The following is a 55,269-nucleotide window of genomic DNA, read 5'->3' as shown; positions in this document are numbered from 1 at the left end:
GGCCAGCGTGTGGGGCTGATGGCGGGCAGCGGCGTGGGGAAAAGCGTGCTGCTCGGGATGATCACCCGCTACACCCAGGCCGAAGTGGTGGTGGTTGGGCTTATCGGCGAGCGTGGACGCGAGGTCAAAGAGTTTATCGACCACTCGCTGGGCGAGGCGGGACGCCGTAAATCGGTGATTGTCGCCGCCCCGGCGGATGAGTCGCCGCTGATGCGCATTAAAGCCACCGAGCTGTGCCATACCATCGCCAGCTACTACCGCGACAAAGGCAAGGACGTGCTGCTGCTGGTCGATTCCCTTACCCGCTATGCCATGGCGCAGCGTGAGATCGCGCTCTCGCTGGGCGAACCGCCTGCCACTAAAGGCTATCCGCCGTCGGCGTTTGGCCTGATCCCGAAGCTGGTTGAAAGCGCGGGCAACAGTGAAAGCCTGGGCTCCATGACTGCCATCTACACCGTGCTGGCAGAAGGTGACGATCAGCAGGACCCGATTGTCGACTGCGCGCGCGCCGTGCTCGACGGCCATATCGTCCTCTCGCGTCATCTGGCAGAGGCCGGGCACTATCCGGCGATTGATATCGGTCAGTCCATCAGCCGCTGTATGAGCCAGGTGACGGAACAGGATCATCAACGCGCCGCCCGCACCCTCAAGCAGCTTTACGCCGAATACCAGAGCATTAAGCCGCTGATCCCGTTGGGTGGCTACGTGGCGGGAGCCGATCCCGTGGCCGACAGAGCGGTCAACCTCTCGCCGGCGATAACCCGTTTCCTGCAGCAGGAAGTGCAGAACGCGGCCCCGCTCGGCAACACCATTGCCGACCTTAACGCGCTGGCCCAGGCAGGATAATTCGCGATGAGCAAACTGATTACTACCCTTGAACAGCTACACCTGCTGCGCAACCGCGCGGTGAACGATCTCAGTGCCCGTCTGGCCTCCCAGCAGCAGCTGTGCCAGCGGCTGGAGAAGAATATTGACGCCCTGACCCACCTGGCGAACAACAGCGTGCAGGAGATGCAGGGCAGCGCAACGCTGCTGTGCAATCAGTCCGGCTATAAGCGCCATATTCAGCGCGTGATCGACTGGCAGAAGCAGGAGCAGGCGCTGGCGCACGTCGAGGCTCAAAAACTTCAGGGCAACCTGCTGGCGGAGTCTCGCCGCGAAAAAAGCCTCGAAGTGGTGCTGGAATCGCGTCGGAAAGAGCATCGTCTGGCGCAGGAGCGCCGCGATCAGAAAACCACGGACGCGGTCTCCGCCCAGTGCTGGCTGCGTCAACAACAGGCACAGCGACACCGATAAATGAGCAACCTGATGCAGACGCTGCTGAAACGCCAGCAGCAGAAAAAGACCTACGCGACCCCGTTTGTGAGCGTCGTCTGTCCGACCTGGAATCGCCGGGCGTTTTTGCCCTATCTGCTCTATATCTTCCAGTATCAGGACTACCCGGCCGACAAGCGCGAGCTGATTATTCTTGATGATTCGGAACAGAGTAACGAAGACCTGATCGCCATGATGGTCGACCCTGCGGTGGGTAACGTGCGCTACGTGCACAGCCCGGAGCGGCTCGATCTCGGTAAGAAGCGCAACATGCTGAACGAGATGGCGAGCGGCGAGTACATCCTCTGTTTTGACGATGACGACTATTATCCGCCGACCAAAATCAGCACGCAGGTGGCGGCGATGCAGCATAACAACGCGCTGTTTTCCGGTAGCGACACCATCTATATCTGGTACAGCCATCTCGATAAAATTTACCGCACGCACGCTTTTGGTGAGCGCCATGCGCTCAACGGCACGTTCGGCTATCACCGCAACTTCCTGAAAAATCACCGTTATGAAGACACGGCCACCCTCGCGGAAGAGCAGGCGTTTCTGAACAATTTCACCGCGCCGATACAGCAGATCGATCCGCGCGACGCGATTTTGTGTATCTCCCACAGCGCCAACACCTACGACAAAGATTTTGTGCTTGGCTCCTCCACGCCGGTGGACCTGACGCTGGAGGATTTTGTCACCGACCGCAACCTGCTGAGCCACTACCGGCGTCTGAGCCAGGCACCGCTGAGCACCTCGGTGGACTGGGCCGCGTTTGACAAGGTGGCGGTGATGTATGACCCGGCGCAGCCCGAGGTTCTTGCGGCGCAGCTGCAGGCGCTCTCCTCGCTGGGGCTTGATAACCACCATCTGGTGCCGTTCGCCCGCGACCCCGGCCATAGCGAGCTGGAGGCGCACATTCAGGTGCTGGACGTGGCGCAACGTGAGCAGTGGCGCAGCGTGGTGCTGCTTGATGCTCGCCTGAAGTATGTGCGCAAAGAGAACTCGCTGAAAACGGTCAATCAGCTGCTGAGCCGTTTGCCGCATATCGACTGGCAGGTAGTGTTGCTGGGGGCGCGATATAACGACATCTCGCTTCTGAAAGCGTTGCCCGGCGTAGCGCGTGTGCTGAGCGCCGGTTGCGGCTGTGCCTATGCCGTTAACGGCAGCTATATCCCGACGCTGCGTGATTTTTACCAACAGGCGCACGAGCATGGCGTCAGCCTCGACGCCTGCTGGCCCATGCAGATGCAGTCTCACTGCTGGCTGGGGTTACAGCCCAGCTTTGCCTTTTTACCTGAGATCCCCGATCCCGCCAGCGGTGACGTTATCGACTGTACCCACTGGTTTTTTCGCAAAAACTTTCAATGAGTATCGCCGCCACTGTAGCGGCTGGAGCAGCATGTATGGAATTGATAGAACAGTACCAACCTGAATACGTGATCAGGTTTAACGCACGCGACGCGGCGTGCGAATGCCCGGCCTGTCAGGACGCCGCTGGCGACTGGCCAAAAACGCGTCTGACGGTGGGAAACCAGCAGCGAGAGAGCCTCAACGCGGCCTGCGAAAGCGCGGCGCGGGAGATCCTGCTAAACCCGGAAGCCTTTATGCTGCATTCCGGCGAAACCGAAACTGACGGCATTGCGGAGCATAGCCTCTGGGATGAAGCCTTAAACCAGCAGTGTATAAACATGGCGGTCCATCCAGGGCTGACGCTGGAAAGCCGCCTCTACGCCATCGGCGTGCTCCTCAGCAAGGCGCAGCGCTATCGTGATGAGAACCAGTGCGACCCGCAGGATCTCATCGCCATGGGCGAACAGCTTGCGCAGCTGGCTGAGGCGGGCATTTTAAACGAGCAACTGTCTCTGCTGCCGCCGATTGAGGTGAACCGCGTCGAGGCGCTGGGCGAGATGGGCGCAATGCGCCTGAACCTGAATGTGCCGGGTATGCAGAAAATGATGCTGATGTTCAAGCTCAGCGAACTGGCGGTAATGCAGCCGGCACGACTGCAGGAACGTTTACGCGAACTCGATGCGAAACAGATCCCGCTCTTTTCTGAGCAGCCCTTCATTGTGCACAACGTCCTGCTGTATCGTTTGTACGGCGACTATTTCCCGTGCCGTAACGTCAGCAACTATGGCGTGGCGTTAAAATCCTTAACGCGGCAGTTCTTCCAGTTGAAGATGCTCTGTGCCATGTGGCTTGAAGATAACGCACAATTAACGGCAGATGAGTTTACCGGGCTGTTCAGCGCGTGGTACGCCTGGCAGGCTCAGGATGCGAGTGAAGACGAGAATGATGTCAGTGCGGATTTCGTGCTGCTGTGTGGATTATCGTTAATCTGAAAAAAGCGGCTGTTGCCGCTTTTTTTACGTTATCGCATCAAGGGGTTTAAAGAATAACGGGCGGTAGTCAATGTGGGTTTGCTCAATATCGCTCTTATCAGGCGCCTGATAGCCGGCGCAGGGGTAAAGGCCCAGCCAACAGTCTTTCATCATTAAATGCCACCAGTGAACATCCAGCGCAAAGCATTGTGGGTCACCGCCCTGCTCAAGATAAGCCAGGCTTTGGCGGAAATTGGCCAGCAGATGGGGATAATAGTGACGTTTCACCCGGTAGGCGCAGGCGCACCACGCCTGATTAACGCGAAGCAGGTAATCGACACTTTTTAAAGGCGTTACGCGATGATAGTTGGCGGAAAGAAACGCCACATCCCAACGGACGGCATCGAGCGTATGAAGCCATTTGTTCAGACGTGAAATATTCTCATCGTCGCGCACAAACTGAAAATCATCTTCAAAAATTAAAACATCTTCCCAATCGCTTTCCATCGCCATCTCCAGTACGGCGATATGTGACTTCACGCAGCCAAGGGCACCCGGCGACGCCTTGATAGCATCGAAGCGGATGATTTTCTCTTTCGGCGCAAGCAGTTCACGGAGATGATGCTTCATGCGCACATTCCGATCGCGACGATGGGCGAGGTTGATATAGATGATGCGGGAAAACGCGTCCCAGTGAATAGTTTCCATAAGCGTTAATGTCTGATAAACGCGCGGGCGGTGGCTTCCGCGATAGGCGTTTGGGCGCGAACCTCAACGCCGGTAAAGAGATAATGATGAAGATACTTTTTCAATCGCTCATGATCGAAGTGTTTGTAAAAGGCGCGGCCTAAGATTTCAACAGGTTTATGATACAGCTGCGCTTCTATTCCTACGGTCGAGTTAATCGTTAGTACCCGGCCAGAGGCTTTGATCAAATCCAGCGTGTTCTCCTGCGTAATAATAAAATTATGCTGCTGCTGGAGACGAGCGATATCAAGCAATTCGTCGGGTGCAGTTTCCGCCGGATGGATCTTGACCACCAGTTCCCGCTTTTCCTGTCGTGCGGCGCGACAGCCGTGAAGAATAGCCTCTTTATTACGCAGCTCGGCATTAAGCCAAAGCTGTGTATCGTACGAGACCTGCAGCGGCAGGAACAGAAAGCCTTGTTTGCGCGGCAGAACGGTGTCTTTTGCGATTTTCGCAATCAGAGGTGTACAGGGATTGTTGCGTGCCTGCAGCGGTGGCTGGCGTTTTTCAGTTTCGTAGTAGGCCATCCATTCTGCATGAAATTCGTCTGACACGGCAGGAAGGGCATCAAGGCATGAAGGGTTTTTCGCCAGCGCGGAAAGCGCATTTGCCCCCTCGGGATCGATAAACACCTTATTGGGAAAATTCGCCAGTTCGGTATAACGCGTGACAATATTGTGTTGCTGACAAAAAAGCGCGGCAGGCTTTTCTGCCAGCCCATTGCCGGAACAAAGGATCATTTTCGTCAGGGCCCTAAGTTCGGGCTTATTCATCAGTTGCAGCAGAAGATACAAATAAAGATTCCAGCAACGCTCAAAGGACATTCCCTGTATTAAAAATTCACGGGAAATACGAATGTCGCGTTCAATACGGGAATATATCGCGGGCTTATGCTGTTGAAAGGCCTGTGGCGAAGGGATGTCGATTTCACCGCTAATCCCCAAAATCGCGTGCTGACCTGGCTGTGTACTCAGCCAGTCGGTAATCTGCTGCCAGGGGGAGATGGCAATAATGTTCTGCTGCTCGCTGACGGGCAATCCTTGAATAACACGACAGTAGAAACGCGTGTTTTCAATCGTTTCCATGTAAAAACCGATCATTAGCGCCCCTGCTCATACAGCCAGTTTTCCGGCTCGCTGATATTTAACAGATTTTGCAGGATGTCCTGCTGCATGGTCAGCACCGTAATATTGCGATCATTCAGCGCCTTGCACTCGGCGGCGACCTGTTCAAGGGAACCCCAGAGGGTGGTTAACTGTTTTTGGTGGGCAGCAGGAAGGCGAGAAAAGAGCGTGCGCAGGCCGGGCGTGCCGACGGGAATACCCAGTTGGGTGAGCAGCTGGTAGCGCTGTTTGCTGTTGTGCGACAGTTGCTCGTAGCAGGCGATAAGCTGCGGGTTAAGCTGGTCCAGCTTTGCCGTATCGCGTGCAATAAGCCACTGGCGCTGGTCGGCGAGCAGGGTTTTCAGTTTGCCATAGGTGTCGCGGTCTTCGACCATACCCTGAACCAGCGTTTTGACGCACTGTGCGGCGTTACTCATTTTTACCTCTGATAATATTTCTCGATTGCGCTGGTCAGCGAGTCGAGATCGACGCTGATTTTCCCGCTGGCAATCGCTTCTTTCATACTGGCTACACGCGCCATGTCGACCTCTGGCAGAGCTGCCATCTGGGTCTGCGCATCGCCAAGAACGGGGTCGATGGCTGCGGTTTTTGTCGTTTTCATCTCTTCAGCGCCGGTCTTGCGCACCGGGGCCGCAGAGCTGGCCTGGTTGATCGCGCTCGTCATTGCATACTGGCTGGATGTCACTTTCATCGCATTACTCCATCATCGGATTTTTATTGGTCGTTTTCGCCGGGGCGGAAAGTGGCTTTCCGGGCGCCTTACCAGGGTAAAGCGGCGCATGAACGGCAAAACTTAAATGCGGCGAGGATTTTATTTCGCCGCGCTATAGCCGGTTCTGACAACGCCCATATCAATGACCATTGCCGTCACTTCGCGCTCGCTGCTCTCGTTTTTCACCTTGATCATCTCCCCCTTACGGCCCTTTTTCGACGCAATCCCCATGGTGCGTGCTTCCACGCCGTCCTGGTCGGCAATCATTAACACCCGCTGGCCGCGCTCGACCATGACCGGTGAATCCAGCTGGCTCAGGCTCAGCGGCTGCAACTCGCGGATACGGCGTTTCAGCGTCAGGCCCACCACGTCGTCCGGGCGGGTGATGTAGCCGCTGCGCAAATTGCTGATATTGAATTTTCTGCGCGTGATGTCGGACGCGGTCATCACATGCCCGCGCTCCAGGGTGTTTTTGGCCATCAGCACCTGCAGGTAGATGTCCGGTTTGACCGTGACGGCGATGTCCCACCCGCTTGCGGCGTCGCAGCGCACGTCAAAGCGCAGGCGGCGCAAGTCCAGGCGCTCGCCGCCCGGTGAGCTGAGGCTCAGCGGCACGGGGCACGGGGCGTAGTTCGATATCTCGGCGGGAATAAACAGGTTGAGCTTCGCCTGGTAATCCTCCCAGCGCTGACGTTCCGCCTCATGACGAATGAGGTCGGCGGCCTGCTGCTGAACGCGGGCATAGACCTGCTTGCGCGCGGTGGAGGGTTGCGGCTGTGCCACGGCGGAAAACGCGAGAAAGCAGAGCAGCGCAGTCGGCATGGCCCGGCGGAAACGGCGCTTCCCGTTTGCGGTCGCGGTTGTAGGTAAATCTTTATAAATCATGATGTTGTAAACCTGGCACGATAGTTGCTTTAAAAGGCTGAAGCAACAGGACTATCGCAGCGTCCATCATCACGAAGGAGTGAGTTGTGAGTATTACGTTTGATAAGGCATTGGGTGTTCATCCGCAGGCTGTAGCACTTCGACTTTCCAGGGCGGAACTGCTTTCAGCAAATCTGGCTAACGTCGATACCCCCAATTTCCAGGCTAAAGATATTGATTTTGCCGCTGAGATGCAACGTTCGCAGCGGGATTTCTTTCCCGGCTCAGCGCCGCAGGAGATGTATCGCGTGCCCTATCAGCCCTCCTCGGACGGCAACACCGTCGCGCTGGATGTGGAACAGGCGGAGTTTTCTAAAAACGTGCAGGACTACCAGATGAGCCTGGCGTTTTTAAACATGAAATTCACCGGCCTGAAGAAGGCAATTGAAGGTAAGTAATTGAATCAGGTGACAGAAAATGGCTTTTAGCGATATCTACCGCGTTTCGGGTTCAGCAATGACGGCGCAAACCGTTCGCCTCAATACCATCGCCAGTAACCTCGCCAACGCCGAAACCCCGGCGGTGGATGAGGGGAATGTGTACAAGGCGCGTCGTCCGGTATTTGCCGCGGTTTACCAGAACGATGAGCTGATGAGCGACAAGGCCCTGTCCGGTGCCCGCGTTCAGGTTCTGGACGTGGTGGAATCAGGAAATGCGGTGCAACGCTACGAGCCGCATCACCCGATGGCTAACCCGGACGGCTACGTCTGGTACCCGGACATCAACGTGGTGGAAGAGATGGCCGACATGATGTCGGCGTCGCGTAACTTCGAAACCAACGTCGATGTTCTTAACAATGTGAAAAGCATGCAGCAGAGCCTGCTGCGTCTTGGTGAGGCGTAATACATGAGCGTAAACGGCGTTTCGACTCAAGCGAGCGATACCGCAACCACAACGGACAGCGGCATCGCCCCCAACGACAACAGTGCAGCAGGGATGACCAATCTCTTTATGAAGCTGCTGGTGGCGCAGATCCAGAACCAGGATCCGCTTAACCCGACGGACGGGACCGAGTACGTCGGCCAGCTCGCGCAGCTGACGCAGGTGCAGTCGATGGAAAACATGACGGTGGGGATGCAGAACATCGGCGTGCTGATGGACAACCTGCAAACCCTGTCGACGGGCAACCTCGTCGGGCAAAAAGTGATGGTGCAAACCGACACGCTCCAGACCGATGGCAGCACCAGCGTCGATGGCCGCCTGACGCTGGAACATGCCGCCAATACCGTTACCGTCATTCTGAAAGACGAGAGCGGCAAGGAAACCAAAGTTGAGCTGGGCAAGCAGGAAGCCGGAGAGGTGAACTTTACCGTCGACCCGAAAGCACTGGGGCTGAAAGAGGGTAAATACACCATGACGGTCGTTACCGACACCGATGAGCAGAAGGTGCCGATCGAAGTGAGCGGCGTGGTGAACAACGTGCGTATCCCCGTCGATGGCAGCGCGATTGTGCTCAATATTCCGGGCATTGGCGATGTGCCTTATCACCAGATCACGCAGTTTGGCCAGACGCAGTCGAACACCAACACTTCCAAAAAATTGATGAGTTAATCAGGAACCTTTATGAGCTTTGATATTGCAATTTCTGGCTTGAACGCCATCAACGAGCAGCTGGGCGCGATCTCTAACAACATTGCTAACTCCGGGACCGTGGGGTTCAAGTCTGGCCGTGCGGAGTTTGCGTCTCTGTATGCCGAAGGTCAGCCGCTGGGCGTGGGCGTGACCAACGTTGCGCAGAGTATTTCCAAAAACGGAACCGTTTTTGCCTCTGCCAGCAGCCTCGATCTGGCGATCAACGGCCAGGGCTTTTTCGTCATGCGCGACAGTTCAGGCACCACGGCCTATACCCGCGCGGGCTACATGCAGACCGACAGCAACGGTAATTTGGTCAATAACCAGGGCATGTACCTGCAGGGTTATCCAGTCGATGCTAACGGCGTGATCCAGACCGGGACCGTCGGCAACCTGACCATCAGCAGTGGCTCACTTCCGGCAAAAGCAACCAGCTCGCTGGACTTCACGGCTAACCTCAACGCCAACGAGGACAAACCGAAGACGGCAACGTTTGATCCGACCGACGAAACCTCCTACAACCACACCTACGCCACCCAGGTGTATGACTCGTTAGGCCGTGAACACACCCTGAAGCAGTACTTCGTGAAAACCGACGATAACACCTGGCAGGTGCACTACTACATGGACGATAAGTCCATGGGCGACGCGAAGGACATGACCTTTAACGAGCAGGGCATTCTGTTGAAGCCTAACGGTGCGGTCAATCTCACTGCCGCCATCCCCGGTGCGGACAGCATTTCCCTGGACCTGAACTACAACGGCACGACCCAGTTTGGCTCCGATTTCTCCGTCAGCAAAAACAACGGTAATGGCTATGCCTCCGGCGAGCGTACCGGCCAGACCATTGATAAAGACGGCAGCGTATACGCGACCTTCTCTAACGGCGAGCGTCTGCTGCAGGGGCAGGTGGTCCTGGCGAACTTCTCTAACCCGAACGGCCTGTCCTCACAAAACGGCACCACCTGGACGCAGACCGCCAGCTCCGGCGCACCGCTGCTCGGCACGCCGGGCACCGGATTGCTGGGCGCGCTGACCTCCAACACCCTGGAAGGCTCTAACGTGAACCTGACGGATGAACTGGTCGGGCTGATGACCGCCCAGCGTAACTATCAGGCCAACACCAAAGTGATCAGCACCAACGACAGCATGATGACGGCGCTGTTCCAGGCGGTGTAATGGACCACTTAATCTATACCGCCGTGAGCGGGGCCTCCCGTAGCCTCGCGCAGCAGCAGATCCACGCCAACAACCTGGCGAACGTCAACACGCAGGGGTTCCGTCACGATCTGGATAACGCCCTGTCGCAGCAGATCCAGGGCGAGGGGTATGCCTCACGCTTTCTGGTGCAGCAGCAGCAGGGCGGCGTTGACCTGACGCCGGGCGCCACGCGTGACACCGGGCGCGATCTCGACGTTGCCATCAAAGGCAGCGGCCTGATTGCGCTGGTGAGCGGCAACCGCGAGGTCTATACCCGCAACGGCCAGATCCAGGTCGGCCCGGAAGGGGATCTGACCATCGACGGCTTGCCCGTGGCTGGCGACAACGGCCCGATCGTGCTGCCGCCGTTCTCGTCCATCAACATCGCTGACGACGGCGTGATCTCCATCGTACCGGACGACGGCAACGTGGCCGCGCCGATGGACGTCGACCGCATCAAGCTGGTGGATATCCCCGCGTCGCAGCTCAGCAAAGATGCGGCCGGATTTATGATCACTAACGCCAACGTCAATCCGCGCACGGAGGAGGTGGAGCTGGTCTCGGGCCATCTCGAAAGCTCTAACGTGTCGGCGATTTCTGAGATGGTCGCCAGCATTGCCCTTAACCGCCAGTTCGAAGCGCAAATCAAGATGATGAAGGCGGCGGAAGATCTGGCGACGGCAGGCAACCGCCTGCTGCGTAACACCTGATGTAGTAAGGAATAACGATGAATCCTGCTTTATGGATCAGTAAAACCGGTCTTGCCGCGCAAGACGCCAGGATGAGCGCAATCTCCAATAACCTGGCGAACGTTAATACCACCGGGTTCAAGCGCGACCGCGTGATGTTCGCCGATCTGTTTTACCAGAATCAGCGCACGCCGGGTGGCCAGCTTGATCAAAACAACACCTCGCCAACCGGTATTCAGTTCGGGACCGGCGTAAAAATCCTCGGCACCCAGAAAGAGTTCTCGACCGGCAACATTCAGAACACCGGACAGAAGCTGGACGTGGCGATCACCGGTCAGGGCTTTTTCCAGGTTGAAACCAGCGATGGCGATATTGCCTATACCCGCGCTGGTAACTTCCAGAAAAACCCGGACGGCATGCTGACCAACGCGCAGGGGCTGCCGCTGGTGCCGCAGATTGAGCTGCCGGACAACGTGAAAGATATCCAGATTGGCAAAGACGGCACCGTCACCGCCACGGTAGCGGGCGAAACCGATCCGGTGGAGTTGGGCCAGATTACGCTGGTCAATTTCGTCAATCCGGCCGGACTGGAAGCCATCGGCGGCAATCTCTATCGCGAAACGGCAGCAAGCGGTGAAGCGGTAGAGGGTGTGGCGGGAGAAGAGGCGTTCGGTCAACTCGAGCAGGGGTCGCTGGAAGGCTCGAACGTCCAGGTGGTGGAAGAGATGGTCGATATGATCACCGTCCAGCGCGCCTATGAGATGAACGCCAAAATGGTCTCGGCGGCGGATGACATGCTGAAGTTTGTCACGCAGTCGATGTAACGCGTGAAGCGAAGTGAACGAAAAATGAAAAAGCAGTTAGTTATCGGCTTTTTTGCGCTGCTGCTGGCCGGGTGTGAAAGCCCGGCCCTGCTGGTGCATAAAGACGACGCGGCCTTCGCGCCGCCGGAAGATTTTAGTCTGCCACCCACTCAGGTACAGGGGGGCGGTCTCTACAACGCCAATTACAACTGGTCGTTAACCCAGGATCGCCGCGCCTACCGCGTGGGCGACATTCTGACGGTAAAGCTGGATGAATCCACTCAGGCCAGCAAGCAGGCGCGCACCAACTTTGGTAAGAAAAACGATGTCTCTATCGGCGTGCCGGAGGCTTTCGGCCACTCGGTGGATAAGCTCTCTGGCTCGATAGACGGCAACCGTAACTTCAATGGTAATGCCACCTCACAGCAGCAGAACAGCCTGCGCGGTGCCATCACCGTTGCGGTCTACAAGGTGCTGCCGAACGGCGTGCTGGCGATCCGCGGGGAAAAATGGCTCACCCTCAACCAGGGGGATGAGTACATGCGTGTCACCGGGCTGGTGCGTGCGGAGGATATCGAGCGCGATAACTCGGTCTCGTCTCAGCGCATTGCCAACGCGCGGATCTCCTATGCCGGACGCGGCGCGCTCAGCGATGCCAACTCGGCAGGCTGGCTGACCCGCTTCTTCAACCATCCGCTGTTCCCGATTTAATGGAGTCTGCCATGCGTAAAGCAATGCTATTTCTGATGCTGCTGTGGTCGACAGGCGCGGCGGCGGAGCGTCTGGGCAACGTCGTGGATATTCAGGGCGTGCGCGGCAACCAGCTGGTGGGCTACAGCCTGGTGGTTGGTCTGGACGGGACCGGCGATAAAAATCAGGTGAAGTTTACCAGCCAGTCGGTGACCAACATGCTGCGCCAGTTTGGCGTTCAGCTGCCGACCAAAATTGACCCGAAGGTGAAGAACGTCGCCGCCGTGGCGATCAGCGCCACGCTGCCGCCGGGCTACGCGCGGGGTCAGGCAATTGACGTGACCGTCTCCTCCATCGGCGATGCCAAAAGCCTGCGCGGCGGAACGCTGCTCCTCACCCAGCTGCGCGGTGCGGACGGTGAAGTCTACGCCCTGGCGCAGGGGAACGTGGTGGTCGGCGGCGTTAAGGCCGAAGGCAACAGCGGCTCCAGCGTGACCATCAATACTCCCACCGTAGGTCGCGTGCCGAACGGCGGCTCGGTGGAGCGCGAAATTGCGTCCGATTTTCAGCAAAACCAGCAGGTGATCCTCAACCTGAAACGCCCTAGCTTCAAAACCGCCAACAGCGTGGCGGTTGCGCTGAACAATGCGTTTGGCTCGGGCACGGCGACGGCGCAGAGCGCGACGAACGTGGCGGTTAACGCCCCGCTGGCTGCCGGTGAGCGCGTGGCCTTTATGTCGATGCTGGAAGATGTGCAGATCAACGCCGGCAAGCAGCCGCCGCGCGTGGTGTTTAACGCCCGCACCGGAACGGTGGTGATTGGCGACGGCGTGGTGGTGCGCGCGGCGGCGGTGTCGCACGGCAATCTGACCGTGACCATACGCGAATCGTCCAACGTCAGCCAGCCGGGCGCCTTTAGCCAGGGCCGGACCGTGGTCACCCCGGACAGCGACGTCAACGTCGATCGTGGCCGTGGGCAGATGGTTGAGATCTCGGCGGGAACCAGCCTGCGCAGCATTGTGAACACGCTGAACAGCCTGGGTGCCGCGCCGGATGACACGATGGCGATCCTGCAGGCACTGCATGAAGCGGGCGCGCTGGATGCGGAACTGGTCGTCATTTAAGGAGACAGCATGCTACAGGCGATTCACTCTCAGACCAGCGTACTGCCCGGTGATATCACCGGGCAGGTGAAACCGCAGAACCTTGAGCAGGCGGCGGAGCAGTTCGAAGCCATGTTTTTACGCTCAATGATGAAACAGATGCGAAAAGCGTCTCAGGCGCTGGTGGACGATAACCCGTTCGACAGCAAACAGCAGCGCATGATGCAGGAGTTCTACGACGACAAGCTCACTTCTCAGCTGGCATCGCAGCGCAGCACCGGCATGGCGCAGATGATTATTGCGCAGTTGGGGCCGCAGGAGAGCGCGTCGCTTAAGAATGGGTCCCGCGCGGTCGCTTTAGAGGAACATCCACAGGAATTAAAAACCCCCGTTGTGCCGGTAATGCGTCGCGGGCAGGAGTAAACCATGAACATGATCAATATTGCCTGGAGCGGTTTGCAGGCGGCGCAGTTTGGGATGAGCGTGACCTCCATGAACATCTCTAACGCGCTGACGCCGGGCTACAGCCGTCAGGGTATTATCCAGAGCTCGGTGGTGACCATGGGCCAGGGCGGCATGTCCGCCGGGGCCGGGGTGCAGGTCGAGAGTATTCGCCGCGTCTCCGATCAGTACCTGACCAATCAGGTGTGGCAGAGCAACAGCAAGGCCAGCTACTACGGCATCAACAACCAGTATCTTAGTTCGCTTGAGAAAGTGATCGGCACCGATTCCACCAGCCTGGGCACCGGTCTGGACGACTTCTTTTCCGCATTAAGCGCGTTGACCAAAGAACCGGAAAGCGAAGCAAGCCGTCAGCAGCTGCTGAACCAGGCCGGCTCGCTGGCGACCCGCTTTAACAACATGAACGACTTCATTAACAGCCAGAAGACGTCGGTCACTAACCAGCGCAACACCATGGTAGGGCAGATCAACAGCCTGACGGCGGGGATCGCGGATTACAATAAAAAAATCATGGAGATGGACTCCACCGGCGGCAACAGCAACGTGCTGCGCGACCAGCGCGATGAGCTGGTCAAACAGCTAAGCACCTATGCCGATGTGAAAGTCACTGAGGACAGCAACGGCAGCTACGCCGTGGCGATGAAAAACGGTCAGCCGCTGGTCAGCGGCAAAGTGGCGGGCGAGCTGAGCAGTAGCCTCGACGGCAACGGTAATCCGGTGTTAAGCCTGAACTTCTCCAATACCAGCTTCTCATTAAATCCGTCGACGGGCGGGCAGCTCGGCGCGCTGTACGACTATGAAACCGGCGAACTGGCACAGATGCAGTCGTCGGTGCAGGGCATGGCAGAGGCCGTGGCAACGCTCTTCAACGACCAGCTGGCGAAAGGCTTCGATAAGAACGGTAATCCTGGTAAACCGTTGTTCACTTTTGACCTGAAAAACCCGGCCGGGATTTTGCAGGTTAACGATCTCAAGCAGGACGAGCTGGCCCTCTCCGACAATCCGGACGAGCAGGGTAACGATGGCAACCTGCAGGAGCTGATCAAGATTAAAAACCAGAAGGTCGACATCGGCGGCATGGGCAATATGAGCCTCAACGAAGGGGCCGCGGCGATCATCTCCAATATCGGTATCGCCAGTAAAAAATCCAAAAGCGAGCTTGAAGCGGCACAGGGCGTACTGGACCAGGCGCAGTTGCAGCGCAATAACCTCAGTGCGGTAAACAATGACGAAGAGGCGATTAACCTGCAGGTTTACATGCAGGCGTATCAGTCCAACGTCAAGGTGATCGCCACCGGCAACCAGATTTTCAACGATCTGTTAGGCCTGTTTTAACCGGCGTTAAGGAACCCAACTATGCGAATCAGTAGTCTTTATAACTCCGACGCCATGATGGCGCAGCTTGGTGTTAACGGCACCCGCATGAGCAAGCTGATGGAACAGATGGCCACGCAGAAGCGGATCAACGTCCCGTCAGACGATCCGGTTGCCGCCACGCGCCTGGTGCAGCTTAACCGCGAACAGTCGGCCATTAAGCAGTACCAGAGCAACATCACCGGCCTGAGCGGTTCACTCTCAGGCCAGGAGGCGCACGTGACCGCCATGAGCAACCAGCTGCTGTCGATGAACGATAAGCTGCTGGCTGCCGCCAACGGCACGCACAGCAGTGAAGATATGAAAGGGTTTGGCGCGGAACTGTCGTCCATGCTCGATTCGCTGGTGGCGTCGATCAACGCCCAAAACGAAAGCGGCGGATACCTCTTCTCCGGCACCAAAACCGATACCAAACCGGTGGTGTGGGATGAAACCCAGGGCAAATACGTTTATCAGGGCAATAACGGCACGCGTGAAACCACGGTGGCGAATGGCGTAAACGTGACGGAAAACACCAACGTCACGGCGGCGTTCTCCGGCAGCGGCGACGATCTGGAGATGCTGAACAAGCTCAAGGCGCTGAGCGATAAGATGCAGGACCCGAATGTGCCGGTCACGGACTATCAGGACGATATCAACGAGATGATTTCGCTTTCCGGTCAGACCCGTGACAAGGTGGCGGCGCTGTTTACCGACCTGGGTGGCCGTCAAAACCGCCTGACGATGCTGGCCGATGCGCATACGGATGTCAGCATGGCGAACGACCAGGTGGTACGCGATCTCTCCGACGCCGACCCGGCGACGACCTCGATTAACCTGCAGCTCTATACCAACTCGGTGCAGATCACCAACAAAGCGTACAGCATGATTAGCCAGCTCTCGCTCTTCAGTATGTTGTAATGGTTATGCAAGTCGGCTTAAAAACAACCTCGTTAACCACCACGCCCGGCGCCGTCAGAACGACGCCGGGCGCGGCACCCTCTATTGCGCGTACCGGGCAGGCGGAAAACGTACGTCACAACGCGCCGTCGTTTCCCGAATCTGCGCTGCTTTCACGACGCCCGCTGCGCTACAACGTTCAGTTGAACCAGCAGCTCACGGCGGTGCAAAAGGCGGAAAATTATCTCTCAGAAACCGAGACGCAGCTGCTGATGCTGCGCCATCAGGCGACGCGCGGCAACGCCAGCGAGCCGTCGGCCTCCGTTAACGCGCTGTTGCAGCAGCGCAGCACGCTGTCGGGCGGAACGGTTGATCGCAACTTTAACGTCACCCTGCAGCAAAAAAGCCAGGTGACGTTTACCCTGCCTGGGCTGGAAAAAATACTCGAACAAACCCCGGGCGAGACGCTGGTGTTTGCACTCGGCGGCAGCAAGCGTGAGCTGACGGGCGTGTCGATACCGGCAAACGCCACGCCGCGTCAGGCGCTGGTACAGCTTAACGTCGGGCTGGGTCGGCTGGGCATTCACGCCGCGTTAAAAAGCGACGGGCAGGCGGTGTTTCAGGTGGATGAGGCGCGCTGGCCGCGGGTAAGCCAGCATTTGAGCGTGCGCGGTGAAGGGCAGCAGTTCCCGGCGGAGGCCTTTACGCTACTTGCGCCGCAGGCGGAAGTCAGCCAGGAGGATGAAGTCGGGCAGCTTACGCGCCAGTGGGAGCGGGGGGCCAGCGGCAAGCTTCAGCAGACGCTGGAAAAAATTACCCGCGAGCGGAGCAAGCTGCATCAGCATCAGGAGCGCGTCTCATCGCGTATTCAGGATATGTCGACGGCCTATACGCCGCGCGAAGCGCTCGACACGGCGCGGGCGCTGGGCGATGCCCTGGCGAAAAGCGGTAAGCAGTTCGGATTGCTTTCTCAGGCGCTGTCGGCGCAGGGGAACGTTTCGCTGACCACGGTGAAGAATTTATTGGGTTAAGCTTTTTTTCCGGCCGGGGCGGCTGATGGCTGCCGCCCCGACGTCTTGCAGAAACCGCCTCTGCGTTTACTTGCGCAGGGGATACAAAAATATCGCCCCGCTTTGCCCTGCCACCAGCTGTTCGGCACTGCCATTGACCGGCTGCATCCAAAAATCAACGTGCATCAGCATATCCACCAGGCCATCAATCATCAGCCCCTTCTGGGCGGTGCTGTAGTAGATCGGCGTATAGGAATAGAACCGCTTACCGTTTTGCTCGTTGATTTCAGTGAATTTGCCCTTCAGCACGAACCGGTTGTCATTCGGGCTGGTGATGGTCGTCAAAATGGCATGGTTGACGGTTTGCATATGCGAGTCGTAAATCTCTTTACGTTTCGACATGAGGTCGTAAAAGCCCAGCTGCAAAAAACCTTCGATATTGGCCTGCGGCGAAACGGGGGTGTGCCATACCCGCACGCCGGTAAAGACCGCGGCGGCAATCAGAACGTAGCTCAGCAGCCACTTCCAGTTAAGAACAGGTTTCCATCTCACTGATTTTCCTCCTCGTTTCGCGAAGTATGAGATTGTTCAGTTGCGTCGGGTCGATGCGCCAGTGGTAGATCGCCATCACCAGCTGTTTGCTGTCGCAGCGGCTTTTTAACGCGAAGGTGTAGTTCAGCGTCTGGTTGATGCTCTGGTAATAGACGGTCATCTGCACTGACTGCGGCTTGAGTTGCTGATTAATGGCGTAAAGCGAATCTTTAATCTTGCTGTAAAAATCCTCTTTATTCATCGCCAGGCGGTTGGCTTCGGAGATCTCGTAGATGCGGATATTGCTGTAAACGCCCGTCTCCTGTTCGGTTGCGATCAGGCGTGAACCCTGCGATGTGGCGTATTGCCAGCCCGCCGCCCCGCTGATAGCCACCACGATGAAAACCAGTAAAGCGATGAACAGGTGATGACGCCGTGGCCGCGGTGCGTCCTGAAAGGTCATCGCCTGGAGCTGAACGGCTTCCGGCTCCGGCTGAACGAGGAGATCCGGCGCGGGCGGCAGTATGTCTGGCTCCTCGGTCACAACCTCCTCAACCTGCGCGGCGGGCGGCTCGATGTCTTCACTGTCATGCTCAACGGCGCGGCACCAGGCCTGCTCCAGCAAATACCCTTTTTTGGGAATGGTTTTAATAATTTTTTGAGCTTTGCCATCATCTTCCAGCGCGGTGCGTAATGCGTGAATGGCGTTTGGAAGGCTATTATTCCCGATAACCCGCCGCTCCCAGACGAGGGTGGTAAGTTCTTCTCGGGTCAGTATTTTTCCGGCATTGTTTACAAGGACATCAAGTAGCTTTAATTGATACTCGCCCAGACGTTTTCTTTCACCTGTAACAAGGCTAATAATCGCGCCTGAGGGTAAATCGACTAACCAGTTGTTGATTGAATAATAGGTTTTATTCATGGCAAGTGATGGTGGATATCCACTCCTGAAGAATTTAATTTGCCAGGCATTGTGCACAAGTTAAGCACAATGCTTAATGTAAATTAATCATTAAGTCCGTTTAAAATTCGCTGGGAATTGCCGCTTGCCTGCGGAAATGGTGCAAAGAAAAGACACAGCCTGGTGTGAAAAGCTACAATTCCCGGTTTGCAGGGGGAAAATTAACCTGGCGATTTAGGCCTTTTCGTAGGCGTGATTAGGAAGATTCGCTTCCGGGACACATTTTTACGCTATAAAAGTGTGATGTGCAACAAATTATTAAACGAATAATTTGATGGCGTATTAATACCTTTCATTAAAAGTTAAAAAATATCAAGTTTTGATATTGTTGTTAACAGTTTTTGCCGCGTTGTAATTAAATTGATCTGTGCAGATATTTTGCGAATGAGATTCTTTCCTTTTTGTAAATAAAAAACGTAAGCAATTGTAATATTAATTTAAGTTTCGGACTCTCTGTGCCGCTTTTATTTCTTTTTTAATTGTTTTTTAAGTTCTTTCTTATTCGCTTCCCGGCGAAGCGCGCGTATCGGGTGCGATAAACAGATAAATAATTTTTTTTCATTTTCGATTTAATTCGCCATCACGCTGTGTCGTTTTACCTGAGTACCAGAGAGAAGAACCTGACAGACAGGTTCAAAAGGAGAATTCAAACATGGCACTTTCTATTTTTACTAACGCCTCTTCCATGGCTTCTGTTAACGCGCTGAATAAATCCAACAGCATGCTGTCTACTGCAATGGAGCGTCTGGGTACCGGTAAACGCATCAACTCCGCAGCGGATGACGCAGCAGGCCTGCAGATCGCTACCCGTCTTCAGGGTCAGTCCAACGGTATGGCCGTTGCACAGCGCAACATCTCTGATGCAACCGCGCTGATGCAGACCGCTGAAGGCGCGTTTGATGAAGTAAGCAACATTATGTACCGCATGAAAGACCTGGCAACCCAGGCAGCGAACGACACGAACCAGGAAAAAGACCGTGATGCGATCAACCAGGAACTGAACGAACTGAATTCAGAACTGAACAACATCATGAAAAACACCTCTTACGGCGGCGAAAAACTTTTCGCTTCCGGCGGTAAATTCACCAAAGAGATGAACTTCCAGATCGGTTCAACCGCAGATGAGAAGATGACCGTCGATCTGTCCAAAGAATTCAAAGTTTCCGCATCTGGCGCATCCGGTGCTGCCACTTCCATGATCGACGCAGATGGTAACTTCACCGGTATTAGCGCGTCCGGCTCTAAATACCTGTCTACCGTAAGCGGCGCGAGCGGCGCATCAGCAACAACTACCATCGACCTTAAAGATGCTGAAGCGGCACAGGCCTTTATGAAAGACCTGGAATCTACCCTGAACAGCGTCGGTAACGTACGTGCGAAGCTGGGTGCCAACATTAACCGTCTGGGCCATACCGCGGCGAACCTCGCGAATATGAAAGACAACACCGACCTGGCGATTGGTAACATTCAGAACGCTGATTTCGCGTCTGAAGCGTCGAGCATGACGCAGAACCAGATGCTGGTACAAACCAGTATGTCCATGCTGAAGCAGTCCAACAGCATGTCCGGTATGGTCATGTCCCTGCTGGGCTAATCACGGTCTCGCTTGAAAAACACCGCTTTAGGGCGGTGTTTTTGTTTGCAATTTTCCCTTTCCTGCCTTCCCCGTTGAGGGAAGACATGCTTCCTCTTTATTTAAAATCTATTTTATATCAATGGATTAAAAATTGGCACGGTGTTTGCTTAACGATGTTGTATTGAGCAACAGGTGCGTCTGGAGAACAGAATAATGGCAGATTTCAGCAGTATCGACCCCCAAACGCTGGCGCAGCAGATGGCGATGATGTCAATCACAGCGCTGCAGAACCAGCTCGGCACCAAAACGTCTACGCTCAATAGCCAGCAAAAAGCGCTGGACTCTCTGCGTACTGCGTTAACTGATTTCCGTAGTGCAATGAGCGGGCTAAACGGAACCGGTAGCGGCATGTTAAAAAATGCTGCCACTACCAGTCGTGACGGGGTCGCGACCGTGACCGCAGGCACGACTGCTTCGAAAGGGACCTACAATATTCAGGTTAACGCGCTTGCCTCAGCGCACCAGGTTGGTTTCGATGGCATGTCGGATGAGTACATTAAAAACGCTTCCGGCACGCTGGATATTACCGTGGGCGAAGAAACGCTCACCGTTGACCTGACGGACATGTCTAGCCTGAGCGATCTGACCAAGGCAATCAACGGCAATGAAGATAACCCTGGTGTCACCGCGTCGCTGATGCGCACGGATGGCAAAGTGACCCTCATGCTGAGCAGCGACGAGAGCGGTGTGGCCAATGAAATCACCGTTGGCGGCAGCGCAGGTTTCGGGCAGGGGACCTTAACGCCAAAAGAAATTTCTCCTGCGCGTGATGCTGAACTTAAGATGGGCGATATGACTTTCACCAGCAGCTCGAACAAGCTCGATAAGCTGATTGAAGGCGTCACGATTGATTTAACCGCCACCACCGACGGCAAGCCGCTCACCATCACCGTTGGCACCGATACTGCAGGTACGACGGAGCAGCTGCAAGGCTTTATCGATTCCTATAACACTCTGAAAGATACCCTTAAAAAGCTGACCCAGAGCGGAAACGATAAGGAAGAGCGCGGCGCGTTTGCCGGTGATGCCACCATTTCTTCGCTCGATCGCGAGTTGAACGACACCCTGCGTAAAGTGTTTGGCGATGCGCGTATGTCCGATTTCGGCATCACCGCTGATAAAGACGGCAAGCTTGAGCTTGATAGCAAAAAGCTTGATGAGGCGCTGAAGGCCGATCCCCACAAGATTAACGATCTCTTTAACGGCAAAGAGGGGCTGCTGTCCGGCATGGATAAATCCCTCGACCGCTACCTGAACTCCACCAACGGCTTGCTGAAGGGCCGTCAGGAAGTGCTTGACCGACAGCAGGGCGATATCGACACCAAAACCGAAGCCATGAACGCGCGCTATGAATCGTCTTACAACCGCTACCTGAAGCAATTCACCCAGTTGCAGAAAGCGATGACGTCGATGAACAGCACCATGAGCATGTTTGGCTTAGCGTAAGGAAAGAAAAGTTATGTATGGGAACGAACAGCAGGGTTACGGCAGTTATCAGCAGTCTGATTTAGCTATTCAGGCTGCCGCCGCGAACCCTCATCAGCTGGTATTGATGCTTTTTAACGGCCTGATGGACGAGCTGGTTCGCGCCAAAAGTCATATTGCGGCCCGCCGCTATGAGCAAAAGGCGCAAAGTATCAACAAGTGCATCGATATTCTCAATGCCCTCACCAGCTCGCTGGATTTTGAAAAGGGCGGCGAGCTGGCGTTAAGCCTGGCCAACCTTTACGACTACTGCGTGTATCGGCTTTACGATGCCAGCCACAAGCTCTCCGTCGCAAGCATCGAAGAAGTGGAGGTGATCCTCGCTAACCTGCAGGACGGCTGGGAAAGAATGGGGACGCAGCAGAATGGATGATGTACAGGTCATGCGTTATCTGGCGCGTTCCCTGACTCATGCGGCCAGTCAGCACGACTGGCCGGCAATGCAGGACGTTGACGCCCAGATCGCTGCGCTGCTGGCCTCGCTGAAAGGCCAGACCCTGAGCGCGGAAAAACGCGAGGCGCTGGCTGACCTTCAGCAAACGCACGCCAACGTCAGCCGATTCTGCCAGGCGCAAAGCGACGACCTGGAGCAGAAGATGGCGAGCGCGCGTCGTAATCGGGAAGGGGCGACCGCCTACGCGCTGTTTGCCGATGCTGAGGATAGGGGCCAATGAACCTGATGCTTTCACAGATGACGCAGCTTCCCGTTGCTGCCGATCCGACCGACGTCGCGCCGGTGCAGCCCGCCGACGCCGGGGCTGCCGCTGTGCCCGAAAATCAGGATGCGGCCAGCCAGGCCACACCTGCCTTTAACGACGCGCTGCTGAATATCGTTAATTCGCTGCTGGGCGGCGAGCAGCCGCGCGACAACGCCATGGTTCTGGCCGACGTGAAAGCGAAAGACGACAGCGATGACGACCAGGACACGCAGACCCCTGATGCACAAACGCTGGCGCAAAACCTGATCGGTTCGCCGCAGCAACTGCTGGATGCGCTGCTGATGGCCAGCCGGATGCCGACGAAAACGCTTAACGCGACGTCGGAGAGCGTACCGCTACCCGGCGACAGGCTGAAGATGCAGAGTTTCGCCGTGGGCAATCCGCCCATTGCCACACCGCTGAAAGCCGTGCCGCAGCCGATGACCTTATCCCTCACGCCCGAGCCTGCAACGGATGCGGCGATCAAACCGGCGATGACGGAATTCACCAAAACGCTGGCAACGGTGCTGCCCGTGGCCGGGCAACCGACTGCCGTGCAGACCCCGTCCACCGTGACGGACAAACAGCCGGTTAACCTGCCGCCGATCAAGATGGACGCCGACGAAGCAAAGTGGGCGCAGCAGCTGCACAGCGCGCTTAACGATCGTCTGCAGATCCAGGTCCGAAACCAGGTTCAGCACGCCACGATCCGTCTGGATCCGCCGGAGATGGGCAAAGTGGATATCTCCCTGCAGATCGAAAACGGGCGCATGCAGGTGCATATCAGCGCCAGCAACGGCGAGACCTACCGCTCGCTCCAGCAGATCAGCAATGAACTGCGCCAGAGCCTGACCGAGCAAAACTTTGTTCAGGTCAACGTGCAGGTCTCTTCCCAGTCGGGACAGCATCAGCAGCGACAGCAGCAGTCGGGCAGCGCTCAGGAAGCAAACCCGATGGCGGGCGCGGTGATAGACGCAGACGACGGCTTTACGACGGCTGACCACGACGATTCAGTACTACTTACGGTTTAAGCATACCCATTATGACATTGAAGACTTTTTCTTTAGGGCTGGTTATTGCCCTTATCGCAGCAACGTTCGCCGCTGTACTCACCGTTGTGGGTACACACCTTCTGAGCCAGGACGAGCATAAACGCTCGGCCATCACCAGCCTCTTTACCTCTTCCGATGACGAGAGCGTGGTGGAGTTTGTAGAAATTAAAAACGTGGTCGTCACCTTAAAAAGCCGCGGCGATTCCGAGCGCTACCTGCTGCTTGAGCTGGCGCTGACCACGGGAAGCGCGGCCGATACGCACCGTGCCGAAGAGCTTTCACCCGCCATTCGCGGGGCGACCGTCAACCTGCTGTCGGCAATGGATTACGACGCCGTGCGCGCGATGAGTGTGGAAGTGCTGCGCGACAAGCTGATGAACGCCTATTCGGAACGCTTCAAGAGCCTGAATACGCGGATGCCGTTTAAGGACGTAATCATCAGCAAAATGGTTTTCCAGTAAGTAACGGCCGTTGATGGAAATGAATGATTTTATTGCGGATGACTCGCTGACCCCGGCGGATGAAGCGAAATACGTGAGCGCCTGGTTGCCCCTGGTACATCGCGTGGTGAAACAGCTCGCCTGGCAGACCAGCAGCGTCATGGACAGAGAGGATATGGAACAGATCGCCCTGATGGGGCTGCTGACCGCTCTGCGCCGCTATGGTCACCCGGACGAGCAGTTTGGAGCCTACGCCGCCCAGCGTATTCGCGGAGCGGTGCTGGATGAGCTGCGCGAGCTGGACTGGCGTCCACGTCGGCTGCGACAGAAGAGCCATAAGCTAAACGACGCGATCCGCGAAGTGACCCGCAAGCTGGGCCGAACGCCGAGCTTTGAGGATCTGAGCACGCATCTTTCCATCACCGCCGAGGAGTACCACGAATACTTGCTGCTGGACTGTGCCAAGACGCTGGAAAGTCTCGATGAATTACTGGGCGGGGATGCCCTGAACGGTACGCTAAATACCCGTTCGCTGGAGGACGAAATGGTCACCAGCGGGACGTTAAGGGCTGCGCTGGCAAGCCTTGATGAGCGCGAGCAGTTAATTCTCTCGCTCTATTACCAGCATGAGATGAGTTTGAAGGAGATCGCGTTAGTGCTCGACTTAACCGAGGCGCGCGTTTGTCAGCTCAATAAAAAGATCGCTCAAAAGATCCAGTGTTTTTTCCAGAAGTGAAAGGTATATGCAAAAGTTTCTCGGTATTTTCATCATTTTCGCCTGCGTCGTCGGCGGTTTTCTTATGTCCGGTGGGCGGCTGGCCTCGTTCTGGCAGCCCGGTGAGATCATCATCATTCTCGGTGCCGGTCTGGGCGCCATGGTGCTGGCTAATCCCAAGCCGGTGCTGGCGGAAATGTATCGCCAGTTTCGCGGCATTATGCGTAAAAACGAATACACCGATGAGTATCAGCGTCAGCTTCTGATGCTGCTGTTTGAACTGCTGGAGCTGGTGCAGGACGGCGGTCTGAAGGTGCTGGATGAACACATCGAAGTGCCAGAAAGCAGCCCGCTTTTCCAGAAGTACCCGCTGATTTTGCAAAACAAAGCCATCATCACCTTTATTGCGGATAACTTCCGTCTGATGGCGATGGGCAAAATCAACGAACACGAGCTGGAAGGGATCCTGGAGCAGGAGCTGGTGGCGATGGAAGAGAACCTGCTGCAGCCGTCCCGCTCGCTGCAGCGTACCGCGGAAGCGATGCCGGGCTTCGGGATCTGCGCGGCAGTACTGGGGATCATCATCACCATGCAGTCGATCGATGGTTCGATTGCGGTGATCGGCGTCAAAGTGGCGGCGGCGCTGGTCGGCACCTTCCTCGGCGTGTTCTTCTGCTACTGCCTGATGGATCCCGTGGCGAACGCCATGGAGCAGCGGACCAAGAAGCAGATGGCGGTTATCGAGTGCGTGCGTACCGTGCTGGTCAACCACGTGGCCGGTAAACCCACGCTGCTGGCGGTGGATGCGGGGCGCAAAATGCTGCCGCTGGATTCAAAACCGACCTTCGCGACGCTGGACAGCTGGGTGAACCAAATGACGGGTGAATCCTGATGCGTGGCACTCGCGGTAAAGAACATACCACGATCATCAAACGCTCCTCGCGCAAAAGCCATGATACTTTTCATGGCGGCGCGTGGAAGGTGGCCTTTGCCGACTTCACCCTCGCCATGATGGCGCTGTTTATGGTGCTGTGGATCATGGGGTCGGTAACGGAGGAGGAGCGTAAAGAGATCGTTTCTCAGCTTAACGGCGAATCCATTTTTGACGGACAGACGCTGTCGCCCATCACCCAGCCTAACGGCGTGGGCGGCAAAATCGCGGTGACCGAAAAACGCGATCGCGGCGATCATAAGCACCCGCAGAAAGAGACGCCGACGCCAGCGGCGATGGCCAAAAGCGCCAGCCTCGACGACGTGAAGTCGCGTTCGCAGAACGAGATTGAAGATCTCGCCCGCATTATCATGAAAATCACGTCAGCCTATGATGCACAGTCAAACCTCAAAATTGAGATTGTGCCGCAAGGGTTGCGCATTCTGATCACCGACGATCAAAAACGCGAAATGTTCCAGCGCAGCAGCGCGATCTTAACGCCGTTCTTCAAACGCCTGTTAACCGAGTTTGCCCCGGCGCTGAACAAGATCGACAACAAGATCATCATTACCGGGCATACGGATGCCACGCGTTTTCGCGACCAGGATCTTTATAACAACTACAACCTGTCCGGCGAACGCGCAATGCAGGCGCGCAAAGTGCTGACCCATGCCGGGCTGGATCAGGACAAGGTGCTGCAGGTGAGCGGTATGGCGGATCAGATGCTTCTCGATCCGGCGAATCCGCTCAGCTCATCGAACAGGCGTATTGAGATCATGGTCCTGACCCACTCGGCCAGCGACTCGCTGTACCAGTTCTTTGGCCAACACGGTGAAAAGGTCATCAAGCCGATCGTCGATAAACTCACGCAGCAGAACTAACGATTTTACGATGTTTACTCTGAACCCCCTGCAAAAAGCGGCCGGACTGGCCCTCGCCGCCGCGCTGATGATGGCGTGCAGCCCTTCCGTTCAGGCTGCGCCACGCAGTGAAAAAATGGCGGCCACCGAGAAGGAAAAGGCGGCCAAGGCCAGGATGCGCAACCGGGAAGCGCTGCTGAAAAAGAGCCGCGTGCGCCTGGCGGTGGTGCCTGTCACGCCGGAACAGAAGCGACGTGAAAGCGAAAAGCGTCGTCTTGAGCGCGCAGAAAACCGCGAGCTGCTGGCGATGCACAAGCGCTGGCAGCCCGGAAAGCTGTCCACTGACATGATCTGGGAACCGCTGCCGGGCGAGAAGATCAGCCCGCGCCTGCAGGCCTCGCTTAAACAGGTGATTCACCTGTTGCAGCAGCAGCTTGGCAAACCCTACGTCTGGGGCGGCGAGACGCCGGAGCAGGGGTTCGACTGTAGCGGCCTGGTGTTCTACGCCTTTAACCCGGTATTGAGCCGCACCCTGCCGCGCACGGCCAACGGGATGTTCCAGGACCGCACGCTGCGCCCGATCAAACAAGAGAAACTGCGTCGCGGCGACCTGGTCTTTTTCAACATTAGCCAGCGCCCGGGGGCCGACCACGTCGGCGTTTACCTGGGCGACGGACAATTTATCGAAGCGCCGCGCACCGGTCTGAATATCCGCGTGAGCCAGCTTTCCGACAGCTTCTGGCAGGACCACTACCTCGGTGCCCGCCGGATATTAACTGAAGAGGCCGTCCTGTAACGGCCTGACGCTGAATACCCCCTCAAGGTATGCGCCGCCAGGGATGGCCCTCCTGTATAAAGATTGACTGAGAGACTTGTATGAACCAGACGCGTAAAAAATTTGCCATTGATGATGGCTCCACCAACGTCAAAATCAGCTGGATTGAGAATGGCACGCTGAAAACCGTGGTCTCGCCCAACTCTTTCCGTAAAGACTGGAAGAGCGCGGCGCTGCTGCGCGGCCAGGCGGTGCATAACTACACCATCGGCACCACCAAATACACCTACGACGCCACCTCGGACAAGGCGCTGTCGACCACCCATATCGACTATCAGTACGACGATCTGAACCTGCTGGCGGTACACCACGCGCTGCTGCAAACCGGCGTGACCCCGTGTGACGTTGAAGTGATTGTGACGCTGCCGATCACCCAGTTCTATAACCCGGACGACTGCCAGCGCAATGAAGATCGCATTGAGGCGAAGCGTCAGAACCTGATGCGCGATATTACGCTCAACAAGGGCGAGTTGTTCCGTATCGTCGATGTTCAGGTGATGCCGGAAAGCCTGCCAGCCGCGCTGTCGCATCTGCTGAATTCCAGCGTTAACGAATTCACAAAATCGCTGGTGGTGGACTGCGGTGGCACCACCCTGGATATGGGCATCGTCGTGGGGGAATTTGACGATGTTTCCGCCATTTACGGTAACAATGAAATTGGCGTGGCGATGGTCACGGACGCGACGCGTAAGCTGCTCGCCGCCGCCGACAGCGACTCAAGCTACCTGGTGGCGAATGAGCTGATCAAGCGCCGTCACGACCTCGACTTCGTGAAAAGCGTCATTAACGACGAATCGCGTATCGACGAGATCCTCGAAAAAATCGACATCAAGATTCAGGAACTGGGCGATCAGGTGGCGTATGAGGCGAAGAAATTTGCCAAAAACCCGAACCGCGTTTACCTGGTGGGTGGCGGTGCGCATCTGATTGAAGGCGCGATTCGGGAAGCGTACGCCACCCTTGGCGACCGCGTGGTCACTATCGACAACCCGCAAAGCGCGCTGTCGCGCGAAATTTGCCTCTATCACTCGGACGCGGGCGCGCAGACCATCGATGAACCGTTAATGGCCGAGGTGGGCGAGGATGCATAAGGGGCAGATCCGCCGCGTTAACCTCTCCCTTCACCTGACGCCGGAACAGTCGCACGCGGATCGGCGTGCGATGCAGCAGCTGCAAAAATGGCATCAGTCGGTAAACCAGGCAGACAGCGTTGACGATGCCAACATGGCTATCCGTGGTTTTCATCGTGACGTCTACCTGGCCGGTTTGCAGCTGTTTCTGTTAGATCCGGCGCTCTGCCACCATGTGGCGGAGTCGCTGGGGCGCGAAAATCTCACGCTCAGTGCGCTGCTGGGCGAGCTTCAGCCCGCACCGGAAAAGCAGGAGGAGCCATCCGCACAGCTGATGGAACTGCAAAAAATTCGTGAGGAGGTCGCCGCGCTTAAGCCTCTGATGGAACAGCACAAACTCGCACTGCAGCAGCTACGCATGGCGGCAAAGACCGCCAGCGCGCCAGCGCCCGAACGCGATAACGTTGAAGTGAGCAAGGTTGACGCACCGGTAGAGAAAATGCAGAAGATCCGCCAGAAAGGGATCTTCTGAGGCGAGGTCCCTTTGTCTGAACATCGTCAGGGATGGGGGCAAAGGGAAACGCGGATCAGGTAATGACGACCGGCCAGTCGGGTGGGGTATGGCTCATGGCTTCTACCATCACCACTTTGACGTTTTCCCATATGGCGGCGATATCCAGCAGGGTGATGCCAAGCAGTCCCGTAGCGAACCAGCAGGCCGCGCCGACGCCCAGCAAGGTGCTGATCACCGCGAGACCGGCGTAGTCAGATTTACGAAACTGAATATTCAGCGTGCTGGCTAAAAACATCAATACCGCACTGCACAAGGGCCAGCGCAGGAGAACCATGCTGGTTGTAATGGTTGCCATAAAACCCATCCTCAAAACAGACGAACTACACTGAAACAGTGTCTTGCGTTACATAATATGTGTGAACTATATCACGTTTGTAGATTTATTCGCCAGCCTCAGGTGGGTAAAAAGCGGGTATTTATAACCAGTGAAAATATATCTTCGCAGGCGCAGCAGGCGTTTTCTCCTCCTCTTTATAATAAATTCATCAGGATAGGCAAAGCGCGGCAATAACCCGTAAGGTGTATAACGTTTACAGTATCAGACCTATGGATTATGCTTGAGTGGATAAATAAATGTACCAGCGGCAAATACGTCAGATTGATGATTTATTTGGCTTTTTTATTATTTCGTACCTTTTCATTTACACTCAGCCCTTATTTGACCATTCGGTTTATTCTTTTTCTTATCTGATTTGCTGTGGTTGCTATTTCATTAATGACCTGCGAAAAAAAGATGAAAGTAAAAAGAAACAAGATTGTTAATGACAGCATGCAGGCGCTGCACGCTCTGGCAAAACTGATCCCTCAACTTAACGCACAGTGTTCCCTGGCGGAGATGCTGAAAACCATCAACGGCGCGCTGGGCTCGACGCTTGCCTGGGTCAGCGTTGACGGGGAAGGGGTGCAGCGGGTGGTGAGCGCAGGTGAGGTCACCTGCCACCCCTTTGAAGTGGCGGATTTTCTTGCCAGCACATTGCTGCAACGCCATCATCGCGCCTGGCGCGTGATCTACTGGAAAGAAAACATTGGTCGGGCGCACTTTGCCCCGCAGCATCCGGGCTGTGCGCAATTGCAGAGCGGGGTGCTCTGCAAACTCTCAACCCGGCACGGGCAGTGCAGCGGGTATTTCTTTCTGGCGTTCGATGAAAAACTGTCTGCTTTGCCGATCCTGAAAAATATCGTTGCGCTGCTGGTCGAAAAATTAAAAGACTACTTTGAAGAGATGCTTGCCCGTGAAAAAACGGCGCAGGAAATGCAGCGGGTCGTCACGCAATATAAAACCCTGTTTGAACGTGCACCGGTGTTAATGAACGCGTTCGACAGGCATAACCGCTGCGTCTTGTGGAACGCCGAGTGTGAAAAGGTGTTCGGCTGGAGCAGGGCGGAGATTGCGGCCCATGCGGACCCGCTAACGTTGTTTTATCCCGATCCGGACGAGCGACGGCGGGTCAGAGAGTCGGTTCATCACTCGCCGCTAAAAGACATGTATGAATGGCATCCGGTACGCAAGGACGGCACGCCGCTCACCATCCTCTGGTCGAATATCCTGCTGCCGGACAACTCCATTCTCAATATTGGCCTCGACATCACCGAACGTAAAAAAGCCGAGCAACGGCTGGCCGTGAAGGCGACCACTGACGATCTCACCGGCTGCCTTAACCGTTCCGCCATTTTGCACCAGCTGAAAATGGCGCTGGCGGTGAACTCCCGTCACGATCCCCGCAGCCATTTCTGCGTGCTGATGTTCGACCTGGATTATTTCAAGCAGATTAACGATGGGTGGGGACATCAGGTGGGCGATGCGGCGCTGCGCCATTTCTGCGACTGCATTCGCGCGCTTAGCCCGGCGGGTTCACTGCTGGGGCGCGTGGGCGGTGAGGAATTTTTACTTCTGCTGGCAGGGGGCAATGGGGAGGCGGCCACGCGGTTGTCCGCCCGGTTACGGACGATGCTTAGCAGCAAACCTCTGCAGGTGGGGAATAAAAGCCTGGTGCTCTCCTTTAGCGCGGGCGTGGTCGAGGTGTGCCTGGGACAACGCGACTCGTCGGCGTTACTCACGCGAGCCGATAAAGCATTATATGATGCCAAACGTACGGGAAGAGGAAAAACCGTGGTGGCGTCAGATTATTTATAACGCAACGCATTAACGCCGTGTGCGCAAATAACGCGACATTTATGTTCAGGCTGTACTTTTTTCATGCTGACGTCAGTTGTTTTAATCAACGATCCCCGGCTGTGTTATCTTAAACGTCCTGCTTTTGGTGGATAATTATTTTCCTTAATTGAAACGGAACGAATTCCTTCAGTTTGGCTTACGGGAAAATATTATCGTCATAACGATTTTTAAGATTTTTAATACGAAAAGTCAGTTGCTAACTTCGCATGATTCATGCAACGTAATCACCTGTTTGTCAAAGCATCCGGCCTTCAGTACTACAGGCGTACAACATGCAGGGATATAGGGCGGGAAATGAATCGTAGCGCGCGGCGCAAGCTGCTCAGGGTGGTAGGGATCATCATGGTAGTTATGCTGCCGGTGATGCTTGCGCTATGGTTTGCCCAGCTCAGAGCCGTGTCGGAGACCACCAGCCAGCTGCGCACCTTTGCCGAACTGGCGCTGGATAAAACCGAGCTGGTGATTCAACAGGTGGATTTAGCCCGGGACGATGCCGAAAAATATCAGGGTGAGCGGTGTACCCCTGCGCATCGTCAATATATGTTGAATGTTGTTCGCGCCCGCCTGTTCGTCGCTGATTTAATTTATGCCGAGGGGCAAAATTTTCTCTGTTCGACCGTATTAACCCCAGACCAGCCTTACGCTATCCCCACCGCCAATTTCATCCGTAAACCCGACGTCGCTATCTATTATTATCGCGATACGCCCTTTTTTCCGGGCTATAAAATGACGTATATGCAGCGGGGAAATTATGTGGTGGTGGTCAATCCGCTTTTTTACAGCGAAGTGATGTCATCCGACCATTCATTGTTGTGGGGGATGTATGACACGGTCACCAATGCATTATTTTCCGTCAGCGCAAAAGCGGATATTTCATTATTAAATTCGGTGATTGGCGATAAGGAATCGGCATTTCAAAAAGATGACCGCTTCTATACGATCGTCAAATCTGAAAAACGACCTATAGCGGCGATTGTGTCCACATCCACTGCCCGCTTTTATGAAACGCTTTATCACCAGGCAACCCTGACGCTGCCGCTGGGCATGATCTGCAGCCTGATTATTCTGCTGGTCTGGTCGCGTACCCACCGTGAATTCAACTCTCCGGGGCGATTGCTCCATCGGGCGCTGAATAAACGCCAGCTTTGCGTGCACTACCAGCCGATTATCGATATTAAAAATAATCAGTGCGTCGGTGCAGAGGCGCTGCTGCGCTGGCCGGGATTTAACGGGCAGGTGATGAGCCCGGCAGAGTTCATCCCGCTGGCTGAAAAAGAGGGGATGATCGAACGCATCACGGACTACGTCGTGGAAGAGGTCTTTAGCGATCTCGGACACTACCTGGCAAACCATCCGCAGCTGTATATCTCGATTAACCTTTCGGCATCGGACTTCCACTCCTCGCGGCTGATCGCCATGATCTCTGACAAGGCCAGATACTTCGCCGTGCGCGCGCAGCAGATCAAAATCGAGGTGACGGAGCGCGGGTTTATCGATGTGCCGAAAACCACGCCGGTGATCCAGGCCTTCCGCCAGGCGGGCTATGAGGTGGCAATCGATGATTTCGGCACCGGCTATTCCAACCTGCACAACCTCTATTCCCTGAACGTCGATATTCTGAAAATTGATAAATCCTTTATCGATACCTTAGCCACCAACAGCACCAGCCACCTGATTGCCGAGCACATCATCGAAATGGCGCAGAGCCTGCGTCTGAAAACCATTGCGGAAGGGGTGGAGACGGCAGAGCAGGTGAGCTGGCTGTTAAAGCGCGGCGTGCAGTATTGTCAGGGATGGCACTTCGCGAAAGCGATGCCGCCGCAGGAGTTTATCTCCTGGCAGCAGCAACCTCTGGGCTAACACGCCTTAGTTCAACTGGTGGCGATAATCGCTCGGCGTGCGGTCAAATTCGCGGCGGAAGACGCGGGAAAAGGTCTGCTGCGACACGTATCCCAGATCCATCGCGATATCAAAAATGGGCCGCTGCGTAGAGCGTAGCGCCTGCGCCGCCAGCAGTAATCTGCGCTGGCGGATGTACTCACCCAGCGTCTGGTGCATGACGGTGCGGAACATTCTCTGTAAGTACCATTTTGAATAGCCCGACTTCTTTGCGACCACATCAATGTTCAACGGTTGGTCGATATGTTCATCAATCCATTCAATAAGTGTCTGAATAATTTGCTGATGCGACATAAGGTTGCCCCTCTGTAGATACATCTATCTCGGTTAATTCGTCGTTTTCTCTGCGGGGGAGTATAATTCCTCAAGTTAACTTGAGGTAAAGAGGTTTTATGGAAAAGAGATTGCCGCGAATAAAAGCGCTGTTAACCCCCGGAGAAGTGGCTAAGCGAAGCGGCGTGGCGGTATCGGCGCTCCACTTCTATGAAAGCAAAGGGTTAATTAAAAGCATCCGCAATGCGGGCAACCAGCGGCGCTACACCCGCGACGTGCTGCGCTATGTGGCGATTATCAAAATTGCGCAACGCATCGGCATCCCCCTGGCGACCATCGGCGATGCCTTTGGCGTGTTGCCGGAAGGCCACTCCCTTAGCCCAAAAGAGTGGAAGGAGCTGTCATCCCAGTGGCGGGAGGAGCTTGACCGGCGCATCCACACCCTGGTGGCCCTGCGCGATGAACTGGACGGGTGCATTGGCTGCGGGTGTCTGTCGCGAAGCGATTGCCCGTTGCGTAACCCCGGCGACAGGCTGGGCGAGCAGGGCACAGGGGCGCGATTGCTGGAGGAGGAGTGAATGCGTGCGTTCGCCGGGTGGCGCTTCGCTTACCCGGCCTGCGTTTTGCCCGCAATCCTCAATCCCGCAGCTACCACCCGGCAAATTCCCGCACGCATAAAAAAACTAAAGCGCCACAGGAGGGCGCTTTAGTTTATTCCCGGTCTTTGTCTTTCTCTCTATCCCGCTGGTTCACAGGAGGGTTTCCCCCGACATCAGCACCCCTCGTGTCGAGCAAGTTGGGTGAGGTTCCGGTTTGTGCTGACACTTTAATTCTATCCAGGCCCGGCTATTTCGCCAGCGCAGCTGAACGCTTTTTAGCCGAAATTTTTTCGCGATGTTGTTCGATTTTCTATAGTTAAAAGTGATCATTCACAGGAGAAGACGATGCTAAAGGTCCACCATCTTAACCAGTCGCGTTCACATCGGGTCATCTGGGCGCTTGAAGAACTTTCTCTGCCCTATGAGATTGTTCACTACCAGCGTGAAAAGACGATGCTGGCACCCGAGTCGCTCAAAAAAGTGCACCCGCTGGGGAAATCGCCGGTGCTGGAAGATAACGGCCTGATTCTGGCGGAATCCGGCGCGATCCTCGAATACCTGCAGGAAACCTACGATGCCGATTCCCGGCTCAAGCCGCAGGATGCCGCCGACAAGGTGCAGTACCGCTTCTGGCTGCATTATGCCGAAGGCTCGCTGATGCCGTTGCTCCTGATGAAGCTGGTTTTCAACAGCCTCGGCAAACCGCCGGTGCCGTTTGGCCTGCGAACGCTGGGTAAAGCGCTGGGGCAGGGGGTACAAAAAGCCTATCTCAACCGCCAGCTGGAAACCCACGCGCGCTTTATCGAATCCCATCTTGCGCAACACAGTTGGTTTGCCGGGGAGACGCTGAGCATGGCCGATATTCAGATGAGCTTCCCGATTTTCGCCCTGCTGTCGCGAGGCGGCATTGAAAACCTGCCGCACACCCGCGCATGGAAAGCAAAAGTTGAGAACCTCCCGGCCTGGCAGAGAACCCTCGAAAAAGGAGGGTCGCTGACCCTTCCCGGTGACGCGTAACTGTTACGAAAATGCGCATCCACGGTAACGTTTGCGCATCCTCTGCTTATTTCTTCGGCGACATACGCGAAAATTAGTCCAAAACGAGAAAGTTCAGTTGAAAAGGGCGGGGATTAGGCTAGATAATCGTTTGCCTTAAATTGACCACCCGTTTTGTAAGCGCGGAGCTAAACGTTTGCTTTTTTTGTGACGCCCCTTTCGTCGCAAACGTAGCACAAGGATTTGACGTTTAGCTGGCAGTGGAGTCTCCACCACGTTTGCAGGCGATCTAAAAAAATTCTCAGGGGATGTTTTCTATGTCTACGCCATCTGCGCGTACCGGCGGTTCGCTTGACGCCATGTTTAAAATTTCTGCGCGCGGCAGCACCGTGCGTCAGGAAGTTGTTGCCGGGCTGACCACGTTTCTGGCGATGGTTTACTCCGTCATCGTTGTGCCGGGCATGCTGGGCAAGGCGGGCTTCCCGCCAGCGGCTGTCTTTGTTGCCACCTGCCTCGTGGCGGGCGTTGGTTCAATCGTCATGGGCCTGTGGGCGAACCTGCCGCTGGCTATCGGCTGCGCCATCTCGCTGACCGCCTTTACCGCGTTCAGCCTGGTGCTGGGTCAACACATTAGCGTACCGGTTGCCCTCGGTGCCGTGTTCCTGATGGGCGTGCTGTTTACCATTATCTCCGCAACCGGTATTCGTAGCTGGATTTTGCGCAACCTGCCGCAGGGCGTGGCGCACGGCACCGGTATCGGTATCGGCCTGTTCCTGCTGCTGATTGCCGCAAACGGCGTTGGCCTGGTGATCAAGAACCCGCTGGACGGCCTGCCGGTTGCGCTGGGCAACTTCGCCAGCTTCCCGGTGATCATGTCCCTGGTGGGGCTGGCGGTGATTATTGGTCTGGAAAAACTGAAAGTGCCTGGCGGCATTCTGCTGACCATTATCGGTGTGTCCATTGTTGGCCTGATCTTCGACCCGACCGTGCACTTCTCCGGCATTTTTGCCATGCCGTCGCTGAGCGATGACAACGGCAACTCCCTGATTGGCAGCCTGGATATCGTGGGCGCACTGAACCCGGTGATCCTGCCAAGCGTGCTGGCGCTGGTGATGACGGCGGTGTTTGATGCCACCGGGACCATCCGCGCGGTCGCCGGTCAGGCGAACCTGCTGGATAAAGACGGCCAGATTATTGATGGCGGCAAAGCGCTGACGACCGACTCTTTGAGCAGCGTCTTCTCCGGCCTGGTAGGGGCGGCCCCGGCAGCGGTGTACATTGAGTCCGCAGCGGGCACGGCGGCAGGCGGTAAAACCGGCCTGACGGCGATCACCGTGGGCGTGCTGTTCCTGCTGATCCTGTTCCTCTCTCCGCTCTCCTACCTGGTGCCTGCTTACGCAACCGCACCGGCGCTGATGTACGTCGGCCTGCTGATGCTGAGCAACGTGGCGAAAATCGACTTTGCCGATTTTGTGGATGCCATGTCAGGCCTCATTACCGCAGTGTTCATCGTGCTGACCTGCAACATCGTGACCGGTATCATGATCGGCTTCGCGTCGCTGGTCATTGGTCGCCTGGTCTCCGGCGAGTGGCGCAAGCTGAACATCGGCACCGTGGTGATCGCCATCGCGCTGGTGGCGTTCTACGCGGGCGGCTGGGCCATCTGATTTGTCTTTTCCTGCGAAAACGGGTGGCTCAGGCCGCCCGTTTTTATTTTCAGAACTCATCTCGTTGCCTTTTGCGTTACTCTGGAGAGGATAGACTGAAAGGCACGACGCCTTTTGAAGTACATAAGCAACACAGCAAACAGGGAACGCATGGAAATCTTCTTCACAATACTCATCATGATCCTGGTGGTTTCGTTATCGGGGGTGGTCACACGCGTACTGCCCTTCCAGCTACCGCTTCCACTTATGCAAATTGCTATCGGCGCGCTGCTGGCGTGGCCGACGTTTGGCCTGCACGTCGAGTTCGACCCCGAACTGTTCCTCGTGCTGTTTATTCCGCCGCTGCTGTTCGCCGATGGCTGGAAAACGCCGACCCGCGAATTCCTTGAGCACGGGCGAGAGATCTTCGGCCTGGCGCTGGCGCTGGTGGTGGTCACCGTGGTCGGGATTGGCTACCTGATCTACTGGACGGTGCCGGGCATTCCGCTTATTCCGGCCTTTGCGCTGGCGGCCGTGCTCTCGCCAACCGATGCCGTGGCGCTGTCCGGCATTGTCGGCGAAGGTCGTATTCCGAAGAAAATCATGGGCATTTTGCAGGGCGAGGCGCTGATGAACGACGCCTCTGGCCTGGTCGCCCTGAAGTTTGCCGTGGCGGTCGCGATGGGGACGATGGTCTTCACCGTGGGCGGCGCGACCATGGAATTCTTTAAGGTGGCGATCGGCGGTATTCTGGCGGGCTTCGTGGTGAGCTGGCTGTATGGCCGTTCGCTGCGCTTCCTCAGCCGCTGGGGCGGCGATGAGCCGGCCACCCAGATCGTGCTGCTGTTCCTGCTGCCGTTTGCCTCTTACCTGATTGCCGAACACATTGGCGTGTCGGGCATTCTGGCGGCGGTTGCGGCGGGGATGACCATCACCCGCTCCGGCGTGATGCGCCGCGCGCCGCTGGCGATGCGTCTGCGCGCCAACAGCACCTGGGCGATGCTGGAATTTGTCTTTAACGGCATGGTGTTCCTGCTGTTGGGCCTGCAGCTGCCGGGCATTCTGGAGTCGTCGCTGGTGGCGGCAGAAGCTGACCCTAACGTCGAAACCTGGATGCTGTTCACCGATATCGTGCTGATCTACCTGGCGCTGATGCTGGTGCGTTTCGGCTGGCTGTGGACGATGAAGAACTTCAGCATGCGCTTCCTGAAGAAAAAGCCGATGGAGTTCGGTTCGTGGTCCACCCGCGAGCTGCTGATCGCCTCCTTTGCGGGCGTGCGCGGGGCGATTACCCTCGCCGGTGTGCTCTCCATTCCGCTACTGCTGCCCACGGGCGACGTCTTCCCGGCGCGTTACGAGCTGGTCTTCCTGGCGGCGGGCGTGATCCTGTTCTCGCTGTTTGTCGGCGTGATCATGCTGCCGATGCTGCTCCAGCATATTGATGTCGGTGATTCTGGCCAGCAGCACAAAGAGGAGCGGATTGCCCGGGCGGCCACCGCCGAAGTGGCGATTGTGGCGATCCAGAAGATGGAGGAGCGCCTTGCCGCAGACAGCGAAGAGAACATTGATAACCAGCTGCTGACCGAGGTGAGTTCCCGCGTGATCGGTAATTTACGTCGCCGCGCGGACGGACGTAACGACGTGGAAAGCTCGCTGCAGGAAGAGAACCTGGAGCGCCGGTTCCGCCTGGCGGCGCTGCGCTCCGAGCGCGCCGAGCTGTATCACCTGCGCGCCACGCGCCAGATCAGCAACGAGACGCTGCAAAAGCTGCTGCACGATCTGGACCTGCTGGAAGCGCTGTTGGTAGAGAATCAGTAGCGTTTTGCCCGGTGGCGCTGCGCTTACCGGGCCTACAAGTCCTGTAGGCCGGGTAAGGCGAAGCCGCCACCCGGCTATTCAGGCGGCATCCAAACCCCTCGCAGCATTTCAGGACGAGTAGGCCGGGTAAGGCGAAGTCGCCACCCGGCTATTCAGGCGGCATCCAACCCCCTCGCAGCATTTCAGGACGAGTAGGCCGGGTAAGGCGAAGCCGCCACCCGGCTATTCAGGCGGTGTCCAACCCCCTCGCAGCATTTCAGGACGAGTAGGCCGGGTAAGGCGAAGCCGCCACCCGGCTATTCAGGCGGCATCCAAAACCCCTCGCAGCATTTCAGCCACGCCTGTGCGCTGTGCGACAAATAGACCCCTTCGCGCCAAATCATGCCCAGCTGCCAGTGCAGCTCGCTCTCCAGCGGGATCCAGCGCAGGGTGTTTTTATCCAGCCGTTCGCAAATGGGCTGCGGCAGGATCGCAATCCCCACGCCCGCCTGCACCATCGCCGCCAGAAAGTCCCACTGGCCGCTGCGTACCGCGATGCGCGGCTTGACGTTATGCTGCTGAAACAGCGCCATCAGCTGGCGGCTGAGCGCGAAATCTTCGTTGTAGATCAAAAGCGGATGCTCGCCGAGCTGCTCGGGTTTCACCGAGTCGATGTGCAGCCATTCACCGGAACGTGGCACCAGCACGCACAGCGGATGGCTGAACAGGGGCAGCGTCGCCAGACCGCTCTCCTCCTCAACCGGCAGCGCCGTCATCGCCACGTCCAGTTCGCCGTTGGTCACGGCCTGCTGCACCGTCAGGCCGCCAAACTCGGCAATTTTAAGCTCCACGCCGGGGTAGCGCTGGCGAAACAGGCTGATGGGCCCGGCCATCATCATGCCAACCATCGGCGGAATGCCCAGGCGCAGCAGCCCCTTCGTCAGGTGATTGATATCACCCAGCTCCGCTTCCAGCTGGCGAAACTCCGCGAGGATCGCCAGCCCGCGCTCAAACACCACGCGCCCGGTGTCGGTCAGCAGAAGCTTGCGCCCGTCGCGGATAAGCAGGGTACAGTTCAGTTCATCTTCAAGGTTTTTTAGCATCTTGCTGATGGTGGGCTGGGTGACAAATAACTTCTCCGCTGCGCGGGTAAAACTTTGCTGGCGAACAACTTCGACAAAATAGCGCAGCGTTCTTATGTCCATGATTATTCCTCGGAACTATACCTTCGATGATTTTAATTCATTTCTGCCCGGGGCGTGCGCTCACTATACTGGCGCTCCGTCTCATTTTTGAGGAAATCACCCATGGCCGTGGCGTTAGGCCGTTTCACGCCTGCCGTTGTACAACGACTCCAGGTACCGGTTCAGGTACTGCTTTATGCCGGACTCTTTGTTTTTGCTGAATATCTTGTCGGCTGGCTGCATCTGCCGCTGCCCGCCAATCTGGTGGGGATGGTGCTGATGCTGACGCTCATTCTCTGCCGCATACTTCCCCTGAACTGGGTGCGCGCCGGGGCGCGCTGGCTGCTGGCGGAAATGCTGCTGTTCTTTGTGCCGGCGGTGGTGGCGGTGGTGAACTACGCGCAGCTGCTGATGGTCGACGGCTGGCGTATTTTTGCGGTCATCGCGCTGAGCACGCTGATGGTGCTGGGTGCTACCGCGTGGGTGGTGGATAAAGTCTACCGCTTTGAAATCAGCAGGCAGAAGCATGACTAATTTTCAGATCAGCGTTTTGTGCCTGGTGGCTACCCTGGTTATCTATTTTGCCAACAAGCGGCTGTATCGTCGTTTTCACGCGCTGCCGCTGATGCCGCTGGTGTTCACGCCGATCCTGCTGGTGCTGATGCTGGTGTTCGGGCACATCTCCTGGCAGAACTACATCGGCGAGTCCCACTGGCTGCTGTGGCTGCTCGGCCCGGCGACCATCGCCTTTGCGGTGCCGGTGTACGACAACCTCGCGATCATCAAACGCCACTGGATGTCGCTGAGCGCGGGGGTGATGACCGCCACGGTGGTGGCCGTGTGCAGCTCCGTCTGGCTGGCGCGGTTGTTTACCCTCTCCGATGAGATCCAGCGCAGCCTGGCCGTGCGCTCGGTCACCACGCCGTTTGCGCTGGCGGCGGCGAAACCGCTCGGTGGCCAGCCGGATCTGGTGGCGCTGTTTGTGGTCGTCACGGGCGTGTTTGGCATGGCGGTTGGCGATATGCTGTTTTTGCGTCTCTCCATCCGTGAAGGGATGGCCAAAGGGGCAGGATTTGGTGCGGCGTCGCACGGTGCAGGCACGGCGCGGTCGTATGAGCTGGGTCAGCAGGAGGGCGTTGTGGCAAGCCTGGTGATGATGCTTTCGGGCGTGGTGATGGTGCTGATCGCGCCGCTGGTGGCGTGGGTGATGTTTTAACTCCCCGGCCCTGCGGCCGGGGAGGGAGGCTTAGTGCGCGTGGCCCTGTTCTACACCCAGGCCGGTTTGTGAGCGGATAAACTGGGCGCGGAATTTCTCGCGTTCCAGGTTGCCCTCCGGTGAGTTGTCCGTCGCCGAGAACAACCAGATACCGATAAACGCCACGGCGATAGAGAACAGCGCCGGGTATTCATACGGGAAGATGGCGCTTTCGTGACCGAGGATCTGCACCCAAATCGTCGGGCCGAGGATCATCAAAATCACCGCCGTCAGCAGCCCCAGCCAGCCGCCAATCATTGCCCCACGGGTGGTCAGCTTCGACCAGTACATGGAGAGCAGAATGATTGGGAAGTTACAGCTTGCCGCAATTGAGAAGGCCAGCCCCACCATAAAGGCGATGTTCTGTTTCTCGAACAAAATCCCCAGCAGGATCGCCACCACGCCCAGTACCAGCACGGTGATTTTGGACACTTTCAGCTCGTCGCGTTCGCTCGCCCCTTTGCGGATCACGTTGGCATAGAGATCGTGCGAAACCGCCGATGCCCCGGCCAGCGTCAGCCCGGCGACCACCGCCAGAATGGTGGCAAAGGCCACGGCGGAGATAAAGCCGAGGAACAGGTTACCGCCCACCGCGTCGGCCAGATGCACTGCCGCCATGTTGTTACCGCCAATCAGCGCGCCCGCCGCGTCCTTGAACGCCGGATTCGCCCCCACCAGCATGATGGCGCCAAAGCCGATGATAAAGGTCAGGATATAGAAGTAGCCCATAAACCCGGTGGCGTAGAAGACGCTCTTACGCGCTTCACGCGCGTCTGCCACCGTGAAGAAGCGCATCAGGATGTGCGGCAGGCCCGCCGTACCGAACATCAACCCGAGGCCGAGCGAAAGGGCAGAGATAGGGTCTTTCACCAGCCCGCCCGGGCTCATGATCGCTTCCCCTTTCGGGTGCACCGCCATCGCTTCGGTGAACAGGTTATTGAAGCTGAAACCAACGTGCTTCATCACCATAAAGGCCATAAAGCTCGCGCCGAACAGCAGCAGCACCGCTTTGATGATCTGCACCCATGTCGTGGCGAGCATGCCGCCAAACAGAACGTACATCACCATCAGCACGCCGACCAGCACCACCGCAACGTGGTAGTTCAGGCCGAACAGCAGTTCAATCAGTTTGCCTGCGCCAACCATCTGCGCAATCAGGTACAGCGCCACGACCACCAGCGAGCCGCAGGCGGAGAGGGTGCGAATAGGCCCCTGTTTCAGGCGATACGATGCCACGTCGGCGAAGGTGTAGCGCCCGAGGTTGCGCAAACGCTCGGCAATCAGGAACAGAATGATCGGCCAGCCCACCAGGAAGCCGAGGGAGTAAATCAGGCCGTCATAGCCGGAGGTGTAAACCAGGGCAGAAATGCCAAGGAACGACGCGGCAGACATAAAGTCACCCGCAATCGCCAGCCCGTTCTGAAAACCGGTAATGTTGCCGCCCGCGGTGTAGTAATCGTTACGCGAGCGCACGCGCTTCGACGCCCAGTAGGTGATGTACAGGGTCAGCAGCACGAAGATCAGGAACATGATGATCGCCTGCCAGTTGGTCGGCTGGCGCTGCACGTCGCCGGTCAGGGCATCCGCAGCCTGGGCTGCAAAGGGAAGTGTGGCGGCAAGCGCCGTCAGGACTCGCTTCATGATGCTTTTACCTCGCGCAGAACGGCCTTGTTAAGACGATCGAATTCTCCGTTCGCGCGCCAGACGTACACGCCGGTCAGGACAAACGAAATGACAATCACGCCAATACCAATCGGAATGCCGCGCGTGACGCTGGTGCCCGCGTGCAGCGGCGTGCCGAGCCAGTGCGGGGCAAAGGCGATCAGTAAGATAAAGCCGACGTAGATAATCAGCATGATGATGGAAAGTAAGAAGGCAAACCGTTGCCGTTTTTCGACGAGCTCCCTGTAGTGCGCACTGTTCTCTATCTGCTGACAAATATGGTCATTCATCACAGAGTCTCCAAAGGTAAGGTTGGTTTGTTTTTGTCCCCTCTCCCTGAGGGAGAGGGTTAGGGTGAGGGTGAAGGAAGGAGCGGTCTGATGCCCTCACCCCGGCCCTCTCCCACGGGGAGAGGGAGAAAATTACGAAGGCATTGCGATGGCCTGCTTCTCTTCGAGCAGTTTGTCCACCACGCCAGGATCGGCAAGCGTTGAGGTATCGCCGAGGTTGTTGGTATCGCCCGCCGCGATTTTGCGCAGGATACGGCGCATGATCTTGCCGGAGCGGGTTTTCGGCAGCGAGTCGGTCCAGTGCAGAACATCCGGCGTGGCAAGCGGGCCAATCTCTTTACGCACCCAGTTGCGCACCTCGGCATACAGCTCTGGCGACGGTTCTTCGCCGTGGTTCAGCGTGACGTAGGCATAAATCGCCTGGCCCTTAATGTTGTGCGGGATCCCAACAACTGCGGCTTCAGCAATTTTCGGATGGGACACCAGCGCGGATTCGATTTCTGCCGTGCCCAGACGGTGGCCGGAGACGTTCAGCACGTCATCCACGCGCCCGGTGATCCAGTAGTAACCGTCTTCGTCACGCCGTGCGCCGTCGCCGCTGAAATACATGTTTTTAAAGGTGGAGAAGTAGGTCTGCTCGAAGCGCTCATGATCGCCAAACAGGGTGCGGGCCTGGCCAGGCCAGGAATCAACGATCACCAGGTTGCCCTCGGTGGCGCCCTCAAGCGGATTACCTTCGTTATCCACCAGCGCCGGCTGCACGCCGAAGAACGGACGCGTTGCCGACCCCGCTTTCAGCGGCGTGGCACCCGGCAGCGGGGTGATCATGAACCCGCCGGTTTCGGTCTGCCACCAGGTATCCATCACCGGGCATTTCTCGTTGCCGATCTTCTTCCAGTACCACTCCCAGGCTTCCGGGTTAATCGGCTCGCCCACAGAACCCAGAATGCGCAGCGAAGAGCGGTCGGTGCCTTCAATCGCCTTATCCCCTTCCGCCATCAGGGCGCGGATCGCCGTAGGGGCGGTATAGAGAATGTTAACCTGATGTTTGTCGACCACCTGGCACATGCGCGCCGGGGTCGGCCAGTTTGGCACGCCCTCGAACATCAGGGTGGTGGCCCCGCAGGCCAGCGGGCCGTACAGCAGGTAGCTGTGGCCGGTGACCCAGCCTACGTCGGCGGTACACCAGTAAATGTCGCCCGGATGGTAATCGAACACATATTTGAAGGTGGTCGCCGCGTAAACCAGATAGCCGCCGGTGGTGTGCAGCACGCCCTTCGGCTTGCCGGTCGACCCGGAGGTATAAAGGATAAACAGCGGATCTTCGGCGTTCATCTCTTCTGGCTGATGCTGGTCGCTGGCGTTCGCCATCAGGTCGCTCCACCACAGGTCGCGTCCTTCGTGCCAGTCGATGTTGCCGCCGGTACGTTTGAATACGATAACGTTGCTGATGGTTTTTACGTTCGGGTTTTTCAGCGCCTCATCGACGTTTTTCTTCAGCGGAATGCCGCGCCCGGCGCGTACGCCTTCATCGGCGGTGATCACAAGCTTAGAACTGGAGTCGATGATGCGCCCGGCCACTGCTTCAGGCGAAAAGCCGCCGAAAATAACGGAGTGGATCGCGCCGATACGCGCGCAGGCCAGCATCGCCACGGCCGCTTCCGGGACCATTGGCATATAAATCGCCACAACGTCGCCTTTTTTGATGCCCTGGTCCAGCAGCACGTTGGCAAAGCGGCACACGTCGCGGTGCAGTTCTTTATAGGTAATGTGTTTACTCTGAGAAGCGTCGTCGCCTTCCCAGATGATGGCCGTTTCATTGCCGCGCTCGGCAAGGTGGCGATCCAGGCAATTTGCCGCCAGGTTTAGCGTGCCGTCTTCATACCATTTAATGGAGACGTTATCCGGCGCGAAGGAGGTGTTTTTCACCTTCTGATAGGGCGTGATCCAGTCAAGAATATGACCCTGCTCACCCCAGAACGCATCCGGGCTGGTGATGGATTGCTGATACTTCTCGTGGTACTGCTCGGGGCTTATCAGGCAACGGTCCGCAATGTTTGCGGGAATGTCGTGTTTGTGTACTTGGCTCATGGCTTTTTTTCTCCTTGTAAGATGTTAATAATATGTCGCAAAAACGTTAAGAGTAGGGGCTTTACAAGCTTTGTTTAGGATTTGGGCGGCAGATCACGCATTGTCTGTCCAGGTTGAAAAATGAGCGAATGACACTTTGAAGGGAAATAATTTACGCGAAAGATTATTCACATTTAGTTGGAAAAAAGCGTTTTTATAACAAAAGGTTATTTATAAGAATTATTACAAATTCGCGTCACAGACCCTTTTTGTAGTGAAAAGCCTCGTTCTTTAAGGCTTGCGCAGCATGCCGTGCAAATGATACTCATACGGCGCGTTAAAAAATCCCATAAACCAACGCAACACAATTCATACCCTTTCAGTATGTCCCCATTTTCATGCAGTTCTGATGGAGTGGAGATTTCATTGAGGAAGTCTGTTTTTATGAAAAATTTGAAAGTCAGCCTGGCCTGGCAGATCCTGCTGGCCCTTGTGCTGGGCATCTTACTGGGCAGTTACCTCCATTATCATAGCGACAGCCGCGAGTGGCTGATTGCGAACCTGCTCTCCCCGGCAGGCGATATATTTATTCATCTGATCAAGATGATTGTCGTCCCGATTGTGATCTCGACGCTGGTGGTCGGTATTGCAGGCGTGGGTGATGCGAAGCAGCTGGGTCGTATCGGCGCTAAAACCATCATCTATTTCGAAGTGATCACGACGGTCGCCATTATTCTGGGTATCACCCTGGCGAACGTGTTTCAGCCCGGCTCCGGGATTGATATGTCGCAACTGGCGACGGTGGATATTTCGAAATACCAAAGTACAACCGCTGATGTGCAGAGCCATGCCCATGGGCTGATGGGCACTATTCTTTCGCTGGTGCCAACCAACATCGTGGCGTCTATGGCGAAGGGCGAGATGCTGCCGATCATCTTCTTCTCGGTATTGTTTGGTCTGGGGCTTTCTTCCCTGCCTGCGACCCACCGTGAACCGCTGGTGACCGTCTTCCGCTCTATCTCTGAAACCATGTTCAAAGTGACCCACATGGTGATGCGCTACGCGCCGGTCGGGGTATTTGCGCTGATCGCCGTGACCGTGGCGAACTTCGGCTTCGCCTCACTGTGGCCGCTGGCGAAGCTGGTGATTCTGGTGCACTTCGCGATCCTGTTCTTCGCGCTGGTGGTGCTGGGCCTCGTGGCGCGCCTGTGCGGGCTGAGCATCTGGATCCTGATCCGTATCCTGAAAGACGAGCTGATTCTGGCGTACTCTACGGCCAGCTCTGAAAGCGTGCTGCCGCGTATTATTGAGAAGATGGAGGCCTACGGTGCCCCGGCGTCTATTACCAGCTTTGTGGTGCCGACCGGTTACTCCTTTAACCTCGATGGCTCAACGCTCTATCAAAGTATTGCGGCAATCTTTATCGCGCAACTGTACGGGATTGACCTCTCCCTGTGGCAGGAAATCGTGCTGGTGCTGACCTTAATGGTCACCTCAAAAGGTATCGCCGGTGTGCCGGGTGTGTCGTTTGTGGTGCTGCTGGCGACGCTGGGCAGCGTCGGTATTCCGCTGGAAGGCCTGGCGTTTATTGCCGGCGTCGACCGTATCCTCGACATGGCGCGTACCGCGCTGAACGTGGTGGGTAATGCGCTGGCGGTGCTGGTGATCGCCAAGTGGGAACACAAGTTTGACCGTAAGAAAGCGCTGGCGTATGAACGCGATGTGCTGGGTCGATTTGATAAGACGGCAGATCAGTAACATCCTAAGCCCGGTGGCGCTGCGCTACCGGGCCTACGGATTTGTTGGCCGGGTAAGGCGAAGCCGCCACCCGGCATTTACTCCCCGCTCAATGCATCAAACTCCTCGCATCCCGTATCAAACCCTTCAGTACAGCTCAGGTTTAACCAGTACAGCGCCTTCTGTTTGTTTGGCGTGATAAAGCCTTTTTCGCCCTGCTGGAACAGCATTCCCGCCCAGTACTCAGCGTAACCCGTCCGCGACAGCGAGGAGCTGCGCTTAAACCAGGAGGCGGCTTTAACGTCATCCTGCGCCACCTCAACGCCGTTGGCATAAATCAGCCCCAGCAGCATTTGCGCATCAACGGCCGAATCGCTTTCTATATCCCCGGTAGCACCCTCCAGAAGCTGAATCGCCTGCGGATAATCGGGTTTACCCGCCTGGGTGTTCACCAGCAGACGCGCCAGCATAATCGCACCGCGTTTACTGCCCGCGATGGTGGCCTGCTGCGCCAGCGCTATGGCCTGAGCGTATTCCCCCTGGGAAAAATGGATCTGTGACAGCAGTCCCATGGCGTCGACGTCTCCGCCTTTTGCCGCTTTTTCAGCCCACAGCGCCGCCTGTGTGCTGTCGCCGGAACTGAACCAGGTGTCGGCCAGATAATACTGGGCGCGCGCGTCGCCCGCTTCGGCCTGCTGCCTGTACTGACTGCCAATCTCATCGGCATGGGCAAGCGAGGTAAATACAAGCAACAACAGTAAAATGGGTTTCATGGATTCTTATCAGTAAGGTACATAGCGCGCAGTATAATCGCGGTCACAAAAGAAAAAAACGGGTGCATTAAGACCTCAGCATCCTACAAGCCGGGCGGAACGGCTGTTCCGCCCGATGAGGTTAGCCTGAAATACAGGCTAATTTCGCCGCCACCTCCTGATGTTCACTCTTTATTGTGAGTTCGCATAACTTGCCGCGATTAATAAAGGCGAATATCACTATAGTCAGGCAAATAATTGAAACAATGCCTAACGCAGCTTTTAATGGCGTCATGCCTTTTACTCCTTGTCAAAAAAAGAATAAGAGGCTACCCTCAACTTGTTGGTAGTTGGGGAGGGTAGCCTCGGGTAAATGCAAATTTCCCGGGGCTCTCCACTTTCTGTCCCTCAACAATGCTCAAGACAGAAAGTCTTAAGCACCCGCCGCCTATCTTATCCTTATGAATTGAAATGCAAAGATGTAATTCTTTTTGACGCAAATTACATTATTTTGCGAGACGCCTTCCGGGATAAATATATTTAAATATAATGAGTGTATTTAAAATAAAAAGGGGATGAATATATCATCCCCTTTATTCACCGTTTAATTAACGGCTTCACCCCATCGCGCTTTCGCGCAGCCGGGTTTTCAGCTTCGTATATTCGTCAATCACATAGCGTTCAGCGGCGTGCTGATCGGCAATGGGATCTACGCGCACGGCGCAGTATTTATACTCCGGTGTTTTGGTTATCGGGCTGAGGTTCTCCGTCACCAGTTCGTTACAGGCGCCGATCCACCACTGGTAGGTCATATAGACCGCCCCTTTGTTCGGCCTGTCGCTGACCTGCGCACGGGTAATGATCCGCCCCTTACGCGAGCTTACCCACACCAGCGCTTCATCTTCAATGCCCAGACGCTCGGCGTCGGCAGTGTTGATCTGCGCATAGCCGGGCTCATCTGCCAGCGCGGCGAGCGCAGCACAGTTGCCGGTCATTGAACGGCAGGAGTAGTGGCCCACCTCACGCACCGTGGAGAGCACCATCGGATACTCGTCGGTGAGTTTATCGACAGGCGCGACCCAGTCGCAGGTGAAGAACTGCGCCAGCCCGTTCGGGGTGTCGAACTTCTCTTCAAAGAGATACGACGTGCCCTGATCGGCGTCTGACTCATCGCGGCACGGCCACTGGATGTACCCCAGCTCACCCATTTTTTCATAGGTGGCACCGGTGAAGTCCGGACACAGATTTCGCAGCTCGTCCCAGATCTCCTGCGTGTTGTTGTAGTGCATTGGATAACCCATGCGGGTGGCAATTTCGCTGATGATCTGCCAGTCCGTTTTCAGGTCCCACTTTGGCTCTACCGCTTTGAAGAAGCGCTGGAAGCCGCGATCCGCTGCGGTGTAGACACCTTCATGCTCGCCCCAGGAGGTCGACGGTAAAATCACATCCGCCGCGGCCGCCGTTTTGGTCATAAAGATGTCCTGCACAATCACCAGCTCAAGATCCTCAAACCCTTTGCGCACCGCAGACAGCTCGGCGTCGGTCTGGAGCGGATCTTCGCCCATGATGTAGGCCGCGCGCACTTCGCCGTGCGCCGCGCGGTGCGGCAGCTCGCTGATACGATAGCCGGTGTGCTCAGGCAGGCTCTCCACGCCCCAGGCCTTCGCAAACTTCGTGCGGTTTTCCGGGTCTTTCACGTACTGATAGCCCGGATAGGTATCCGGCAGCGCTCCCATATCACACGCGCCCTGCACGTTGTTCTGCCCACGTACCGGGTTTACGCCGACGTGCGCTTTGCCGAGGTTGCCGGTCAGCATCGCGAGGCTGGTCAGCGAACGCACGGTTTCCACGCCCTGATAGAACTGGGTAACGCCCATGCCCCACAGGATAGCTGCGGTTTTTGCCCCCGCGTACATCCGCGCGGCCTGGCGAATTTCCTGCGCGCTGACGCCGGTTATCGCTTCAACCGACTCTGGCGTATAACCTTCGACAATTTTCCGGTACTCTTCAAAGCCCTCTGTACGGCTGGCGACAAACGCCTGGTCGTAGAGATTTTCCTCAATGATGACGTGCCCCATCGCATTCAGCAGCGCGATATTCGAGCCGTTTTTCAGCGCGATGTGCATATCCGCGATGCGCGCAGTTTCGATTTTACGCGGATCGCAGACGATGATTTTCGCCCCGTTGCGCTTCGCGTTAATCACGTGATTGGCGACGATAGGGTGAGAATCCGCCGGGTTATAGCCAAAGATAAACACCAGATCGGTGTTATCTATTTCGTTAATCGCATTACTCATTGCGCCGTTACCGACCGACTGGTGCAGACCTGCAACCGATGGGCCGTGTCAAACGCGCGCGCAGCAGTCGACGTTATTGGTACCAATAACGGCGCGTGCGAATTTTTGCATCACATAGTTGGTTTCATTCCCTGTCCCGCGCGACGAGCCGGTGGTCTGAATGGCATCCGGACCGTACTTGGCTTTGATGGCGCTCAGGCGCGTGGCGACGTAGTCCAGCGCCTCGTCCCAGGAGACGGATTCCAGCCTGCCACCGCGCTCGCGGCGGATCATGGGGGTTTTCAGGCGCGGGGTAAGGATCTGGGTATCGTTAATAAAATCCCAGCCATAGTAGCCTTTCAGGCACAGCGTCCCTTGGTTGGTTTTCCCCTGTGCTGCCTCCGCCCGGACGATTTTGCCGTTATCGACCACCAGGTGGATCTTGCAACCTGAGGCACAATAAGGACACACCGTGACGACTTTTTTCATCAGTCTGCTCCCGTTAGTCAATTCTTTCGCAGTGACTATGCAGCTTCTATGCCATGTTTTTGATGTGGGTATTGCCTGACGCTACGGGCGATGTGTCGTCAGAACCCTGACGAAAAGCGGTCAATCGTCAAAATTGACGTGTCGAACGGGCCGTGTATGTGACAAAGCAGGCGAGGATTATTTGAGATTTCTCCGCTACCTCGCTCCCGGGACGTTCATTACCGTAAAGCCAGCTCAACCGCTGCGAGACTGGCTTTATGAAACGTTACTCTACCGCTCTGTTATTTGGCCTGCTGACGCTGACCGGCCAGGTTCATGCCGATGTGATTGATGATGCCATTGGCAACATTCAGCAGGCGATTAACGACGCCTATAATCCCGGCAACAGCCGTAGCGATGATGATGATCGGTATGACGATCGTCGCCGTACGGACAGCCGCCAGTATGACGATCGCCGCAGGCAGCTCGAGGACAGACGCCGTCGCCTGGATGAACGTCAGCGCCAGCTCGACGACGATCGGCGGCAGTTAGAGGAAGATGAGCGGCGGTTAGAGGATGATTACGATAGGTGATACCGTGCGGCCTGATGCCCTCACCCCGGCCCTCTCCCACAGGGAGAGGGAGAAAACCGGCTAGTCCAGCGCCAGCACCATCCCGTCATAGCCCGCTTCAAACCCTTCCGGCAGCGGGTTATCCATCATCCAGACGTCAAACTGATGGCTGATATGCGTCAGGATCACCTGCGGGCAACCAATCACCTTGTTCAGGGCGATGACCGTGTTGAGATCACAATGGTTGCGCGGCGTTTCGGCGCGTGGTTCATGACTACAGTCGATGATCATCGCCTGTGGCCGGTTGTTGAGCAGGAACTTGACCGTTTTCTCCGGCAGACCGGCGGTGTCGGACAGCCAGGCCACGCGGCTGTGAGCGCTTTCCAGCAGGTAGCCAAAGGTCAGCTTTGAGTGGTTAAGCGGCAGCGGCGTGACTCGCAGACCCTGAAGTTCGAAGACGACAAAGGGCTCGACCCTATGGCTGAAATCGAGAATGCCGGGGTGTTTGAACAGATCATCGCAGCCCGCCTCGTCCGGCGGACCGTACACCGGGATTGCCGCGCCCACGCCCCAGCGCAGGGGAAACAGTCCCTGAACATGATCCATATGGTAATGCGTCAGTAAAAACTGCTGGAAGCTGCCAGCCGGCCAGTCGTCCATCAGGTGTGGAATGCCCGCATCCAGCAGGGTCACCGCGTCATTGAATTTGACCGCCGCGCTGCAGGGACGACGACGGTGATTTTCCTGCAACCGCGCCCGGCGGCAGGCCGGACAGTCGCAGCCAAATACCGGCACCAGCTGAGCGCCACCCGTGCCCGTTAACGTAATCGTCAGACTCATATCGTACCTTTACAGCGGTTTGGTGAACCTGAAATGGCTTTGCGTGTACCCTTCGCGTAGATAAAAGCGGTGCGCATCCACGCGCTTCACGCTGGTGGACAGCTCCGTCAGCTCGGCACCTGCCTGGCGCGCGACCTCCTCTGCCCACGCCAGCAGTTGGCTGCCCACTTTCAACCCACGCGCCTGCGGCATCACCACCAGCTCCTGGATCTCGCCGATCCATCTGGCGTGATGCAGGTGAAACTGCATATGCAGGCCGATCATGCCGATAACCTGCCCGTCCAGTTCGGCAAGCTGGTAGCGCATGTTGTGGTCCTGCAGGTTGGCAAGATAGCCTGCGTGAAACGCCTGATGGTCGAATTCTGCCTGCTTAAGTTCGCAGATCAGGGAATAGACGATTTGCGCGTCGTCGGGGGTGGCGGGGCGAAGCGGGCAGTCAGGCATGCTGATTCTCCTTCTGGCGGATAAGCGATAAAAAGGTCTCGACTGACTGTAGCAAACTTCCATCGTTATTGAGGATATGACACGCCGACGGGGTATAACGCGCCGCCCGTTCGAGCCGCTGATCGATTTCGCGGGCCGATTCGCGGCCCCGGGCGTGCAGGCGATGGCGCAACACCTCGGGCGACACCTCCAGGCAGACCGGCAGCAGCGCCGCCGCATAGCGGGCGCGCGCCTGCGGCAGATGGGCGCGCGAGCCGTTAACCAGCACGTCGAAACCGGCATGCAGCCACAGGTCGATCTCAATGCCGACGCCGTAGTACAGGCCGTTGGCGTGCCAGCTTAGCGCCAGCAGGTTTTGCCCGGCGCGGGTGAAAAACTCCTGCTCGCTTAGCGCAATGTGGTTCTCACTCCCGGCATGGGCCGGGCGGGTAATATAGCGATGCGCGACCAGCAGCTGCGCATGCTCGCGCTCGCGCAGGGCCGACAGCAGGCTGTCCTTACCGGAGCCGGATGGCCCCATCAACCAGATCAATTTTCCCATCAGAACACCCGTTTTCCCTGACGCCAGACATGGTCGATATGAACGTGCTCGCCCTTGCGGTGCGCCAGCACCAGGTCTGCCCGTTTGCCTTCGGCAATCTCGCCGCGATCGTGAAGATTCAGCGCCGATGCCGGGTTTTTGGTCACCAGACGGATCGCCTGCGGCAGGGTGAAACGGTTGTCATCGTCATCCGCCACGCGGAAGGCCGCGTCCAGCAGGCTTGCCGGGTAATAGTCAGAGGAGAGAATATCCAGCAGGCCGAGCGAGGCGAGCTTGCTTGCCGCCACGTTGCCGGAGTGGGAGCCGCCGCGCACGATGTTGGGTGCACCCATCAGCACGTTCATACCGTGCCTGCGTGAGGCGTCTGCTGCTTCGAACGTGGTAGGAAATTCAGCGATAACGCTGCCAAGCTGGTGTGATTCGAAGACATGATCGTGCGTGGCGTCATCGTGGCTTGCGAGGGCGATGCTGCGCGCCCGGCACATCGCGGCAATGGCGAGGCGGTTGGGCTGCGACCACTGCGCGGCCAGCGCCAGCTGCTCCTCTTCATAACGGGCCATCTCCTCGTTGTTCAGGGAGTATTTGCCCTGGTAGTACTCGCGATATTTTTCAATGTTGGCGAACTGGCGCTGGCCGGGCGAGTGATCCATTAGCGAGACCAGTGAAACCGGCTCGCGCTCCACCAGCTTTTCAAACAGCGGCAGGGTGGTGTGGTGCGGCAGTTCGCAGCGCAGATGCAGGCGATGCTCGGCGCGGTTCAGGCCGCGTTTCTGCGTCTCTTCCACGGCGTTAATCATCTTCTCCAGATTCTCAAGGCGGTCGCCGCCATCGCGCACGTCGCCGATGGCTACCGCGTCCAGCACGGTGGTGATGCCGCTGGCGACCATCAGCGCGTCGTGGCTGCTCATCGCTGAATGGGCGGGCCAGTCGACCTTCGGACGTGGGGTGAAGAATTTGTCCAGGTTATCGGTATGCAGTTCGATCAGCCCCGGCAGCAGCCAGCCGCCGTCGCCGTCCATCGCCGCGGGCGCGCGGCTCTGGGTTTCAGCGAACGCGCGGATGACGCCGTCCTGGATCTCGATTGAGCCGTCAACCACCTCATTTTCCAGCACCAGCTTTACGTTATTGATAATCATGCAGGGGTCCCCATCGGGTGCAGTCTGTCCGCCACGCGGGCGCGCACGGCTTCGTCGTGGAAGATCCCGACGATCGCCGCGCCGCGCGCTTTGGCCTGTTCGATCAACGCCACCACGGCCGCGCTGTTTTTTTCGTCCAGCGAAGCGGTGGGTTCGTCGAGAAGGAGAATCGGGTAGTCGACGATAAAGCCGCGCGCGATGTTAACGCGCTGCTGCTCGCCGCCGGAAAAGGTCGACGGGGCGAGGTGCCACAGGCGTTCCGGCACGTTCAGGCGCGTCAGCAGGTCGGCAGCTTTGACGGTGCAGGTCTCGCGCGGCATGCCGAGATCGAGCAGGGGTTGCATGACCACGTCCAGGGCCGAGACGCGGGGGATCACCCGCAGGAACTGGCTGACCCAGCCGATCGTCGAGCGACGCACTTCGAGAACCTTGCGCGCCGGGGCTTGTACAAGATCGACCCACTCGTCGTGATGACGGATGCGAATATGGCCTTCGTCCGGCAGGTAGTTGGCGTACAGGGAGCGCAGCAGGGTGGATTTGCCGCTGCCGGAGTGACCGTGCAGCACTACGCATTCGCCGCGGGTGACCTCAAGCGAGGCGTTTTGCAGGACCGGCAGGCGCACGCCGTTTTGCTGGTGGAGCACAAAGGTTTTACTGACATTTTCAACGTGGATCATGTTGGCCTCGCGGGATTTTTGCCGGGTGGCGCTTTGCTTACCCGGCCTACAGGTAATACTGGTGCGGTGGTCATTTTCCGGGTGGCGGCTTCGCCTTACCCGGCCTACAGGTGTGGTGTTGTTTGGCTGTTCGTAGGCCGGGTAAGCGCAGCGCCACCCGGCGACAGCGGCCTCAGTTCTGCAACACCGACGACACCAGCAGCTGGGTGTACGGATGATGCGGATCGTCGAGCACGCGGTCGGTTAACCCACTTTCCACCACCTGACCCTGCTTCATCACCAGCAGACGGTCGGCCAGCAGGCGCGCAACGCCCAAATCGTGGGTGACAATCACCACCGCCAGGTTCAGCTCCACCACCAGACCGCGCAGCAGGTCGAGCAGTCGCGCCTGCACGGAGACGTCGAGGCCGCCCGTTGGCTCATCCATAAACACCAGCTTCGGATGGGTCACCAGATTGCGGGCAATCTGTAAGCGCTGCTGCATACCGCCGGAAAAGGTGGTTGGCAGATCGTCGATGCGCGAGGCGGGGATCTCAACCTCCTCCAGCCAGTGCTGCGCCGTGGCGCGGATGTTGCCGTAGTGGCGCGCGCCGGTCGCCATCAGCCGTTCGCCGATATTGCCCCCCGCCGAAACCTGACGGCGCAGGCCGTCCATCGGGTGCTGATGCACTACGCCCCACTCGGTGCGCAGCAGGCGGCGGCGCTCGGCCTCGCTCATGCCGTACAGCGATGCCCCCTCATAGAGAATGTCGCCGTTTTGTGGCGTCAGACGCGCGGAGATCGATTTCAGCAGGGTGGTTTTGCCGGAGCCGGACTCGCCGACAATTCCCAGCACTTCCCCTGGCCACAGCTCGAACGACACGTCGCTAAAGCCTTTGCCCGGCGCGTAAAGGTGGGTCAGGTTGTTAACCGAAAGCAGCGGTTTCATTGGCTGTTGGCCTCGCTCTGTTGGCGGCAGTAGTCGGTGTCGGAGCAGACAAACATCCGTTTGCCCGTATCATCCAGCACCACTTCGTCCAGATAGCTGTGCGTTGAGCCGCAGATGGCGCACGGCTCGTCCCAGGCCTGCACCGTAAACGGATGGTCGTCAAAATCGAGACTCTCCACGCGGGTATAGGGCGGAACGGCATAAATGCGTTTTTCGCGCCCGGCACCAAACAGCTGGAGGGCGGGCATCATGTCCATCTTCGGGTTATCGAATTTCGGGATCGGGGACGGGTCCATCACGTAGCGCCCGTTTACCTTTACCGGGTAGGCGTAAGTGGTG

The 55,269-nt window shown here is 57.0% G+C and carries 61 protein-coding genes (2 of these 61 running past the window's edge); 38 read left to right on the top strand and 23 right to left on the bottom strand.

Annotated features, from left to right (window positions below; all coding sequences use genetic code 11):
- The 4 genes in view from fliI to I6L58_RS11030 are tightly spaced (at most 35 nt apart) and all read left to right on the top strand, a layout consistent with a single transcriptional unit that may run on beyond the window.
- Positions 1-846: the 3' portion of a flagellar protein export ATPase FliI gene (gene fliI / locus I6L58_RS11045; protein WP_006177447.1), read on the top strand. The gene continues 474 nt to the left of window position 1, outside the view; 846 of the gene's 1,320 nt are visible here — the last part of the coding sequence; its start codon lies beyond the left edge, outside the window; its stop codon occupies positions 844-846.
- A gap of 6 nt (positions 847-852) precedes the next feature.
- On the top strand, positions 853-1,296 hold the full coding sequence (fliJ, locus tag I6L58_RS11040) for a flagellar export protein FliJ (RefSeq protein ID WP_006177446.1): 444 nt from the start codon (positions 853-855) through the stop codon (positions 1,294-1,296).
- Positions 1,297-2,682, top strand: a complete 1,386-nt coding sequence (locus tag I6L58_RS11035) for a glycosyltransferase family 2 protein (protein ID WP_058610805.1) — start codon at positions 1,297-1,299, stop codon at positions 2,680-2,682.
- A 35-nt stretch (positions 2,683-2,717) separates the two neighbouring features.
- Positions 2,718-3,656, top strand: a complete 939-nt coding sequence (locus I6L58_RS11030; protein WP_176399447.1) for a hypothetical protein — start codon at positions 2,718-2,720, stop codon at positions 3,654-3,656.
- A gap of 24 nt (positions 3,657-3,680) precedes the next feature.
- Here I6L58_RS11030 and I6L58_RS11025 read toward each other — a convergent pair whose 3' ends face one another.
- From I6L58_RS11025 to flgA, 5 genes are all read right to left on the bottom strand, one after another.
- On the bottom strand, positions 3,681-4,343 hold the full coding sequence (locus I6L58_RS11025; RefSeq protein ID WP_088209317.1) for a glycosyltransferase family 25 protein: 663 nt from the start codon (positions 4,341-4,343) through the stop codon (positions 3,681-3,683).
- Between the two features lie 5 nt (positions 4,344-4,348).
- Positions 4,349-5,482 (bottom strand): capsular polysaccharide export protein, LipB/KpsS family, encoded by a 1,134-nt coding sequence (locus I6L58_RS11020; protein WP_088209318.1) that lies wholly within the window; start codon positions 5,480-5,482, stop codon positions 4,349-4,351.
- Complete coding sequence (locus tag I6L58_RS11015; protein ID WP_088209319.1) at positions 5,482-5,922, bottom strand: flagellar protein FlgN; 441 nt, start codon at positions 5,920-5,922, stop codon at positions 5,482-5,484. Before I6L58_RS11015 ends, I6L58_RS11020 begins: the two co-directional genes overlap by 1 nt.
- Positions 5,923-5,924: 2 nt before the next feature.
- Positions 5,925-6,197: a flagellar biosynthesis anti-sigma factor FlgM gene (gene flgM / locus I6L58_RS11010; protein WP_006177437.1), complete on the bottom strand. Its 273-nt coding sequence runs from the start codon at positions 6,195-6,197 to the stop codon at positions 5,925-5,927.
- Positions 6,198-6,317: 120 nt separating this feature from the next.
- The gene (gene flgA, locus I6L58_RS11005; protein ID WP_088209320.1) at positions 6,318-7,103 is read right to left on the bottom strand and encodes a flagellar basal body P-ring formation chaperone FlgA; all 786 of its coding nucleotides are present in this window, start codon (positions 7,101-7,103) and stop codon (positions 6,318-6,320) included.
- An 86-nt stretch (positions 7,104-7,189) separates the two neighbouring features.
- Here flgA and flgB point away from each other — a divergent pair, with 86 nt between their 5' ends.
- Genes flgB through I6L58_RS10945 form a run of 12 tightly spaced genes read left to right on the top strand, consistent with a single transcriptional unit; the run spans position 7,190 to position 16,945 of the window.
- Complete coding sequence (gene flgB / locus I6L58_RS11000) at positions 7,190-7,540, top strand: hypothetical protein (protein ID WP_006177433.1); 351 nt, start codon at positions 7,190-7,192, stop codon at positions 7,538-7,540.
- 19 nt (positions 7,541-7,559) lie between these two features.
- Positions 7,560-7,985 (top strand): flagellar basal body rod protein FlgC, encoded by a 426-nt coding sequence (gene flgC, locus I6L58_RS10995; protein WP_006177431.1) that lies wholly within the window; start codon positions 7,560-7,562, stop codon positions 7,983-7,985.
- 3 nt (positions 7,986-7,988) lie between these two features.
- Positions 7,989-8,693: a flagellar hook assembly protein FlgD gene (gene flgD, locus I6L58_RS10990; protein WP_058610799.1), complete on the top strand. Its 705-nt coding sequence runs from the start codon at positions 7,989-7,991 to the stop codon at positions 8,691-8,693.
- Between the two features lie 12 nt (positions 8,694-8,705).
- Positions 8,706-9,893 (top strand): flagellar hook protein FlgE, encoded by a 1,188-nt coding sequence (flgE, locus tag I6L58_RS10985; protein WP_058610798.1) that lies wholly within the window; start codon positions 8,706-8,708, stop codon positions 9,891-9,893.
- On the top strand, positions 9,893-10,624 hold the full coding sequence (locus tag I6L58_RS10980) for a flagellar basal body rod protein FlgF (RefSeq protein WP_006177428.1): 732 nt from the start codon (positions 9,893-9,895) through the stop codon (positions 10,622-10,624). The genes flgE and I6L58_RS10980 overlap by 1 nt, the downstream gene beginning before the upstream one ends.
- Before the next feature lie 17 nt (positions 10,625-10,641).
- Positions 10,642-11,427: a flagellar basal-body rod protein FlgG gene (gene flgG / locus I6L58_RS10975; protein ID WP_058610797.1), complete on the top strand. Its 786-nt coding sequence runs from the start codon at positions 10,642-10,644 to the stop codon at positions 11,425-11,427.
- Positions 11,428-11,451: 24 nt separating this feature from the next.
- A complete protein-coding gene (gene flgH, locus I6L58_RS10970; RefSeq protein ID WP_058610796.1) occupies positions 11,452-12,117 on the top strand; it encodes a flagellar basal body L-ring protein FlgH in 666 nt (221 codons plus the stop codon).
- Between the two features lie 11 nt (positions 12,118-12,128).
- On the top strand, positions 12,129-13,220 hold the full coding sequence (locus I6L58_RS10965; RefSeq protein WP_042321141.1) for a flagellar basal body P-ring protein FlgI: 1,092 nt from the start codon (positions 12,129-12,131) through the stop codon (positions 13,218-13,220).
- Between the two features lie 9 nt (positions 13,221-13,229).
- A complete protein-coding gene (locus I6L58_RS10960; RefSeq protein ID WP_006177421.1) occupies positions 13,230-13,622 on the top strand; it encodes a rod-binding protein in 393 nt (130 codons plus the stop codon).
- Positions 13,623-13,625: 3 nt separating this feature from the next.
- Complete coding sequence (flgK, locus tag I6L58_RS10955; protein WP_006177420.1) at positions 13,626-14,996, top strand: flagellar hook-associated protein FlgK; 1,371 nt, start codon at positions 13,626-13,628, stop codon at positions 14,994-14,996.
- Between the two features lie 21 nt (positions 14,997-15,017).
- Complete coding sequence (gene flgL / locus I6L58_RS10950; RefSeq protein ID WP_088209321.1) at positions 15,018-15,935, top strand: flagellar hook-associated protein FlgL; 918 nt, start codon at positions 15,018-15,020, stop codon at positions 15,933-15,935.
- Entirely contained in the window at positions 15,935-16,945 is a 1,011-nt protein-coding gene (locus I6L58_RS10945) for a hypothetical protein (RefSeq protein WP_081047607.1), read from the top strand. Before flgL ends, I6L58_RS10945 begins: the two co-directional genes overlap by 1 nt.
- Before the next feature lie 66 nt (positions 16,946-17,011).
- Here the strand turns inward: I6L58_RS10945 and I6L58_RS10940 are convergent, their stop codons facing one another.
- Positions 17,012-17,476, bottom strand: a complete 465-nt coding sequence (locus I6L58_RS10940) for a hypothetical protein (protein ID WP_088209322.1) — start codon at positions 17,474-17,476, stop codon at positions 17,012-17,014.
- Positions 17,454-18,377 carry a winged helix-turn-helix domain-containing protein gene (locus I6L58_RS10935; protein WP_088209323.1) on the bottom strand — a complete coding sequence of 308 codons (924 nt, stop codon included), beginning with the start codon at positions 18,375-18,377 and terminating at the stop codon, positions 17,454-17,456. Before I6L58_RS10935 ends, I6L58_RS10940 begins: the two co-directional genes overlap by 23 nt.
- A gap of 691 nt (positions 18,378-19,068) precedes the next feature.
- Between I6L58_RS10935 and I6L58_RS10930 the strand changes: the two genes are divergently transcribed.
- From I6L58_RS10930 to I6L58_RS10875, 12 genes are all read left to right on the top strand, one after another.
- Entirely contained in the window at positions 19,069-20,010 is a 942-nt protein-coding gene (locus tag I6L58_RS10930) for a flagellin N-terminal helical domain-containing protein (protein WP_088209324.1), read from the top strand.
- A 195-nt stretch (positions 20,011-20,205) separates the two neighbouring features.
- On the top strand, positions 20,206-21,498 hold the full coding sequence (gene fliD, locus I6L58_RS10925; protein WP_088209325.1) for a flagellar filament capping protein FliD: 1,293 nt from the start codon (positions 20,206-20,208) through the stop codon (positions 21,496-21,498).
- Between the two features lie 13 nt (positions 21,499-21,511).
- Positions 21,512-21,910: a flagellar export chaperone FliS gene (gene fliS, locus I6L58_RS10920; protein ID WP_088209326.1), complete on the top strand. Its 399-nt coding sequence runs from the start codon at positions 21,512-21,514 to the stop codon at positions 21,908-21,910.
- Entirely contained in the window at positions 21,903-22,211 is a 309-nt protein-coding gene (gene fliT, locus I6L58_RS10915; protein WP_006177410.1) for a flagellar protein FliT, read from the top strand. The genes fliS and fliT overlap by 8 nt, the downstream gene beginning before the upstream one ends.
- Positions 22,208-23,266: a flagellar hook-length control protein FliK gene (locus I6L58_RS10910; protein ID WP_176399449.1), complete on the top strand. Its 1,059-nt coding sequence runs from the start codon at positions 22,208-22,210 to the stop codon at positions 23,264-23,266. The genes fliT and I6L58_RS10910 overlap by 4 nt, the downstream gene beginning before the upstream one ends.
- Positions 23,267-23,277: 11 nt before the next feature.
- Positions 23,278-23,748 carry a flagellar basal body-associated FliL family protein gene (locus I6L58_RS10905; protein ID WP_058610871.1) on the top strand — a complete coding sequence of 157 codons (471 nt, stop codon included), beginning with the start codon at positions 23,278-23,280 and terminating at the stop codon, positions 23,746-23,748.
- A gap of 13 nt (positions 23,749-23,761) precedes the next feature.
- Positions 23,762-24,463 carry a FliA/WhiG family RNA polymerase sigma factor gene (locus I6L58_RS10900; RefSeq protein ID WP_058610872.1) on the top strand — a complete coding sequence of 234 codons (702 nt, stop codon included), beginning with the start codon at positions 23,762-23,764 and terminating at the stop codon, positions 24,461-24,463.
- Between the two features lie 7 nt (positions 24,464-24,470).
- Positions 24,471-25,334, top strand: a complete 864-nt coding sequence (motA, locus tag I6L58_RS10895) for a flagellar motor stator protein MotA (RefSeq protein WP_006177405.1) — start codon at positions 24,471-24,473, stop codon at positions 25,332-25,334.
- Positions 25,334-26,254 (top strand): putative lateral flagellar export/assembly protein LafU, encoded by a 921-nt coding sequence (gene lafU / locus I6L58_RS10890; RefSeq protein ID WP_006177404.1) that lies wholly within the window; start codon positions 25,334-25,336, stop codon positions 26,252-26,254. Before motA ends, lafU begins: the two co-directional genes overlap by 1 nt.
- 10 nt (positions 26,255-26,264) lie before the next feature.
- Entirely contained in the window at positions 26,265-27,029 is a 765-nt protein-coding gene (locus I6L58_RS10885; protein WP_058610874.1) for a C40 family peptidase, read from the top strand.
- An 80-nt stretch (positions 27,030-27,109) separates the two neighbouring features.
- The gene (gene parM, locus I6L58_RS10880; RefSeq protein WP_006177402.1) at positions 27,110-28,159 is read left to right on the top strand and encodes a plasmid segregation protein ParM domain-containing protein; all 1,050 of its coding nucleotides are present in this window, start codon (positions 27,110-27,112) and stop codon (positions 28,157-28,159) included.
- Entirely contained in the window at positions 28,152-28,670 is a 519-nt protein-coding gene (locus I6L58_RS10875) for a hypothetical protein (protein ID WP_058610876.1), read from the top strand. The genes parM and I6L58_RS10875 overlap by 8 nt, the downstream gene beginning before the upstream one ends.
- 55 nt (positions 28,671-28,725) lie before the next feature.
- On the opposite strand, the gene I6L58_RS10870 is transcribed toward I6L58_RS10875, so the two are convergent.
- The gene (locus tag I6L58_RS10870; RefSeq protein WP_042321134.1) at positions 28,726-29,007 is read right to left on the bottom strand and encodes a YjcB family protein; all 282 of its coding nucleotides are present in this window, start codon (positions 29,005-29,007) and stop codon (positions 28,726-28,728) included.
- A gap of 438 nt (positions 29,008-29,445) precedes the next feature.
- Here I6L58_RS10870 and I6L58_RS10865 point away from each other — a divergent pair, with 438 nt between their 5' ends.
- Both I6L58_RS10865 and I6L58_RS10860 read left to right on the top strand, forming a co-directional pair.
- The gene (locus I6L58_RS10865; RefSeq protein WP_088209348.1) at positions 29,446-30,846 is read left to right on the top strand and encodes a GGDEF domain-containing protein; all 1,401 of its coding nucleotides are present in this window, start codon (positions 29,446-29,448) and stop codon (positions 30,844-30,846) included.
- Positions 30,847-31,182: 336 nt separating this feature from the next.
- Positions 31,183-32,748: an EAL domain-containing protein gene (locus I6L58_RS10860; RefSeq protein ID WP_088209327.1), complete on the top strand. Its 1,566-nt coding sequence runs from the start codon at positions 31,183-31,185 to the stop codon at positions 32,746-32,748.
- A gap of 6 nt (positions 32,749-32,754) precedes the next feature.
- On the opposite strand, the gene soxS is transcribed toward I6L58_RS10860, so the two are convergent.
- Entirely contained in the window at positions 32,755-33,081 is a 327-nt protein-coding gene (gene soxS, locus I6L58_RS10855; RefSeq protein ID WP_013095071.1) for a superoxide response transcriptional regulator SoxS, read from the bottom strand.
- A 98-nt stretch (positions 33,082-33,179) separates the two neighbouring features.
- Between soxS and soxR the strand changes: the two genes are divergently transcribed.
- The 4 genes from soxR to I6L58_RS10835 all read left to right on the top strand — a co-directional run bounded on the left by soxR (position 33,180) and on the right by I6L58_RS10835 (position 38,119).
- Positions 33,180-33,638, top strand: a complete 459-nt coding sequence (soxR, locus tag I6L58_RS10850; RefSeq protein ID WP_006177388.1) for a redox-sensitive transcriptional activator SoxR — start codon at positions 33,180-33,182, stop codon at positions 33,636-33,638.
- Positions 33,639-34,004: 366 nt separating this feature from the next.
- The gene (locus I6L58_RS10845; RefSeq protein WP_088209328.1) at positions 34,005-34,676 is read left to right on the top strand and encodes a glutathione S-transferase family protein; all 672 of its coding nucleotides are present in this window, start codon (positions 34,005-34,007) and stop codon (positions 34,674-34,676) included.
- Between the two features lie 296 nt (positions 34,677-34,972).
- Positions 34,973-36,322, top strand: a complete 1,350-nt coding sequence (gene ghxP / locus I6L58_RS10840; RefSeq protein ID WP_042321127.1) for a guanine/hypoxanthine transporter GhxP — start codon at positions 34,973-34,975, stop codon at positions 36,320-36,322.
- A gap of 150 nt (positions 36,323-36,472) precedes the next feature.
- Complete coding sequence (locus tag I6L58_RS10835) at positions 36,473-38,119, top strand: Na+/H+ antiporter (protein ID WP_006177379.1); 1,647 nt, start codon at positions 36,473-36,475, stop codon at positions 38,117-38,119.
- A 296-nt stretch (positions 38,120-38,415) separates the two neighbouring features.
- Here the strand turns inward: I6L58_RS10835 and I6L58_RS10830 are convergent, their stop codons facing one another.
- Positions 38,416-39,303 carry a LysR family transcriptional regulator gene (locus I6L58_RS10830; protein ID WP_006177375.1) on the bottom strand — a complete coding sequence of 296 codons (888 nt, stop codon included), beginning with the start codon at positions 39,301-39,303 and terminating at the stop codon, positions 38,416-38,418.
- Between the two features lie 102 nt (positions 39,304-39,405).
- Between I6L58_RS10830 and I6L58_RS10825 the strand changes: the two genes are divergently transcribed.
- Both I6L58_RS10825 and I6L58_RS10820 read left to right on the top strand, forming a co-directional pair.
- A complete protein-coding gene (locus I6L58_RS10825) occupies positions 39,406-39,816 on the top strand; it encodes a CidA/LrgA family protein (protein ID WP_088209329.1) in 411 nt (136 codons plus the stop codon).
- Complete coding sequence (locus I6L58_RS10820; protein WP_006177372.1) at positions 39,809-40,498, top strand: LrgB family protein; 690 nt, start codon at positions 39,809-39,811, stop codon at positions 40,496-40,498. Before I6L58_RS10825 ends, I6L58_RS10820 begins: the two co-directional genes overlap by 8 nt.
- Before the next feature lie 30 nt (positions 40,499-40,528).
- Here the strand turns inward: I6L58_RS10820 and actP are convergent, their stop codons facing one another.
- The 3 genes from actP to acs all read right to left on the bottom strand — a co-directional run bounded on the left by actP (position 40,529) and on the right by acs (position 44,580).
- Positions 40,529-42,178: a cation/acetate symporter ActP gene (gene actP, locus I6L58_RS10815; RefSeq protein ID WP_088209330.1), complete on the bottom strand. Its 1,650-nt coding sequence runs from the start codon at positions 42,176-42,178 to the stop codon at positions 40,529-40,531.
- Complete coding sequence (locus tag I6L58_RS10810; protein ID WP_058610468.1) at positions 42,175-42,489, bottom strand: DUF485 domain-containing protein; 315 nt, start codon at positions 42,487-42,489, stop codon at positions 42,175-42,177. The genes actP and I6L58_RS10810 overlap by 4 nt, the downstream gene beginning before the upstream one ends.
- Before the next feature lie 132 nt (positions 42,490-42,621).
- Entirely contained in the window at positions 42,622-44,580 is a 1,959-nt protein-coding gene (gene acs / locus I6L58_RS10805; RefSeq protein ID WP_088209331.1) for an acetate--CoA ligase, read from the bottom strand.
- 423 nt (positions 44,581-45,003) lie between these two features.
- Between acs and gltP the strand changes: the two genes are divergently transcribed.
- Complete coding sequence (gltP, locus tag I6L58_RS10800) at positions 45,004-46,317, top strand: glutamate/aspartate:proton symporter GltP (RefSeq protein ID WP_006177367.1); 1,314 nt, start codon at positions 45,004-45,006, stop codon at positions 46,315-46,317.
- A 77-nt stretch (positions 46,318-46,394) separates the two neighbouring features.
- On the opposite strand, the gene I6L58_RS10795 is transcribed toward gltP, so the two are convergent.
- The 3 genes from I6L58_RS10795 to fdhF all read right to left on the bottom strand — a co-directional run bounded on the left by I6L58_RS10795 (position 46,395) and on the right by fdhF (position 49,813).
- Positions 46,395-47,069: a tetratricopeptide repeat protein gene (locus tag I6L58_RS10795; RefSeq protein ID WP_088209332.1), complete on the bottom strand. Its 675-nt coding sequence runs from the start codon at positions 47,067-47,069 to the stop codon at positions 46,395-46,397.
- Between the two features lie 121 nt (positions 47,070-47,190).
- Entirely contained in the window at positions 47,191-47,343 is a 153-nt protein-coding gene (locus I6L58_RS10790) for a Hok/Gef family protein (RefSeq protein ID WP_006177364.1), read from the bottom strand.
- Between the two features lie 322 nt (positions 47,344-47,665).
- A complete protein-coding gene (fdhF, locus tag I6L58_RS10785; RefSeq protein ID WP_088209333.1) occupies positions 47,666-49,813 on the bottom strand; it encodes a formate dehydrogenase subunit alpha in 2,148 nt (715 codons plus the stop codon).
- A gap of 257 nt (positions 49,814-50,070) precedes the next feature.
- On the opposite strand from fdhF, the gene yjdP reads away from it, so the two are divergent.
- The gene (yjdP, locus tag I6L58_RS10780; protein ID WP_058610471.1) at positions 50,071-50,385 is read left to right on the top strand and encodes a DDRRRQL repeat protein YjdP; all 315 of its coding nucleotides are present in this window, start codon (positions 50,071-50,073) and stop codon (positions 50,383-50,385) included.
- Between the two features lie 60 nt (positions 50,386-50,445).
- Here the strand turns inward: yjdP and phnP are convergent, their stop codons facing one another.
- From phnP to phnJ, 7 genes are all read right to left on the bottom strand, one after another.
- A complete protein-coding gene (gene phnP, locus I6L58_RS10775) occupies positions 50,446-51,204 on the bottom strand; it encodes a phosphonate metabolism protein PhnP (RefSeq protein WP_088209334.1) in 759 nt (252 codons plus the stop codon).
- A gap of 9 nt (positions 51,205-51,213) precedes the next feature.
- Complete coding sequence (gene phnO / locus I6L58_RS10770; RefSeq protein ID WP_006177358.1) at positions 51,214-51,648, bottom strand: aminoalkylphosphonate N-acetyltransferase; 435 nt, start codon at positions 51,646-51,648, stop codon at positions 51,214-51,216.
- Complete coding sequence (gene phnN, locus I6L58_RS10765; RefSeq protein WP_088209335.1) at positions 51,641-52,192, bottom strand: ribose 1,5-bisphosphokinase; 552 nt, start codon at positions 52,190-52,192, stop codon at positions 51,641-51,643. The genes phnO and phnN overlap by 8 nt, the downstream gene beginning before the upstream one ends.
- The gene (gene phnM, locus I6L58_RS10760) at positions 52,189-53,325 is read right to left on the bottom strand and encodes an alpha-D-ribose 1-methylphosphonate 5-triphosphate diphosphatase (protein ID WP_088209336.1); all 1,137 of its coding nucleotides are present in this window, start codon (positions 53,323-53,325) and stop codon (positions 52,189-52,191) included. The genes phnN and phnM overlap by 4 nt, the downstream gene beginning before the upstream one ends.
- Positions 53,322-54,002 carry a phosphonate C-P lyase system protein PhnL gene (gene phnL, locus I6L58_RS10755; protein WP_088209337.1) on the bottom strand — a complete coding sequence of 227 codons (681 nt, stop codon included), beginning with the start codon at positions 54,000-54,002 and terminating at the stop codon, positions 53,322-53,324. Before phnL ends, phnM begins: the two co-directional genes overlap by 4 nt.
- Before the next feature lie 172 nt (positions 54,003-54,174).
- Positions 54,175-54,930, bottom strand: coding sequence for a phosphonate C-P lyase system protein PhnK (gene phnK, locus I6L58_RS10750; protein WP_006177354.1), 756 nt, complete (start codon positions 54,928-54,930; stop codon positions 54,175-54,177).
- On the bottom strand, positions 54,927-55,269 hold the 3' end of the coding sequence (gene phnJ / locus I6L58_RS10745) for an alpha-D-ribose 1-methylphosphonate 5-phosphate C-P-lyase PhnJ (RefSeq protein WP_058610476.1). 503 nt of this gene lie beyond the right edge of the window; the window shows 343 of its 846 coding nt (coding positions 504-846); its start codon lies off the right edge, out of view; its stop codon occupies positions 54,927-54,929. Before phnJ ends, phnK begins: the two co-directional genes overlap by 4 nt.

Source organism: Enterobacter cancerogenus, assembly GCF_019047785.1.
Classification (GTDB): Bacteria; Pseudomonadota; Gammaproteobacteria; order Enterobacterales; family Enterobacteriaceae; genus Enterobacter; species Enterobacter cancerogenus.
The sequence above is the reverse complement of the archived record's forward strand: the minus strand, read 5'-3'. Positions and strand labels throughout refer to the sequence as shown.

What these genes read in the sequence shown, in the direction of transcription:
- fliJ (WP_006177446.1), top strand. Translation starts at nt 853, where the DNA reads ATGAGCAAACTGATTACTACCCTTGAACAGCTACACCTGCTGCGCAAC.
- acs (WP_088209331.1), bottom strand. Translation starts at nt 44,580, where the DNA reads ATGAGCCAAGTACACAAACACGACATTCCCGCAAACATTGCGGACCGT.
- I6L58_RS10960 (WP_006177421.1), top strand. Translation starts at nt 13,230, where the DNA reads ATGCTACAGGCGATTCACTCTCAGACCAGCGTACTGCCCGGTGATATC.
- I6L58_RS10860 (WP_088209327.1), top strand. Translation starts at nt 31,183, where the DNA reads ATGAATCGTAGCGCGCGGCGCAAGCTGCTCAGGGTGGTAGGGATCATC.
- flgA (WP_088209320.1), bottom strand. Translation starts at nt 7,103, where the DNA reads ATGATTTATAAAGATTTACCTACAACCGCGACCGCAAACGGGAAGCGC.
- phnM (WP_088209336.1), bottom strand. Translation starts at nt 53,325, where the DNA reads ATGATTATCAATAACGTAAAGCTGGTGCTGGAAAATGAGGTGGTTGAC.
- I6L58_RS10830 (WP_006177375.1), bottom strand. Translation starts at nt 39,303, where the DNA reads ATGGACATAAGAACGCTGCGCTATTTTGTCGAAGTTGTTCGCCAGCAA.
- I6L58_RS10930 (WP_088209324.1), top strand. Translation starts at nt 19,069, where the DNA reads ATGGCACTTTCTATTTTTACTAACGCCTCTTCCATGGCTTCTGTTAAC.
- I6L58_RS10935 (WP_088209323.1), bottom strand. Translation starts at nt 18,377, where the DNA reads ATGAATAAAACCTATTATTCAATCAACAACTGGTTAGTCGATTTACCC.
- ghxP (WP_042321127.1), top strand. Translation starts at nt 34,973, where the DNA reads ATGTCTACGCCATCTGCGCGTACCGGCGGTTCGCTTGACGCCATGTTT.
- I6L58_RS10885 (WP_058610874.1), top strand. Translation starts at nt 26,265, where the DNA reads ATGTTTACTCTGAACCCCCTGCAAAAAGCGGCCGGACTGGCCCTCGCC.
- flgL (WP_088209321.1), top strand. Translation starts at nt 15,018, where the DNA reads ATGCGAATCAGTAGTCTTTATAACTCCGACGCCATGATGGCGCAGCTT.
- motA (WP_006177405.1), top strand. Translation starts at nt 24,471, where the DNA reads ATGCAAAAGTTTCTCGGTATTTTCATCATTTTCGCCTGCGTCGTCGGC.
- I6L58_RS10835 (WP_006177379.1), top strand. Translation starts at nt 36,473, where the DNA reads ATGGAAATCTTCTTCACAATACTCATCATGATCCTGGTGGTTTCGTTA.
- lafU (WP_006177404.1), top strand. Translation starts at nt 25,334, where the DNA reads ATGCGTGGCACTCGCGGTAAAGAACATACCACGATCATCAAACGCTCC.
- I6L58_RS10945 (WP_081047607.1), top strand. Translation starts at nt 15,935, where the DNA reads ATGGTTATGCAAGTCGGCTTAAAAACAACCTCGTTAACCACCACGCCC.
- phnK (WP_006177354.1), bottom strand. Translation starts at nt 54,930, where the DNA reads ATGAAACCGCTGCTTTCGGTTAACAACCTGACCCACCTTTACGCGCCG.
- actP (WP_088209330.1), bottom strand. Translation starts at nt 42,178, where the DNA reads ATGAAGCGAGTCCTGACGGCGCTTGCCGCCACACTTCCCTTTGCAGCC.
- I6L58_RS10825 (WP_088209329.1), top strand. Translation starts at nt 39,406, where the DNA reads ATGGCCGTGGCGTTAGGCCGTTTCACGCCTGCCGTTGTACAACGACTC.
- I6L58_RS10810 (WP_058610468.1), bottom strand. Translation starts at nt 42,489, where the DNA reads ATGAATGACCATATTTGTCAGCAGATAGAGAACAGTGCGCACTACAGG.
- I6L58_RS11025 (WP_088209317.1), bottom strand. Translation starts at nt 4,343, where the DNA reads ATGGAAACTATTCACTGGGACGCGTTTTCCCGCATCATCTATATCAAC.
- I6L58_RS10900 (WP_058610872.1), top strand. Translation starts at nt 23,762, where the DNA reads ATGGAAATGAATGATTTTATTGCGGATGACTCGCTGACCCCGGCGGAT.
- parM (WP_006177402.1), top strand. Translation starts at nt 27,110, where the DNA reads ATGAACCAGACGCGTAAAAAATTTGCCATTGATGATGGCTCCACCAAC.
- I6L58_RS10875 (WP_058610876.1), top strand. Translation starts at nt 28,152, where the DNA reads ATGCATAAGGGGCAGATCCGCCGCGTTAACCTCTCCCTTCACCTGACG.
- flgD (WP_058610799.1), top strand. Translation starts at nt 7,989, where the DNA reads ATGAGCGTAAACGGCGTTTCGACTCAAGCGAGCGATACCGCAACCACA.
- flgG (WP_058610797.1), top strand. Translation starts at nt 10,642, where the DNA reads ATGAATCCTGCTTTATGGATCAGTAAAACCGGTCTTGCCGCGCAAGAC.
- I6L58_RS10790 (WP_006177364.1), bottom strand. Translation starts at nt 47,343, where the DNA reads ATGACGCCATTAAAAGCTGCGTTAGGCATTGTTTCAATTATTTGCCTG.
- I6L58_RS11035 (WP_058610805.1), top strand. Translation starts at nt 1,297, where the DNA reads ATGAGCAACCTGATGCAGACGCTGCTGAAACGCCAGCAGCAGAAAAAG.
- flgE (WP_058610798.1), top strand. Translation starts at nt 8,706, where the DNA reads ATGAGCTTTGATATTGCAATTTCTGGCTTGAACGCCATCAACGAGCAG.
- I6L58_RS10795 (WP_088209332.1), bottom strand. Translation starts at nt 47,069, where the DNA reads ATGAAACCCATTTTACTGTTGTTGCTTGTATTTACCTCGCTTGCCCAT.
- I6L58_RS11015 (WP_088209319.1), bottom strand. Translation starts at nt 5,922, where the DNA reads ATGAGTAACGCCGCACAGTGCGTCAAAACGCTGGTTCAGGGTATGGTC.
- I6L58_RS10865 (WP_088209348.1), top strand. Translation starts at nt 29,446, where the DNA reads ATGAAAGTAAAAAGAAACAAGATTGTTAATGACAGCATGCAGGCGCTG.
- I6L58_RS11030 (WP_176399447.1), top strand. Translation starts at nt 2,718, where the DNA reads ATGGAATTGATAGAACAGTACCAACCTGAATACGTGATCAGGTTTAAC.
- flgC (WP_006177431.1), top strand. Translation starts at nt 7,560, where the DNA reads ATGGCTTTTAGCGATATCTACCGCGTTTCGGGTTCAGCAATGACGGCG.
- phnP (WP_088209334.1), bottom strand. Translation starts at nt 51,204, where the DNA reads ATGAGTCTGACGATTACGTTAACGGGCACGGGTGGCGCTCAGCTGGTG.
- phnO (WP_006177358.1), bottom strand. Translation starts at nt 51,648, where the DNA reads ATGCCTGACTGCCCGCTTCGCCCCGCCACCCCCGACGACGCGCAAATC.
- phnL (WP_088209337.1), bottom strand. Translation starts at nt 54,002, where the DNA reads ATGATCCACGTTGAAAATGTCAGTAAAACCTTTGTGCTCCACCAGCAA.
- I6L58_RS10870 (WP_042321134.1), bottom strand. Translation starts at nt 29,007, where the DNA reads ATGGCAACCATTACAACCAGCATGGTTCTCCTGCGCTGGCCCTTGTGC.
- fliS (WP_088209326.1), top strand. Translation starts at nt 21,512, where the DNA reads ATGTATGGGAACGAACAGCAGGGTTACGGCAGTTATCAGCAGTCTGAT.
- I6L58_RS10965 (WP_042321141.1), top strand. Translation starts at nt 12,129, where the DNA reads ATGCGTAAAGCAATGCTATTTCTGATGCTGCTGTGGTCGACAGGCGCG.
- soxR (WP_006177388.1), top strand. Translation starts at nt 33,180, where the DNA reads ATGGAAAAGAGATTGCCGCGAATAAAAGCGCTGTTAACCCCCGGAGAA.
- soxS (WP_013095071.1), bottom strand. Translation starts at nt 33,081, where the DNA reads ATGTCGCATCAGCAAATTATTCAGACACTTATTGAATGGATTGATGAA.
- I6L58_RS10845 (WP_088209328.1), top strand. Translation starts at nt 34,005, where the DNA reads ATGCTAAAGGTCCACCATCTTAACCAGTCGCGTTCACATCGGGTCATC.
- I6L58_RS11020 (WP_088209318.1), bottom strand. Translation starts at nt 5,482, where the DNA reads ATGATCGGTTTTTACATGGAAACGATTGAAAACACGCGTTTCTACTGT.
- fliT (WP_006177410.1), top strand. Translation starts at nt 21,903, where the DNA reads ATGGATGATGTACAGGTCATGCGTTATCTGGCGCGTTCCCTGACTCAT.
- gltP (WP_006177367.1), top strand. Translation starts at nt 45,004, where the DNA reads ATGAAAAATTTGAAAGTCAGCCTGGCCTGGCAGATCCTGCTGGCCCTT.
- I6L58_RS10905 (WP_058610871.1), top strand. Translation starts at nt 23,278, where the DNA reads ATGACATTGAAGACTTTTTCTTTAGGGCTGGTTATTGCCCTTATCGCA.
- flgH (WP_058610796.1), top strand. Translation starts at nt 11,452, where the DNA reads ATGAAAAAGCAGTTAGTTATCGGCTTTTTTGCGCTGCTGCTGGCCGGG.
- I6L58_RS10820 (WP_006177372.1), top strand. Translation starts at nt 39,809, where the DNA reads ATGACTAATTTTCAGATCAGCGTTTTGTGCCTGGTGGCTACCCTGGTT.
- flgK (WP_006177420.1), top strand. Translation starts at nt 13,626, where the DNA reads ATGAACATGATCAATATTGCCTGGAGCGGTTTGCAGGCGGCGCAGTTT.
- flgM (WP_006177437.1), bottom strand. Translation starts at nt 6,197, where the DNA reads ATGAAAGTGACATCCAGCCAGTATGCAATGACGAGCGCGATCAACCAG.
- I6L58_RS10910 (WP_176399449.1), top strand. Translation starts at nt 22,208, where the DNA reads ATGAACCTGATGCTTTCACAGATGACGCAGCTTCCCGTTGCTGCCGAT.
- yjdP (WP_058610471.1), top strand. Translation starts at nt 50,071, where the DNA reads ATGAAACGTTACTCTACCGCTCTGTTATTTGGCCTGCTGACGCTGACC.
- fliD (WP_088209325.1), top strand. Translation starts at nt 20,206, where the DNA reads ATGGCAGATTTCAGCAGTATCGACCCCCAAACGCTGGCGCAGCAGATG.
- I6L58_RS10980 (WP_006177428.1), top strand. Translation starts at nt 9,893, where the DNA reads ATGGACCACTTAATCTATACCGCCGTGAGCGGGGCCTCCCGTAGCCTC.